This is a genomic window from Pseudomonas sp. NFACC39-1 (assembly GCF_900110355.1).
In the GTDB taxonomy this organism is placed as follows: Bacteria; Pseudomonadota; Gammaproteobacteria; order Pseudomonadales; family Pseudomonadaceae; genus Aquipseudomonas; species Aquipseudomonas tehranensis.
This window is the reverse complement of the sequence record NZ_FODL01000001.1, coordinates 502,201-556,922: the sequence shown is the minus strand read 5'-3', so window position 1 is coordinate 556,922 and position 54,722 is coordinate 502,201. Positions and strand designations below refer to the sequence as shown.

At 60.1% G+C, this 54,722-nt stretch carries 58 protein-coding genes (2 of these 58 only partly in view); 28 read left to right on the top strand and 30 right to left on the bottom strand.

Features of this window, described 5'->3' with window-relative positions:
* Positions 1-242, top strand: the final stretch of a protein-coding gene (locus tag BMY45_RS02525; protein ID WP_092394101.1) for a superoxide dismutase. It extends 370 nt beyond the left edge of the window; the window shows 242 of its 612 coding nt (coding positions 371-612); its start codon lies beyond the left edge, outside the window; it ends in the stop codon at positions 240-242.
* A gap of 28 nt (positions 243-270) precedes the next feature.
* Positions 271-1,161 carry a ZIP family metal transporter gene (locus tag BMY45_RS02520; protein WP_092394098.1) on the top strand — a complete coding sequence of 297 codons (891 nt, stop codon included), beginning with the start codon at positions 271-273 and terminating at the stop codon, positions 1,159-1,161.
* A 44-nt stretch (positions 1,162-1,205) separates the two neighbouring features.
* Here the strand turns inward: BMY45_RS02520 and BMY45_RS02515 are convergent, their stop codons facing one another.
* The 10 genes from BMY45_RS02515 to BMY45_RS02470 all read right to left on the bottom strand — a co-directional run bounded on the left by BMY45_RS02515 (position 1,206) and on the right by BMY45_RS02470 (position 8,211).
* Positions 1,206-1,478, bottom strand: coding sequence for an HPr family phosphocarrier protein (locus BMY45_RS02515; protein ID WP_092394095.1), 273 nt, complete (start codon positions 1,476-1,478; stop codon positions 1,206-1,208).
* A gap of 15 nt (positions 1,479-1,493) precedes the next feature.
* The gene (rapZ, locus tag BMY45_RS02510) at positions 1,494-2,351 is read right to left on the bottom strand and encodes an RNase adapter RapZ (protein ID WP_092394092.1); all 858 of its coding nucleotides are present in this window, start codon (positions 2,349-2,351) and stop codon (positions 1,494-1,496) included.
* Between the two features lie 2 nt (positions 2,352-2,353).
* Positions 2,354-2,818 carry a PTS IIA-like nitrogen regulatory protein PtsN gene (ptsN, locus tag BMY45_RS02505; protein WP_047228670.1) on the bottom strand — a complete coding sequence of 155 codons (465 nt, stop codon included), beginning with the start codon at positions 2,816-2,818 and terminating at the stop codon, positions 2,354-2,356.
* A gap of 12 nt (positions 2,819-2,830) precedes the next feature.
* Entirely contained in the window at positions 2,831-3,139 is a 309-nt protein-coding gene (gene hpf, locus BMY45_RS02500) for a ribosome hibernation-promoting factor, HPF/YfiA family (RefSeq protein ID WP_047228669.1), read from the bottom strand.
* Positions 3,140-3,215: 76 nt separating this feature from the next.
* Positions 3,216-4,709: an RNA polymerase factor sigma-54 gene (locus tag BMY45_RS02495; protein WP_047228668.1), complete on the bottom strand. Its 1,494-nt coding sequence runs from the start codon at positions 4,707-4,709 to the stop codon at positions 3,216-3,218.
* 163 nt (positions 4,710-4,872) lie between these two features.
* Positions 4,873-5,598 (bottom strand): LPS export ABC transporter ATP-binding protein, encoded by a 726-nt coding sequence (gene lptB / locus BMY45_RS02490; RefSeq protein WP_047228667.1) that lies wholly within the window; start codon positions 5,596-5,598, stop codon positions 4,873-4,875.
* The gene (gene lptA, locus BMY45_RS02485; RefSeq protein WP_092394089.1) at positions 5,598-6,146 is read right to left on the bottom strand and encodes a lipopolysaccharide transport periplasmic protein LptA; all 549 of its coding nucleotides are present in this window, start codon (positions 6,144-6,146) and stop codon (positions 5,598-5,600) included. The genes lptB and lptA overlap by 1 nt, the downstream gene beginning before the upstream one ends.
* The gene (gene lptC / locus BMY45_RS02480) at positions 6,133-6,705 is read right to left on the bottom strand and encodes an LPS export ABC transporter periplasmic protein LptC (protein WP_092394086.1); all 573 of its coding nucleotides are present in this window, start codon (positions 6,703-6,705) and stop codon (positions 6,133-6,135) included. The genes lptA and lptC overlap by 14 nt, the downstream gene beginning before the upstream one ends.
* 7 nt (positions 6,706-6,712) lie before the next feature.
* A complete protein-coding gene (locus BMY45_RS02475) occupies positions 6,713-7,237 on the bottom strand; it encodes a KdsC family phosphatase (protein ID WP_092394083.1) in 525 nt (174 codons plus the stop codon).
* Positions 7,237-8,211 (bottom strand): KpsF/GutQ family sugar-phosphate isomerase, encoded by a 975-nt coding sequence (locus BMY45_RS02470; protein ID WP_092394079.1) that lies wholly within the window; start codon positions 8,209-8,211, stop codon positions 7,237-7,239. The genes BMY45_RS02475 and BMY45_RS02470 overlap by 1 nt, the downstream gene beginning before the upstream one ends.
* Positions 8,212-8,485: 274 nt before the next feature.
* Between BMY45_RS02470 and BMY45_RS02465 the strand changes: the two genes are divergently transcribed.
* The 10 genes from BMY45_RS02465 to hisC all read left to right on the top strand — a co-directional run bounded on the left by BMY45_RS02465 (position 8,486) and on the right by hisC (position 16,449).
* Positions 8,486-9,295 carry an ATP-binding cassette domain-containing protein gene (locus tag BMY45_RS02465; protein ID WP_092394076.1) on the top strand — a complete coding sequence of 270 codons (810 nt, stop codon included), beginning with the start codon at positions 8,486-8,488 and terminating at the stop codon, positions 9,293-9,295.
* On the top strand, positions 9,295-10,092 hold the full coding sequence (gene mlaE / locus BMY45_RS02460) for a lipid asymmetry maintenance ABC transporter permease subunit MlaE (protein WP_092394073.1): 798 nt from the start codon (positions 9,295-9,297) through the stop codon (positions 10,090-10,092). The genes BMY45_RS02465 and mlaE overlap by 1 nt, the downstream gene beginning before the upstream one ends.
* Positions 10,092-10,559: an outer membrane lipid asymmetry maintenance protein MlaD gene (gene mlaD / locus BMY45_RS02455; RefSeq protein ID WP_047228660.1), complete on the top strand. Its 468-nt coding sequence runs from the start codon at positions 10,092-10,094 to the stop codon at positions 10,557-10,559. Before mlaE ends, mlaD begins: the two co-directional genes overlap by 1 nt.
* An 11-nt stretch (positions 10,560-10,570) precedes the next feature.
* Entirely contained in the window at positions 10,571-11,224 is a 654-nt protein-coding gene (locus tag BMY45_RS02450) for an MlaC/ttg2D family ABC transporter substrate-binding protein (protein WP_092394070.1), read from the top strand.
* Positions 11,221-11,538, top strand: coding sequence for an STAS domain-containing protein (locus BMY45_RS02445; RefSeq protein WP_092394067.1), 318 nt, complete (start codon positions 11,221-11,223; stop codon positions 11,536-11,538). The genes BMY45_RS02450 and BMY45_RS02445 overlap by 4 nt, the downstream gene beginning before the upstream one ends.
* Before the next feature lie 114 nt (positions 11,539-11,652).
* Positions 11,653-11,892, top strand: a complete 240-nt coding sequence (locus BMY45_RS02440) for a BolA family protein (protein ID WP_047228657.1) — start codon at positions 11,653-11,655, stop codon at positions 11,890-11,892.
* A 22-nt stretch (positions 11,893-11,914) separates the two neighbouring features.
* Positions 11,915-13,180 carry a UDP-N-acetylglucosamine 1-carboxyvinyltransferase gene (gene murA / locus BMY45_RS02435; protein ID WP_092394064.1) on the top strand — a complete coding sequence of 422 codons (1,266 nt, stop codon included), beginning with the start codon at positions 11,915-11,917 and terminating at the stop codon, positions 13,178-13,180.
* Positions 13,181-13,309: 129 nt separating this feature from the next.
* On the top strand, positions 13,310-13,945 hold the full coding sequence (hisG, locus tag BMY45_RS02430; protein WP_092394061.1) for an ATP phosphoribosyltransferase: 636 nt from the start codon (positions 13,310-13,312) through the stop codon (positions 13,943-13,945).
* A gap of 123 nt (positions 13,946-14,068) precedes the next feature.
* Complete coding sequence (hisD, locus tag BMY45_RS02425) at positions 14,069-15,394, top strand: histidinol dehydrogenase (RefSeq protein WP_092394058.1); 1,326 nt, start codon at positions 14,069-14,071, stop codon at positions 15,392-15,394.
* A 2-nt stretch (positions 15,395-15,396) separates the two neighbouring features.
* Complete coding sequence (gene hisC, locus BMY45_RS02420) at positions 15,397-16,449, top strand: histidinol-phosphate transaminase (RefSeq protein WP_092394055.1); 1,053 nt, start codon at positions 15,397-15,399, stop codon at positions 16,447-16,449.
* Between the two features lie 125 nt (positions 16,450-16,574).
* On the opposite strand, the gene BMY45_RS02415 is transcribed toward hisC, so the two are convergent.
* From BMY45_RS02415 to algW, 3 genes are all read right to left on the bottom strand, one after another.
* Positions 16,575-17,294, bottom strand: coding sequence for a DUF4198 domain-containing protein (locus BMY45_RS02415; RefSeq protein WP_092394052.1), 720 nt, complete (start codon positions 17,292-17,294; stop codon positions 16,575-16,577).
* 12 nt (positions 17,295-17,306) lie between these two features.
* A complete protein-coding gene (locus BMY45_RS02410; protein ID WP_092394049.1) occupies positions 17,307-19,412 on the bottom strand; it encodes a TonB-dependent siderophore receptor in 2,106 nt (701 codons plus the stop codon).
* 272 nt (positions 19,413-19,684) lie between these two features.
* Positions 19,685-20,845, bottom strand: a complete 1,161-nt coding sequence (algW, locus tag BMY45_RS02405; RefSeq protein ID WP_092394046.1) for a Do family serine endopeptidase AlgW — start codon at positions 20,843-20,845, stop codon at positions 19,685-19,687.
* Positions 20,846-20,949: 104 nt separating this feature from the next.
* Between algW and BMY45_RS02400 the strand changes: the two genes are divergently transcribed.
* The 3 genes from BMY45_RS02400 (at position 20,950) to cysN (ending at position 24,784) form a co-directional block, all read left to right on the top strand.
* Entirely contained in the window at positions 20,950-21,708 is a 759-nt protein-coding gene (locus tag BMY45_RS02400; protein ID WP_092394043.1) for a Nif3-like dinuclear metal center hexameric protein, read from the top strand.
* Positions 21,709-21,958: 250 nt separating this feature from the next.
* Entirely contained in the window at positions 21,959-22,876 is a 918-nt protein-coding gene (gene cysD, locus BMY45_RS02395) for a sulfate adenylyltransferase subunit CysD (protein ID WP_092394040.1), read from the top strand.
* 9 nt (positions 22,877-22,885) lie between these two features.
* A complete protein-coding gene (gene cysN, locus BMY45_RS02390; RefSeq protein ID WP_092394037.1) occupies positions 22,886-24,784 on the top strand; it encodes a sulfate adenylyltransferase subunit CysN in 1,899 nt (632 codons plus the stop codon).
* A gap of 144 nt (positions 24,785-24,928) precedes the next feature.
* On the opposite strand, the gene BMY45_RS02385 is transcribed toward cysN, so the two are convergent.
* Genes BMY45_RS02385 through BMY45_RS02375 form a run of 3 tightly spaced genes read right to left on the bottom strand, consistent with a single transcriptional unit; the run spans position 24,929 to position 28,331 of the window.
* Positions 24,929-25,834, bottom strand: coding sequence for an acyltransferase (locus tag BMY45_RS02385; protein ID WP_092394035.1), 906 nt, complete (start codon positions 25,832-25,834; stop codon positions 24,929-24,931).
* Complete coding sequence (gene pta / locus BMY45_RS02380; RefSeq protein ID WP_092394032.1) at positions 25,835-27,934, bottom strand: phosphate acetyltransferase; 2,100 nt, start codon at positions 27,932-27,934, stop codon at positions 25,835-25,837. It abuts the gene before it with no gap.
* Positions 27,935-27,992: 58 nt separating this feature from the next.
* Positions 27,993-28,331, bottom strand: coding sequence for a DUF3565 domain-containing protein (locus BMY45_RS02375; RefSeq protein ID WP_092394906.1), 339 nt, complete (start codon positions 28,329-28,331; stop codon positions 27,993-27,995).
* Between BMY45_RS02375 and BMY45_RS02370 the strand changes: the two genes are divergently transcribed.
* From BMY45_RS02370 to BMY45_RS02360, 3 genes are all read left to right on the top strand, one after another.
* Positions 28,300-28,785, top strand: a complete 486-nt coding sequence (locus BMY45_RS02370) for an FKBP-type peptidyl-prolyl cis-trans isomerase (RefSeq protein WP_047228645.1) — start codon at positions 28,300-28,302, stop codon at positions 28,783-28,785. The two genes, BMY45_RS02375 and BMY45_RS02370, sit on opposite strands and share 32 nt — an antisense overlap.
* Before the next feature lie 113 nt (positions 28,786-28,898).
* Complete coding sequence (locus BMY45_RS02365; protein WP_092394029.1) at positions 28,899-29,381, top strand: glutathione peroxidase; 483 nt, start codon at positions 28,899-28,901, stop codon at positions 29,379-29,381.
* Between the two features lie 243 nt (positions 29,382-29,624).
* Positions 29,625-30,728, top strand: coding sequence for an NADH:flavin oxidoreductase (locus tag BMY45_RS02360; RefSeq protein WP_092394026.1), 1,104 nt, complete (start codon positions 29,625-29,627; stop codon positions 30,726-30,728).
* Positions 30,729-30,865: 137 nt separating this feature from the next.
* Here the strand turns inward: BMY45_RS02360 and BMY45_RS02355 are convergent, their stop codons facing one another.
* Together BMY45_RS02355 and cysZ are read right to left on the bottom strand one after the other, a co-directional pair.
* Positions 30,866-32,065, bottom strand: coding sequence for a glycosyltransferase family 4 protein (locus BMY45_RS02355; protein WP_092394023.1), 1,200 nt, complete (start codon positions 32,063-32,065; stop codon positions 30,866-30,868).
* 39 nt (positions 32,066-32,104) lie between these two features.
* Positions 32,105-32,860, bottom strand: coding sequence for a sulfate transporter CysZ (cysZ, locus tag BMY45_RS02350; RefSeq protein ID WP_092394020.1), 756 nt, complete (start codon positions 32,858-32,860; stop codon positions 32,105-32,107).
* Between the two features lie 300 nt (positions 32,861-33,160).
* Here cysZ and trxB point away from each other — a divergent pair, with 300 nt between their 5' ends.
* On the top strand, positions 33,161-34,123 hold the full coding sequence (trxB, locus tag BMY45_RS02345) for a thioredoxin-disulfide reductase (RefSeq protein WP_047228640.1): 963 nt from the start codon (positions 33,161-33,163) through the stop codon (positions 34,121-34,123).
* A gap of 184 nt (positions 34,124-34,307) precedes the next feature.
* Here trxB and BMY45_RS02340 read toward each other — a convergent pair whose 3' ends face one another.
* The 7 genes from BMY45_RS02340 to BMY45_RS02310 form a co-directional block, all read right to left on the bottom strand.
* Complete coding sequence (locus BMY45_RS02340) at positions 34,308-35,558, bottom strand: 2-aminoadipate transaminase (protein WP_092394017.1); 1,251 nt, start codon at positions 35,556-35,558, stop codon at positions 34,308-34,310.
* Between the two features lie 303 nt (positions 35,559-35,861).
* A complete protein-coding gene (locus BMY45_RS02335) occupies positions 35,862-36,200 on the bottom strand; it encodes a HopJ type III effector protein (RefSeq protein ID WP_092394014.1) in 339 nt (112 codons plus the stop codon).
* Entirely contained in the window at positions 36,193-36,489 is a 297-nt protein-coding gene (locus BMY45_RS02330; protein WP_063324421.1) for a DUF1244 domain-containing protein, read from the bottom strand. The genes BMY45_RS02335 and BMY45_RS02330 overlap by 8 nt, the downstream gene beginning before the upstream one ends.
* 97 nt (positions 36,490-36,586) lie before the next feature.
* Positions 36,587-36,967 carry a dihydroneopterin triphosphate 2'-epimerase gene (gene folX / locus BMY45_RS02325; RefSeq protein ID WP_092394011.1) on the bottom strand — a complete coding sequence of 127 codons (381 nt, stop codon included), beginning with the start codon at positions 36,965-36,967 and terminating at the stop codon, positions 36,587-36,589.
* Entirely contained in the window at positions 36,968-37,525 is a 558-nt protein-coding gene (folE, locus tag BMY45_RS02320; RefSeq protein WP_092394008.1) for a GTP cyclohydrolase I FolE, read from the bottom strand.
* 20 nt (positions 37,526-37,545) lie between these two features.
* Positions 37,546-38,256: a dihydromonapterin reductase gene (folM, locus tag BMY45_RS02315; protein WP_092394005.1), complete on the bottom strand. Its 711-nt coding sequence runs from the start codon at positions 38,254-38,256 to the stop codon at positions 37,546-37,548.
* 134 nt (positions 38,257-38,390) lie between these two features.
* On the bottom strand, positions 38,391-38,960 hold the full coding sequence (locus BMY45_RS02310) for an antibiotic biosynthesis monooxygenase (RefSeq protein WP_092394003.1): 570 nt from the start codon (positions 38,958-38,960) through the stop codon (positions 38,391-38,393).
* Between the two features lie 218 nt (positions 38,961-39,178).
* Between BMY45_RS02310 and BMY45_RS02305 the strand changes: the two genes are divergently transcribed.
* Positions 39,179-40,138, top strand: coding sequence for a MerR family transcriptional regulator (locus BMY45_RS02305; protein WP_092394000.1), 960 nt, complete (start codon positions 39,179-39,181; stop codon positions 40,136-40,138).
* A gap of 23 nt (positions 40,139-40,161) precedes the next feature.
* On the opposite strand, the gene BMY45_RS02300 is transcribed toward BMY45_RS02305, so the two are convergent.
* Entirely contained in the window at positions 40,162-40,767 is a 606-nt protein-coding gene (locus BMY45_RS02300; RefSeq protein WP_092393997.1) for a hypothetical protein, read from the bottom strand.
* A gap of 54 nt (positions 40,768-40,821) precedes the next feature.
* On the bottom strand, positions 40,822-41,298 hold the full coding sequence (locus BMY45_RS02295) for a PAS domain-containing protein (RefSeq protein WP_092393994.1): 477 nt from the start codon (positions 41,296-41,298) through the stop codon (positions 40,822-40,824).
* Between the two features lie 156 nt (positions 41,299-41,454).
* Between BMY45_RS02295 and BMY45_RS02290 the strand changes: the two genes are divergently transcribed.
* The 4 genes from BMY45_RS02290 (at position 41,455) to BMY45_RS02275 (ending at position 44,855) form a co-directional block, all read left to right on the top strand.
* Entirely contained in the window at positions 41,455-41,910 is a 456-nt protein-coding gene (locus tag BMY45_RS02290; RefSeq protein WP_092393991.1) for a flavodoxin, read from the top strand.
* Positions 41,911-42,067: 157 nt separating this feature from the next.
* Positions 42,068-42,850, top strand: a complete 783-nt coding sequence (locus tag BMY45_RS02285) for a class II aldolase/adducin family protein (RefSeq protein ID WP_092393988.1) — start codon at positions 42,068-42,070, stop codon at positions 42,848-42,850.
* On the top strand, positions 42,850-43,752 hold the full coding sequence (locus BMY45_RS02280) for an alpha/beta fold hydrolase (protein WP_092394903.1): 903 nt from the start codon (positions 42,850-42,852) through the stop codon (positions 43,750-43,752). Before BMY45_RS02285 ends, BMY45_RS02280 begins: the two co-directional genes overlap by 1 nt.
* 191 nt (positions 43,753-43,943) lie before the next feature.
* Positions 43,944-44,855 carry an SDR family oxidoreductase gene (locus BMY45_RS02275; RefSeq protein ID WP_092393985.1) on the top strand — a complete coding sequence of 304 codons (912 nt, stop codon included), beginning with the start codon at positions 43,944-43,946 and terminating at the stop codon, positions 44,853-44,855.
* A 43-nt stretch (positions 44,856-44,898) separates the two neighbouring features.
* On the opposite strand, the gene BMY45_RS02270 is transcribed toward BMY45_RS02275, so the two are convergent.
* The gene (locus tag BMY45_RS02270; protein ID WP_092393982.1) at positions 44,899-45,666 is read right to left on the bottom strand and encodes an N-acetylmuramoyl-L-alanine amidase; all 768 of its coding nucleotides are present in this window, start codon (positions 45,664-45,666) and stop codon (positions 44,899-44,901) included.
* 240 nt (positions 45,667-45,906) lie between these two features.
* Entirely contained in the window at positions 45,907-46,374 is a 468-nt protein-coding gene (locus BMY45_RS27260) for a hypothetical protein (RefSeq protein WP_143071597.1), read from the bottom strand.
* Positions 46,375-46,386: 12 nt separating this feature from the next.
* Here BMY45_RS27260 and BMY45_RS02265 point away from each other — a divergent pair, with 12 nt between their 5' ends.
* The 3 genes from BMY45_RS02265 (at position 46,387) to BMY45_RS02255 (ending at position 52,374) form a co-directional block, all read left to right on the top strand.
* Complete coding sequence (locus BMY45_RS02265) at positions 46,387-48,180, top strand: DUF1302 domain-containing protein (RefSeq protein WP_092393979.1); 1,794 nt, start codon at positions 46,387-46,389, stop codon at positions 48,178-48,180.
* Positions 48,181-48,202: 22 nt separating this feature from the next.
* Positions 48,203-49,570, top strand: coding sequence for a DUF1329 domain-containing protein (locus BMY45_RS02260; RefSeq protein ID WP_092393975.1), 1,368 nt, complete (start codon positions 48,203-48,205; stop codon positions 49,568-49,570).
* A 251-nt stretch (positions 49,571-49,821) separates the two neighbouring features.
* Positions 49,822-52,374 (top strand): helix-turn-helix transcriptional regulator, encoded by a 2,553-nt coding sequence (locus BMY45_RS02255; protein WP_092393972.1) that lies wholly within the window; start codon positions 49,822-49,824, stop codon positions 52,372-52,374.
* A 61-nt stretch (positions 52,375-52,435) separates the two neighbouring features.
* Here BMY45_RS02255 and BMY45_RS02250 read toward each other — a convergent pair whose 3' ends face one another.
* Positions 52,436-53,257: an IclR family transcriptional regulator gene (locus BMY45_RS02250; protein WP_092393969.1), complete on the bottom strand. Its 822-nt coding sequence runs from the start codon at positions 53,255-53,257 to the stop codon at positions 52,436-52,438.
* 163 nt (positions 53,258-53,420) lie between these two features.
* Here BMY45_RS02250 and hmgA point away from each other — a divergent pair, with 163 nt between their 5' ends.
* Positions 53,421-54,722, top strand: partial view of a homogentisate 1,2-dioxygenase gene (gene hmgA / locus BMY45_RS02245; protein ID WP_092393966.1) — the 5' portion only. It continues 3 nt past the right edge of the window; the window shows 1,302 of its 1,305 coding nt (coding positions 1-1,302); its start codon is at positions 53,421-53,423; its stop codon lies beyond the right edge, outside the window.

Below are 54,722 nucleotides of genomic sequence, written 5' to 3'. Positions count from 1 at the left end.
CCCGTTTCGGCAGTGGTTGGGCCTGGTTGAGTGTGACCCCGCAAAAGACGCTGGTGGTGGAAAGCAGCGGCAATCAGGACAGCCCGTTGATGAGCGGCCATACGCCGATTCTAGGCTTGGACGTGTGGGAGCACGCCTATTACCTGTTGTATCAGAACCGTCGACCTGAGTACATCAACGCTTTCTACAACGTGATCAACTGGCCGGAAGTAGCACGCCGTTACCAGGCAGCCCTTGCCTGAACTTCATAAAAACAATCCAAGGCCGATTATGGATACTCAAATACTGGCGATAGCTAGCGCACGGTTGTTCCGTTATGCCTTGGGGTCGCTGTTGCTGTTGGCAGGGATGACGTTGCTCGCGGCTCAGGGGTTGGCGTGGCTTGATCTGGAGCCGAAACTGCTGCGTGCGCTCCAGGGCGGTGGCCTTTGTGCCTTGGGCACCGCATTGGGCGCGGTGCCGGTGCTGGTTATCCGGCGCATGCCCCAGGCTTTGAGCGATTCGCTGCTGGGCTTCGGTGCCGGAGTGATGCTGGCCGCCACGGCATTTTCGTTGATTGTGCCGGGCATTGCCGCAGCCGAACAATTGGGGCTCACGCCTTGGGCGGCCAGTGGTCTGATCAGCTTTGGAATCCTGCTGGGGGCATTCGGGCTATATCTGGTGGACCGCAAAGTGTCAGCCAGTCCTGAAAGGCTGGTCGAGGTGCCCGGACGTCCGATTATCGCACCGCGGATCTGGCTGTTTGTGTTCGCCATCGTGGCCCACAACATTCCTGAAGGGATGGCCGTCGGCGTATCGGCGGGCGGCGGCATGCCCGATGCCGACAGCCTGGCGATGGGTATCGCCTTGCAGGATGTGCCTGAGGGGTTGGTGATTGCGCTGGTGCTGGCTGCCGCCGGCATGTCGCGGCTCAAGGCGTTCGCCATTGGCGCCGCGTCCGGGCTGGTCGAGCCAGTCTTCGCGCTGTTGTGCGCCTGGCTGGTGAGCCTGGCCGAGATGTTATTGCCCCTGGGGTTGGCGCTTGCGGCCGGGGCGATGCTGCTGGTGGTCACCCATGAGGTGATTCCCGAGTCACGCCGTCATGGCTACGACAAGCTGGCGAGCCTGGGATTGCTGGTGGGGTTTTGTCTGATGATGGTGATGGATACCGCCTTGGCGTGACGCAATGCCTGTGTGGCGAGGAAGCAAGCTCCCCGCCACAGGGGTTACTCACCTTCGTCGAAGTAGTTGTTGATCAGCGCCACCAGCGCATCCAGCGCTTGTTGCTCCTGATCGCCTTCGGTTTTCAGGTAGATCTTGGTGCCTTGGCCGGCGGCTAGCATCATCATCGCCATGATGCTTTTACCGTTGATCATTTTCTCGGGGTCGCGGCCGACGCTGATCTCACAAGGAAACTGACCTGCCACACCGACGAACTTGGCTGACGCGCGGGCATGCAAGCCCAGCTTGTTGATGATTTCAATTTCCAGAGCAGGCATCGCGATGTGAATCCTTTAGCTGAGGTCGCGGTGGCGAACCTGGACGTTCTTCAGGGACTGTTGCAGGAGCTGACCCAAACGTTCGGTCAGGTAGACGGAGCGGTGATGGCCACCGGTACAGCCAATGGCAATCGTGACGTAGGCGCGGTTGCTTGCGGCAAAGCGCGGCAGCCATTTGAGCAGGTAGCTGGAGATGTCCTGGTACATTTCCTCGACATCCGGCTGGGCGGCCAGGTAGTCGATCACCGGCTGGTCGAGCCCCGATTGTTCGCGCAGCTCCGGTTTCCAATAAGGATTGGGCAGGCAGCGCACATCGAACACCAGGTCGGCGTCTACCGGCATTCCGCGCTTGAAACCGAACGACTCCACCAGAAATGCCGTACCTGGCTCCGGCTGGTTCAGCAGGCGCAACTTGATGGTGTCGCGCAGTTGATACAGGTTCAGGTGGGTGGTATTGACCTTCAGGTCCGCCAGGTCGGCGATCGGCCCCAGCAACTGACTCTCGTCTTGGATGGCTTCGGCCAGGGAGCGGCTTGCGTTGCTCAGGGGATGACGCCGACGGGTTTCGGAGAAACGCTTGAGCAGCGTCTCCTCATCGGCATCCAGATACAGCACGTCGCACTGGATGTGCCGATTACGCACTTCTGCCAGCAGTTCCGGGAACCGCGACAGGTGGCTCGGCAGATTACGTGCATCGATGGAGACCGCCACCAGCGGTTGCGCCAGTTCGGTATGGATCAGGGCGCGCTCGGCCAGTTCCGGCAGCAGGCCGGCCGGCAGGTTGTCGATGCAGTAGTAGCCGCTGTCCTCAAGCACGTTAAGCGCCGTGCTTTTACCGGAGCCGGAGCGTCCGCTGACAATGATCATGCGCATGTTTAATGACCGTTCTGCTCGTCCAGGACAACCTGATACAAGGCTTCGTTGCTCGGCGCGCTGCGCAATTTCTCGCGCACTTCCTTGCGGTCCAGCATGCTGGCGATCTGGCGCAGCAGCTCAAGGTGCGCATCGGTCGCCGCTTCCGGTACCAGCAGTACAAACAGCAGGTCGACCGGTGCGCCGTCGATGGCGTCGAAATCTATGGGGGCTTCAAGGTGCAGCAGCGCACTGATCGGCGCTGTACAGGCCTTGAGGCGACAATGGGGAATGGCGATGCCGTTGCCAAAGCCGGTGGAGCCCAGTTTTTCACGGGCAAACAGGGCCTCGAAGACGTCCTGCATTTCCAGATCCGGCACTTCGCGGTGGATCAGGTTGGCAATTTGTTCGAGGGCTTTCTTTTTGCTGCCACCCGGCACGTTCACCTGGGAACGGCCGGGGGTCAGGATGGATTCTAGTCGGATCATGGATTAGGGGGGTTAACGACCTGTCGCGCCCTGGAGGAGGCTCTGGGTCTTTTCCTTATGCTTTTTGAGTTGGCGATCCAGCTTGTCGGTCAGCAGGTCAATCGCGGCATACATGTCTTCATGCGCAGCATTGGCAACCACCTCTCCGCCGGGGATATGCAACGTGGCTTCGATTTTCTGCAGCAGCTTCTCGACGTTCATCGTGACTTGCACGTTGGTGATCTTGTCGAAATGCCTCTCCAATCGTTCGAGTTTTTCGCCGATGTATTCGCGAAGAGGTTCGGTCACTTCCAGTTGGTGTCCACTGATGTTGACTTGCATACAGCTTCTCCTTCGTTGCCAGTGCATAAAGCGGCAGGCAGAAATGCCTGCCACTGGAACGCTGTGGCGTGGCCTGTTACATCAACCGCTTGCGTTCGCTCGAAGGTGCGATCCCGAGGGATTCACGGTATTTGGCGACGGTACGGCGGGCCACCTGAATGCCTTGTGCCTCCAGTAAACCAGCGATCTTGCTGTCACTCAACGGCTTTTTCTGATTTTCCGCGGCCACCAGTTTTTTGATGATCGCGCGGATGGCTGTGGACGAGCATTCACCGCCTTCGGAGGTGCTGACGTGGCTGGAGAAAAAGTATTTCAGTTCATAGATGCCCCGCGGGGTATGCATGAATTTCTGGGTGGTCACCCGCGAAATGGTGGACTCGTGCATGCCCACTGCCTCGGCAATGTCATGCAGGACCAACGGCTTCATGGCTTCGTCGCCGTACTCCAGGAAGCCGCGCTGATGCTCGACGATCTGGGTGGCCACTTTCATCAGGGTTTCGTTGCGGCTTTGCAGGCTCTTGATGAACCAGCGCGCTTCCTGCAACTGGTTGCGCATGAAGGTGTTGTCGGCGCTGGTGTCCGCGCGCTTTACGAAACCGGCGTACTGAGCGTTGACCCGCAGCTTGGGCACCGATTCCTGGTTCAGTTCCACCAGCCAGCGGTCGTTGTGCTTGCGCACGATCACGTCGGGAACCACGTACTCGGGTTCAGTGGACTCGATCTGCGAGCCTGGGCGCGGGTTGAGGCTCTGGACCAGCTCGATCACCTGGCGCAGTTCATCTTCCTTGAGCTTCATGCGACGCATCAACTGGCTGTAGTCGCGACCGCCCAGCAAGTCGATGTAATCGGTGACCAGTCGCTTGGCTTCGGCCAGCCAAGGCGTCTTGGCGGGCAACTGGCGCAGTTGCAGCAGAAGACACTCGCCCAGGTTGCGAGCACCGATGCCGGCCGGTTCGAACTGCTGGATGCGGTGCAGGACGGCTTCGATTTCATCCAGCTCAATGTCCAGTTCGGGGTCAAAGGCCTCGAGGATTTCTTCAAGCGTTTCGTCCAGGTAACCCTGATTGTTGATGCAGTCGATCAGGGTTACGGCAATCAGACGATCGGTATCGGACATCGGCGCCAGGTTCAGTTGCCACAGCAAGTGGCTCTGCAGGCTTTCGCCGGTGGAGGTGCGGGTGGTGAAGTCCCACTCGTCGTCATCGCTGCTGGGCAGGCTGCTGGCGCTGGTCTGGTAGACGTCTTCCCAGGCAGTATCCACGGGCAGATCGTTGGGGATGCGTTCGTTCCATTCGCCATCCTCCAGGTTATCCACCGTCGGGGCGGTTTCCTGGTAGGACGGTTCCGGGATTTCGGTGTTGGTCTTTTGCTCGACGTTATCGGCCAGCGGATCGGTGTTGTCGAAGTCGTCGCCTTCTTCCTGGCGTTCGAGCATCGGATTGGACTCCAGGGCCTCCTGGATTTCCTGTTGCAGGTCCAGGGTCGACAATTGGAGCAGGCGGATGGCCTGTTGCAGCTGAGGTGTCATCGTCAGCTGCTGGCCCATTCTCAAGACTAGCGATGGTTTCATGGCTGGGGCTTAACACCTTATTCGCCGGCGCACATGCGCCATCCACTACAGGGCGCCGAAGCGCCAAACTTAAGCAAATTATATGCCTGAAACTGAAGTGTTTGCCTAGGGCGTCACGCAATAAAATTAGCGACGCCGAGGTGAGTGACCAGACACTTTTCGCTTACAGGCGGAACTCATGGCCCAAATACACTTCCTTGACCAGTTCATTGGCCAGGATGGTCGCGGAGTCGCCTTCGGCAATCAACTGGCCATCATTGACGATATAGGCGGTTTCACAGATATCCAGCGTTTCGCGTACGTTGTGGTCGGTGATCAATACGCCGATGCCCTTGGCCTTGAGATGGTGGATGATCTGCTTGATGTCGCCGACCGAAATCGGGTCCACGCCAGCGAATGGTTCGTCCAGCAGGATGAATTTCGGTGCGGTGGCCAGGGCGCGAGCGATTTCCACGCGGCGCCGTTCGCCACCGGACAGGCTCATGCCCAGGTTGTCGCGGATGTGGCTGATGTGGAATTCCTGCAGCAGGCTTTCCAGTTCCTGGCGGCGACCGGCCTTGTCGAGTTCCTTGCGGGTCTCGAGGATCGCCATGATGTTGTCGGCAACCGACAGTTTGCGGAAGATCGACGCTTCTTGCGGCAGATAGCCGATACCGGCCTTCGCCCGGCCATGCATCGGCTGGTGGCTGACGTCCAGATCGTCGATCAGGACGCGGCCCTGATCGGCCTGAACCAGGCCGACGATCATGTAGAAACAGGTGGTCTTGCCTGCGCCGTTGGGGCCGAGCAGGCCGACGATCTGGCCGCTGTCGATGGACAGGCTGACATCACGCACGACTTGGCGGCTCTTGTAGCTCTTGGCCAGGTGCTGAGCTTTCAGAGTTGCCATTACTGGGCCTTCTGCTCGTCGGTTTTCTTTTTCGGCTGGATGACCATGTCGATCCGTGGGCGCTGTTCGGTGACCGCGCTGCCAGTGGCGCGACCGGCGCTGGCCAGTTTTTTGTTTGTGTCGTAGACGATTTTCTCGCCCTGGGTGGTGTTGCCGTCCTTGTCGATGACCTTGGCGCGATCGATCAGCACCACGCGGTCTTTGGCGGCGTGGTACTGAATGGTTACCCCGTAGCCCTGAACCGGCTTGGTGTCGCCCGCGGTTTGCATCTGCTCGAAGTAGGCCAGGTTGCCCACCGAGGTGACGACGTCGATGTCGCCGGACTGGGTGCGGGTGATGGTCACGGTATTGCCGGTGACCTTCATCGAACCCTGGGTGATGATCACGTCACCTTTATAGGTGGCGACACCGTTCTTGTCGTCCAGTTGGGCGTCGTCGGCCTGGATGCGGATAGGCTGGTCGCGGTCGGTGGGGAGGGCCCAGGCGCTCGCGCTTCCCAGTGCTGCGCCCAGACTGAGCAAAATAGGGAGGGTTTTAGCGAGCTTCATACTGTCCTCTTACGTTCGATAGCAGGTGTATCCTGCTTTCCTTCAAATACGCTTTCATTCCCGTGCCGGTCGACACACCACCGGCGCCGTCGATTCTAACGGGTTGCTCGGTCTGCGCATATTCTCGCTGCGGGAAGACTGTCATACGACTGCTGGTAATGATGGTCGTACGGTTCTTCTCATCGGTCCGGGCGATGCGTACCGAATCAATCAGTTCCACTTCGGTGCCGTCAGGATTGACTTCGGCGCGCTCGCTTTGCACGTGCCACGGAAACTCGGTGCCCCTGAAGATGTTCAGGTCTGGCTTGGTGACCAGTGTGATCTCGCTGGCTTTGACGTGGTCGACCTTGTCGGACGTCATTTCATACTGCACTTTGCCATCGGGCAGGTATTGCAAGGTATGCGTGTTGGTCGCATACCAGTCGATATCATTTTCCTGGACCTTGACCGCGGGGCGGTCGAGGAAGCGTTCAGGGCTGATGTTCCAATAGCCCACCGCCGCGAAAATCGCTGCGATGCAGCTGAACACCACGATGGTGCGAATTTTCTTGCTTAGCATAAATGGCTCACAGGTACGCGGCGTTGGCCGCTTCAAGGCGGCCTTGGGCGCGCAAGATCAGTTCACAGAATTCACGGGCGGCGCCTTCGCCGCCCCGTGCCGTGGTGATGCCGTGGGCGTGCTCACGCACGAAGCCGGCCGCGTTGGCCACCGCCATGCCCAGGCCGACTCGACGAATCACCGGCAGGTCCGGCAGGTCGTCACCGAGGTAGGCGACCTGTTCATAGCTTAGGTTGAGTTGGCCCAGAAGCTCGTCCAGCACCACCAGTTTATCTTCGCGTCCCTGATAAAGGTGGGGGATCCCGAGGTTCTTCGCGCGCCGCTCGACCACGGGGGTCTTGCGGCCGCTGATGATGGCAGTCTGCACGCCGGCGGCCATCAGCATCTTGATGCCTTGGCCGTCGAGGGTGTTGAAGGTCTTGAATTCGCTGCCGTCTTCGAGGAAATAAAGACGGCCGTCAGTCAGAACGCCATCGACGTCGAACACGGCGAGCTTGATGTTCTTGCCTCGTAGCAGCAGGTCGGTAGTCATCACATTACTCCAGCGCGCAGCAGGTCGGACAGGTTGAAGGCGCCGATCGGACGGTCCTCGCTGTCCACCACCACCAGTGCGTTGATTCTATGGTCTTCCATGATTTTCAAGGCTTCGGCGGCCAGCATGTCGGCGCGAGCGGTCTTGCCGTGGAGGGTCATGACTTCGTCGATGGTCGCGCGGCGAATATCGATGGCGCGGTCCAGTGTGCGGCGCAGGTCTCCGTCGGTGAAGATCCCGGCAAGTTTGCCGTCGGCTTCGAGAATGACCGTCATGCCCAGGCCCTTGCGGGTCATTTCCATGAGCGCATCCTTGAGCAGCGTACCGCGTTGTACTTGCGGCAGCTCCTGGCCTGCATGCATCACGTTTTCGACTTTCAGCAGCAGGCGACGGCCCAGGGCGCCGCCGGGGTGTGAGAAAGCGAAGTCTTCAGCAGTAAAGCCCCTGGCCTCCAGCAGGGCAACGGCCAGGGCGTCGCCCATGACCAGGGCGGCGGTCGTGGAGGAGGTCGGCGCCAGGTTCAACGGGCAGGCCTCGTGCTCGACATGCACGTTGAGGTTCACTTCGGCGGCCTTGGCCAAGGGCGAATCCGGGTTACCGGTGATGCTGATCATCTGAATGCCCAGGCGTTTGATCAGCGGCAGCAGGGTAATGATCTCATTGGTGGAGCCGGAATTGGACAGGGCCAGGATGACATCGTCCCGGGTGATCATGCCCATGTCGCCATGGCTGGCTTCGGCCGGGTGAACAAAAAATGCCGTGGTTCCTGTGCTGGCCAGGGTGGCCGCAATCTTGTTGCCAATATGCCCGGACTTGCCCATGCCGACCACGACCACCCGGCCCTTGCTGGCCAGAATCATCTCGCAGGCGCGTACGAAATCAGCGTCGATATGGGGCAGCAAGCCTTGTACGGCTTCGAGCTCGAGGCGAATGGTACGTTGTGCCGATTGAATCAGATCGCTGGATTGGCTCATGTCAGAAATCGTATAGCCCGATGAAAAGGCGGCGATTATAGCGGCAATGAACAATTCCCTCACGTTAGTTCGTCATGCTTTGTGCGAACACCTCCCAAGGTTCGCCCTGAAGCTGGGACTTTCACCTTAATCCACCCTTAACGGGAGGGGGGTAACCCTTGGGCGCGCGACAGTTGCAGTGATATAGTTCGCCGCCGGTTCGGGTGCCCGGCAGTCCGGCGTTTGTCGGTTGGTCAGGGCATTCGGATGTGAGGCTGCATCGCAAGGAGTTTAGATGAGTGCCGACAACGCCTACGCGGTCGAGCTGAAGGGATTGTCCTTCAAGCGAGGGACGCGCAGCATTTTCAATGACATCGATATCCGCATTCCCCGCGGCAAGGTCACCGGCATCATGGGGCCTTCCGGGTGCGGCAAGACCACGCTGTTGCGGCTGATGGGCGCACAGTTGCGCCCCAGTGCCGGCGAAGTCTGGGTCAATGGACAGAATCTTCCAAAGCTGTCGCGCAGCGATCTGTTCGATGCGCGCAAGCACATGGGCGTGCTGTTCCAGAGCGGCGCGTTGTTCACCGATCTTGATGTGTTCGAGAATGTGGCATTCCCCTTGCGGGTCCATACCGACCTGCCGGAAGAGATGATTCGCGACATTGTCCTGCTCAAATTGCAGGCGGTCGGACTGCGTGGTGCCCTGGACTTGATGCCGGACGAACTGTCCGGTGGCATGAAGCGCCGCGTCGCCCTGGCCCGGGCGATTGCCCTTGATCCGAAGATCCTCATGTATGACGAACCCTTCGTTGGCCAGGACCCGATTGCCATGGGCGTGCTGGTGCGCCTGATTCGCCTGCTCAACGATGCGCTGGGTATTACCAGCATTGTGGTGTCCCACGATTTGGCCGAAACCGCCAGCATTGCGGACTACATCTACGTGATCGGCGACGGCCAGGTGCTGGGGCAGGGTACGCCCCAGGAATTGAAGGCCTCGGACAGCCCGCGCATTCGTCAATTCATGAAGGGTGATCCGGACGGGCCTGTGGCGTTCCATTTTCCGGCCACGGATTACCGCACCGATCTGCTGGGGAAGCGCTGATGCGCAAGAAATCACTGATAGAAAGAGTTCGCTTGTTTGGTCGTTCCGGCATCGATGTGGTGGCCGTGCTGGGCCGTTCCTCGCTGTTTCTGATGCATGCCCTGCTTGGGCGTAACTCCACGGGTGGTGGTTTTGGCCTGCTGGTGAAGCAACTGCACTCGGTGGGCGTGATGTCCCTGGTGATCATTGTGGTCTCCGGGATCTTCATCGGTATGGTCCTGGCGCTGCAGGGGTTCAACATCTTGTCCAGCTACGGTTCGGAGCAGGCGGTTGGACAGATGGTCGCGCTGACATTGTTGCGCGAACTGGGGCCTGTGGTGACCGCGTTGCTGTTTGCCGGGCGTGCCGGTTCGGCGCTGACGGCCGAAATCGGTAACATGAAGTCCACCGAGCAGTTGTCCAGTCTGGAAATGATCGGTGTCGACCCGCTCAAATACATCATCGCCCCGCGCCTGTGGGCCGGTTTCATTTCCCTGCCGGTGCTGGCGATCATTTTCAGCGTCGTGGGGATCTGGGGCGGCTCGTGGGTGGCTGTCGACTGGCTGGGTGTCTATGAAGGTTCCTACTGGTCCAACATGCAGAACAGCGTCGATTTTCTCGATGACGTGCTCAACGGCGTGATCAAAAGTGCCGTATTCGCTTTCGTGGTGACCTGGATCGCCGTGTTTCAAGGCTATGACTGTGAGCCCACGTCAGAGGGGATCAGCCGTGCCACAACCAAGACCGTGGTGTACGCCTCGCTGGCGGTCCTGGGCCTTGACTTTATTCTGACCGCCTTGATGTTTGGAGATTTCTGATGCAAAACCGCACCCTGGAAATCGGTGTCGGCCTTTTCTTGCTGGCTGGCATCCTGGCTTTGCTGTTGTTGGCCCTGCGGGTCAGTGGCCTGGCGCCGACCGCAAGCACCGACACTTATAAACTTTATGCTTATTTTGACAATATCGCCGGTTTGACGGTCAGAGCCAAAGTGACCATGGCCGGTGTAACCATTGGCAAGGTCACGGCAATCGATCTGGACCGCGACAGTTTCACCGGTCGGGTGACGCTGCAGCTGGAAAAGCGCGTGGATAACCTGCCGACTGACTCCACTGCATCGATCCTCACTGCTGGGCTGCTGGGCGAGAAATACATCGGCATCAGCGTTGGCGGTGAAGAAGCTTTGCTCAAGGATGGCGGGACCATCCACGATACGCAGTCGTCACTGGTGCTCGAGGACCTGATCGGTAAATTCCTGCTCAATACCGTTAGCAAAGACGCCAAATGAGGAGCTTTTGAATGATCTCTATCTTGCGACGTAGCCTGTTGGTGCTGCTCGCGGCGCTGCCGCTGATGGCCAACGCCGTGGCCGCGCCTTCGGCCCATGAAATCATCCAGGACACTACCACCCGGTTGCTGGCAGACCTGGCCGCGAACAAAGAGAAATACAAGCAGGATCCGGGGGCGTTCTACGACGCGCTGAACGGCATCGTCGGTCCCGTGGTGGATGCCGACGGTATTTCCCGAAGCATCATGACCGTCAAGTACTCGCGCAAGGCGACCCCGGCGCAGATGACGCGCTTCCAGGAAAACTTCAAGCGCAGCCTGATGCAGTTCTATGGCAACGCCTTGCTCGAATACAACAACCAGGGCATCACCGTTTCGCCGGCCAAGGAGGAAAACGGCAACCGCACCAGCGTCGATATGCAGGTCAAGGGCAATAACGGCGCCATCTATCCTGTGTCCTACACACTCGAGAAAATCAACGGCGAGTGGAAGGTGCGTAACGTGATCATCAATGGCATCAACATCGGCAAGCTGTTCCGCGATCAGTTCGCTGATGCGATGCAGCACAACGGCAATGATCTGGACAAAACCATCGACGGTTGGGCCGGTGAAGTCGCCAAGGCCAAGGAAGTTGCCCAGGATGCTCAAGAGAAGCAGGCGCAATGAGTGAGTTGGCGAGTGAGTCGGCCATTCGTCTGGGCGAATCTGGCGAGCTGTTGCTCAGTGGCGTGCTGGACTATCGCACCGGTCCGGCACTGCGCAAGCAGGGTCAGGCGCTGATCGGCTCCGCCGGCGCCGCAGAGCTGGTCATTGACTGCTCGGCGGTGCAGAAGTCCAGCAGTGTTGGCTTGTCCCTGCTGCTGTGCTTTGTGCGTGACGCCGAGGCCGCCGGCAAGGCATGGAGCATCCGTGGGATGCCCGAAGACATGCGCGAAATAGCCCAGGTCAGCGAACTGACCGAGCTATTGGTGCACTCCTGACCCACATCCCTGAAAAAGCCCCCCGTCAGAGTCCTGCTTCGCGGGGTTCGCAGGCGCGGGGCTTTTTTGTATGATGTGCGACCCGTGCGCACAGGGCGCCGATAGAGGTTGAGCATGCAGGCCGTAGAAGTGAAGAGCTTCCTTGAAGGAAAGCTGCCCGAAACTGTCATTGAAGTTGAGGGCGAAGGCTGCAACTTTCAGCTGAACGTGATCAGCGATGAACTGGCGGCGTTGAGCCCGGTGAAGCGTCAGCAGCAGATCTATGCCCATTTGAACCCGTGGATCGCCGATGGCAGCATCCATGCGGTCACTATGAAATTTTTCAGCCGCGCGGCCTGGGCCGAGCGCACCTGAGCCCAAGGGCGTCGAGATTCTTATGGATAAACTGATTATTACCGGCGGCGTTCGTCTTGATGGCGAAATCCGCATCTCCGGGGCAAAGAACTCCGCCCTGCCGATCCTGGCCGCAACGTTGCTGTGCGATGGCCCGGTGACCGTGGCGAACCTGCCGCACCTGCACGACATCACCACCATGATCGAGCTGTTCGGTCGCATGGGCATTGAACCGGTGATCGACGAAAAGCTCAGCGTCGAGATCGACCCGCGCACCATCAAGACCCTGATCGCCCCGTACGAACTGGTGAAAACCATGCGTGCGTCGATTCTGGTACTGGGACCGATGGTGGCCCGTTTCGGTGAAGCCGAAGTTGCCTTGCCGGGCGGTTGCGCCATCGGCTCGCGTCCGGTGGACCTGCATATCCGTGGCCTGGAAGCCATGGGTGCGGTGATCGACGTCGAGGGCGGTTACATCAAGGCCAAGGCGCCTGAAGGCGGTCTGCGCGGTGCTCACTTCTTCTTCGATACCGTCAGTGTGACCGGTACCGAGAACATCATGATGGCGGCCGCACTGGCCCGCGGCCGCAGCGTATTGCAAAACGCCGCCCGTGAGCCTGAAGTGGTCGATCTCGCCAACTTCCTGATCGCCATGGGCGCCAAGATCAGCGGCGCCGGCACCGATACCATCACCATCGATGGTGTCGAGCGCCTGCATTCGGCCACTTACAAAGTGATGCCGGACCGGATCGAAACCGGCACCTACCTGGTGGCTGCTGCTGTCACCGGTGGCCGCGTCAAGGTCAAGGACACCGATCCGACCATCCTTGAAGCCGTCCTGGAGAAACTCAAGGAAGCCGGTGCCGAAGTCACCTGCGGCGAAGACTGGATCGAAGTGAACATGCACGGTAAGCGGCCTAAAGCCGTCAACGTGCGGACCGCCCCGTACCCGGCGTTCCCGACGGACATGCAGGCGCAGTTCATTTCGCTCAATGCCATTGCCGAAGGCACCGGTGCAGTCATCGAAACGATCTTCGAAAACCGCTTCATGCATGTGTACGAACTGCACCGCATGGGTGCCAAGATCCAGGTCGAAGGCAACACCGCCATCGTGACCGGTACCGAGAAACTCAAGGGCGCGCCAGTGATGGCCACCGACCTGCGGGCTTCGGCCAGCCTGGTGATTTCGGCCCTGGTTGCCGAAGGCGACACCCTGATCGACCGTATCTACCACATCGACCGTGGTTACGAGTGCATCGAAGAGAAACTGCAGATGCTCGGCGCCAAGATCCGCCGCGTACCGGGCTAGGTCCGGCTGCATGGGCGCAGGGACGCGCCTGTTGATTTCGTTTCAGGTCGAGGGTGGTAACACCCTCGATGTGTGTCCGGCGCCGCTTGCGACCGGGCATGAGTACCTTGATAAGGACTGACGTTTCCCATGTTGACCATTGCACTGTCCAAGGGCCGCATCCTTGATGACACCTTGCCGCTTCTGGCTGAAGCGGGCATCGTGCCGACCGAGAATCCGGACAAGAGCCGCAAGCTGATCATTCCCACGACTCAAGCCGATGTACGCTTGCTGATCGTGCGCGCCACCGATGTTCCGACTTACGTTGAACATGGCGCCGCCGACCTGGGCGTTGCCGGTAAGGACGTGCTGATGGAATACGGCGGCCAGGGCCTGTACGAGCCGCTGGACCTGCGGATCGCCCGCTGCAAGCTGATGACCGCCGGCAAAGTCGGCGCGCTAGAGCCCAAGGGCCGTTTGCGGGTGGCGACCAAGTTCGTCAACATTGCCAAGCGTTATTACGCCGAGCAGGGCCGTCAGGTCGACATCATCAAGTTGTACGGTTCGATGGAGCTGGCGCCGTTGATCGGCCTGGCGGACAAGATCATCGATGTGGTCGACACCGGCAACACACTGCGGGCCAATGGCCTGGAACCTCAGGATTTCATCGCTGACATCACCTCCCGGCTGATCGTCAACAAGGCTTCGATGAAAATGCAGCACGCCCGTATCCAGGCTCTGATCGATACCCTGCGCAAGGCAGTGGAATCGCGACACCGCGGCTGATTCACCTGCGCGACCTTGAGTCGCGCCCGTCTATCCGTGTCATAGCCAATTTTCTCAGGTGCCCACGCGAATGGACTGGTAGCTTAGGGCGCCTGAGCATTTGCCATTAATGAGGCCCTCGCTATGACCGCTCCCACTTCGATTCGCCGACTCAACGCTGCCGATCCGGATTTTGCGCATCATCTGGATCATCTGCTGAGCTGGGAAAGTGTGTCTGATGACTCGGTCAATCAGCGGGTGCTGGACATCATCAAGGCTGTGCGCGAGCGTGGCGACGCAGCTTTGGTGGAGTTCACCCAGAAATTCGATGGCCTGCAAGTGGCGTCCATGGCTGATCTGATCCTGCCGCGCGAGCGTCTGGAGCTGGCCCTGACCCGGATCACCGTGCCGCAGCGCGAAGCTCTGGAAAAAGCCGCATCGCGGGTGCGCGACTATCACGAGAGGCAGAAACAGGATTCCTGGACCTACACCGAAGCCGACGGCACGGTGCTGGGTCAAAAGGTCACGCCGCTGGACCGCGCCGGCTTGTACGTGCCGGGTGGCAAGGCGTCGTATCCGTCCTCGGTGTTGATGAACGCCATTCCGGCCAAGGTCGCCGGCGTGACCGAAGTGGTCATGGTGGTGCCGACCCCTCGCGGTGAAATCAACGAACTGGTGCTGGCCGCCGCCTGCATCGCAGGCGTGGACCGGGTGTTCACCATCGGCGGCGCCCAGGCCGTGGCGGCTCTGGCCTATGGCACCGAGAGCGTGCCGCGGGTCGACAAGGTGGTGGGTCCTGGCAACATCTATGTCGCCACCGCCAAGCGTCATGTGTTCGGTCAGGTCGGTATCGATATGATCGCCGGCCCGTCGGAGATCCTGGTGGTGTGCGATGGCCAGACCGACCCGGACTGGATCGCCATGGATCTGTTTTCCCAGGCCGAGCACGACGAAGACGCCCAGGCGATTCTGGTCAGCCCGGACGCCGAGTTCCTCGACAAAGTGGCCGCCAGCATCGATAAGTTGCTGCCGACCATGGAGCGCGCCGAGATCATCAGCACCTCGATCAACGGTCGCGGCGCGCTGATCAAGGTCAAGGACATGGAGCAGGCTATCGAGGTTGCCAACCGCATCGCGCCGGAGCACCTGGAGTTGTCGGTCGCTGACCCGCAAGCCTGGCTGCCGCAGATCCGCCACGCCGGTGCGATCTTCATGGGCCGCCACACCAGCGAAGCCCTGGGCGATTATTGCGCAGGTCCCAACCACGTGTTGCCGACTTCCGGTACGGCGCGTTTCTCGTCGCCGCTGGGGGTGTATGACTTCCAGAAACGTTCGTCGATCATCTTCTGCTCCGAGCAAGGTGCGTCCGAACTGGGCAAGACCGCTTCGGTGCTGGCCCGTGGCGAGTCGCTGAGCGCCCACGCCCGCAGTGCCGAATACCGCATTCTTGACGACAAGCAAGGAGACTGAACATGAGTAAATTCTGGAGCCCGTTCGTCAAGAACCTGGTGCCTTACGTGCCGGGCGAACAACCGAAGCTGACCCGCCTGGTCAAGCTCAACACCAACGAGAACCCCTACGGCCCATCGCCCAAGGCCCTGGCGGCGATGCAAACCGAGCTGAACGACAACCTGCGCCTGTACCCGGATCCCAACAGCGATCTGCTGAAAAACGCCGTGGCCGGCTATTACGGTGTGCAAACCAATCAGGTGTTCCTGGGCAATGGGTCGGACGAAGTGCTGGCGCACATTTTCCACGGCCTGTTGCAACACGATCAGCCGCTGTTGTTCCCGGATATCAGCTACAGCTTCTATCCGGTGTATTGCGGGTTGTACGGCATCCAGTTCGACGCGGTGCCGCTGGACGCGCAGTTCCAGATCGACCCGGCGGACTATGCCAAACCAAACGGCGGGATCATCTTTCCCAACCCGAATGCCCCGACCGGTTGCCTGTTGGCCCTGGAGGCGGTCGAGCAGATCCTCAAGGCTAGCCCGGACTCGGTGGTGGTGGTTGATGAAGCCTATATCGACTTCGGAGGCGAGACAGCCATCAGTCTGGTGGACCGCTATCCGAACCTGCTGGTCACCCAGACCCTGTCCAAGTCCCGCTCATTGGCAGGGTTGCGGGTGGGCCTGGCGGTGGGCCATCCGGACTTGATCGAAGCCCTGGAGCGGATCAAGAACAGCTTCAACTCCTACCCGCTGGATCGTCTGGCGAATGTCGGGGGCGCGGCGGCGTTCGACGATCGGGAGTATTTCGAGCAGACCTGCCGGTTGGTCATCGAGCACCGTGAATGGGTGGTGGCGCAGTTGCAAGCCAAGGGCTTTGACGTGTTGCCTTCGGCGGCCAACTTCATCTTCGCCCGTCACCCCCGGCACGATGCGGCAGGGCTGGCGGCGAAGTTACGCGAGCAGGGCGTGATCGTGCGCCATTTCAAGCAGGAGCGGATTGCCCAGTTCCTGCGGATCAGCATTGGTACGCCGGAGCAGAACCAGGCGTTGGTCGACGCCCTCGGCGAACTCTAAAGCCTGTCGCTGAACCTGATGTGGGAGCGGGCTTGCTCGCGAATGCGGAATGTCAGTCAACATCAATGCTGCTGACTCGACGCATTCGCGAGCAAGCCCGCTCCCACAGTTATGTGCTCAGGGCCTTATTCGTGATGCTCTTCACCCAGAAAGGTCAGCGAGGTGAACACCCCACGGGTTGCCACGTCCTTGTTGTCCTTGAGCGCAATTTCCATCTGCGCGGCGATCACATTCAACCCCTCGTTACGCACCAGCACTTTGGCCCGGCCTTCGGCGTCGGTTTCAGTCGATACGGTGTCCGGTGCGCTGCGGTAATCACCCACCAGCTTCACCCCGGCGGCCGGTTTGCCGTCCAGCAGCACCCGCACTGGCAGTGACTGGCCCGGGCCTACGGTCAGCGGGTCGACTTCCGGCAGGATCAGGAACTTGACCTGATCGAGTTTCGGCAGTTTCGCCCCCGGCTCGTAGATCGCCAGGCTGTACTTGAAGGTGTGGGTCGACTCAATCGCCCCCGGCACCTTGCTGCGACCTTCGTTGATCCACTTCTTGTCGGCGGTCTGGGACCACATGCCGTTGTCCAGCTCCACGGCCATCACGGCGGGTGGCTTGAGGGGTTGCAGGCGAGCATGGTCGGGCAAGCGTTCCACGGTGACCGGGATCATCTTGCCGCCCAGGTCATAGGCCCAGGCGCCGCTGATTTTCTGCGCCTTGAAGGCATTGTCCTCGGCGCCGTGGCCGTAAATCACTTCGATGTTGCCGCGCCGTTGTTCGGTCCACAGGCCATGGGCCGAGGCTTGTGTGGCCAGGAACAGGCTGAGAAGGGCGAAGGTCTTGGGGTATTTCATTGATTTTCCTTTTTACAGATCAAGGGTGAGGCTGACGGTAAAGTTGCGTGGCTCGCCGGGGTTGACCCAGTAGTTGCTGTAGGAGCGCTCGTAGTATTTTTCGTCGAAGACGTTGTTCAGGTTCAGGCCCACGGTGACGTTGTCGCTGGCCTTGTAATGGGCCAGCAGATCCACCGTGTGGTAGGCCGGCAGTTCGAAGTCCTTGCCGGCTTCGCCCGAGCGATCCCCGACGTATGTGAATGCCGCACCCACGTCGGAACCGCGCAGTTGCCCGTCCTGGAACTCGTAGACGCCGAGCAGGCTGCCGCTGTGCTTGGCCACGCCAAGGATCCTGCTGCCGGTGGGAATGGTTTCGTCACCCTTGGTTACCTCGGCATCGATGTAGGCGAAGGCGCCGATCACCCGGATGGCGTCAGTCACCTGTCCGGTGACTTGCAGGTCGAACCCCTGACTGCGGGCCTTGCCCATGGCGCGGCTGGAGTCAGTCGCCGGGTCGAGCGCCAGGACGTTTTCCTTCTCTATATGAAACGCCGCCAGGGTGGTGCTCACACGGTCGTCGAACAGCTCGCTTTTGATCCCCACTTCATAGCCAACGCCTTCCTCCGGATCGAAGGTTTTACCCCCGGCATCCAGGCCATTGTTGGGCTTGAACGAGGTGGAGGCGTTGGCGAACAGTCCGACCTCGGGTGTCAGTTGGTACAGCAGGCCGGCTCGTTGCGTGAAGGTGTCATGACGCTGGCGGCTGGTGAGCTGCGTGGTGTGATCGTCAATGCTCTGCTCGAAATGCTCATAACGCACGCCGAGCATGCCCCGCAGCTTGTCGGTGAACACAATCTGGTCCTGCAGGTTCAACGCACGGCTTTTCACCCGTTCGAAGAAGTCGCTGCCGGTACGTTGACCATCAGGTTTCGGCTGGCCGTAGACCGGATCATAGATGTCGATGGGGTAAGTGCCACCGTTGATCGTGGTTACGCGCTCGTTCTTGCGGTAGTCCTCGTACTCAGTGCCGATCAGCAGTTCGTGCTGCCAGGGGCCCAGGTCGAACAGGCCTCGCAGTTCCAGCTGGGTAATGCTGTCGTGCCAATTGTTGTCACGTTCGCGGTAGCGGCGGTTCACCGTGTGGCCGTCAGCGTTCAACGGGCGTGTCTCGGAGGCAAAGCCCCAGAGTTCACCCTGTTTGTAATGGCTGGCCAGGCGCAGTTGCCAGGCGTCGTTGAGCTGATGTTCGAGGGCGGCCTGGAGCATGTTGTTGTGGTTGTCGATGTCGCCGTCGTTGGGTTCGCCCAGGAAGGTCGAGCGGGAAACGCCGCTCCAGCGGTTGTTCGGTGCGACGATGCCGCGGTCGAATGTCGAGCTGTGGCGCACGATTTCGCTTTCCACCAGCAGCCGCGTATCGGGGCTCAGTTGCCAGCTGAGGGAGGGGGCGACGAAGACGCGCTTGCTCTGCACGTGATCGCGAAAGCTGTGATTGTCCTCGACCGCCAGGTTGACCCGCGACAGCAGATTGCCCTCAGCGTCCAGCGGCGTGTTGACGTCTAGGGCGGTGCGGTAGCGATCCCAGCTGCCAGCGCTGGTTTGCAGGGTGGTGAAGGCTTCGGGTTGGGGCTTTTTGGTGACGATGTTCACCGTGCCGCCGGGGTCGCCGCGCCCGTAAAGGCTGGCCGCCGGTCCTTTGAGCACTTCGATGCGTTCGATGTTGGCCGCGTCCGGCGTACTCGGATAACCCCGGTTGGCGCTGAAACCGTCCTTGTAGAACTCCGAAGTGGTAAAACCGCGCACGCTGTATTCGTAGAGCGTCAGGCCACCGAAGTTGTTTTGCTTCGACACGCCGCCGGCATATTCCAAGGCTCGTTCAACGTTGGTGCTGCCCAGGTCCTTGAGAACGCTGGCGGGGATCACGCTGATCGATTGCGGGATGTCCCGCAGGGCGGTGTCGGTTTTGGTGGCGCTGGCCGAGCGAGTGGCGCGATAACCCGTTACGGGACCGGTAGGGGATTCGTAGTCGGCAGAGACGTTGATGGCGTCCAGTTCCATCGGCTGGATTTCCTCGGCCATAACCGGTTCACCCAGCAGACCCAGGGCCAGGCTGGCGAGGGAAATCCGTTTTAGAGATGACATGTTATGTTGTTCCAATTCTTAGAATGGAAACAATATAACACTACTAATGAGAATATATGCTATTCCTGGCTAACTAAAATAACCGAGGCGAACGCGGTCTCTTTAGGGCGAGGGAACTTGCTCCCGCTGGGCTCTGTAGGAGCTGTCGAGTGCAACGAGGCTGCGATCTTGTCCCAGACAGTTGAGTCGCAAGCGAAAGATCAAGATCTAAAGATCGCAGCCTTCGGCAGCTCCTACAGAGCCCAGCGGGAGCAAGCTCCCTCGCCACGGGGTTACTCTTCTTCCTTGAGCACCACCGGTGCCGGCGGTGGGCGCAAACCGATTTCAGCGGTGAGCTTGAGCTCCTTGCCGTTGCGCATCACCTGGATGGTGACCTTGTCGGTGGGCTTGATCCGCGCCACCTGGTTCATTGAGCGACGGCCGTCACCGGCGGGTTCGCCGTCGATGCTCAGGATCACGTCGCCCAGTTGCAACCCGGCCTTCTGGGCCGGGCCATCGCGGAAAATGCCTGCTACCACGATCCCGGGACGCCCGGACAGGCCGAAGGATTCTGCCAGCTCCTGGGACAGCGGCTGCACTTCAATACCCAGCCAGCCCCGAATCACCTGGCCGTGCTCGATGATGGACTTCATCACTTCCATGGCCAGCTTCACCGGAATCGCAAAACCGATGCCCTGACTGCCGCCGGACTTGGAGAAGATCGCCGTGTTGATTCCGGTCAGATTGCCGTTGGCATCCACCAGCGCGCCGCCGGAGTTCCCGGGGTTGATCGCGGCGTCGGTCTGGATGAAGTCTTCGTAATTGTTCAGGCCCAACTGATTGCGCCCAGTGGCGCTGATGATGCCCATGGTCACGGTCTGGCCGACGCCGAAGGGGTTGCCGATGGCCAGGGCGACATCGCCGATGCGAATGCTGTCGGAACGCCCAATGGTGATGGCCGGCATGTTCTTCAGGTCGATCTTCAGCACCGCGAGGTCGGTTTCCGGGTCGCTGCCGATCACTCGGGCCAGGGTTTCGCGACCATCCTTGAGGGCCACCACAATCTGGTCGGCGCCGCTGGTGACGTGGTTATTGGTCAGAATATAACCTTCCGGGCTCATGATCACGCCCGAACCCAGGCTCGACTCCATGCGTTTCTGCTTGGGCGAGTTGTCGCCGAAGAAGCGCCGGAACTGCGGGTCTTCGAACAGGGGATGGCTGGACTTGTTGACGACCTTGGTGGTGTACAGGTTGACCACGGCCGGTGCCGCGATGGTCACGGCGTCGGCATAGGACACCGGTCCTTGCTGCAGTGCCTTGGTCTGTGGCGCCTGCTGCAGGTTGACGTCGAGGCTCGGCAGGCCGACCCACTCCGGATAACGCTGGATAATCAGTAGAGCGACCAGCACGCCGGCCAACAGAGGCCAGCCGGAAAAACGCAGCGCCTTGAGCATTAAGCACGTCCTACGAAGGTTGCAGACGGAGTGAGACCGCCCATAATGTCGCGCATTATACGAGGCCGCGCGCGCCTCTGAACGGGATATTTAGGAGTCTTTTCATGGCCGTAGCCCTGAACACCCTGGTAGAAGAAGCGGATCGTTATCTGGCCGCCGCCAGGATTGCCGATTACTGCCCCAACGGTTTGCAGGTCGAAGGGGCCCCTCAGGTCACGCGCATTGTCAGCGGCGTCACCGCCAGCCAAGCGTTGCTCGATGCCGCAGTGGAGACTGACGCTGATCTGGTGCTGGTGCATCACGGGTATTTCTGGAAAGGCGAAAATCCGTGCGTGACCGGCATGAAGCAGCGTCGCCTCAAAACCTTGCTCAAGCACGACATCAGTCTGCTTGCCTACCACTTGCCGCTGGATCTGCATGCCGAGGTGGGCAATAACGTGCAATTGGCCCGCCAGTTGGACATTACCGTCGAAGGACCGCTGGACCCGGACAACCCCAAGGTGGTCGGTCTGGTGGGCTCTTTGTCCGAACCGATGACACCTCGGGACTTCGCCCGTAAAGTGCAGGAAGTCATGGGCCGCGAGCCTTTGTTGATCGAAGGCGAACAGATGATCCGCCGGGTCGGCTGGTGCACTGGCGGAGGCCAGGGTTATATCGATCAGGCCGTGCTGGCCGGGGTTGATCTGTTTCTCAGTGGCGAGGCGTCCGAGCAGACCTTTCACAGCGCCCGGGAAAACGGCATCAGCTTCATCGCCGCCGGGCACCATGCGACCGAGCGCTATGGTGTGCAGGCATTGGGCGATTACCTGGCGCGGCGCTTTGCTTTGGAGCATATCTTCATAGATTGCCCGAATCCCATTTGATTGCTTATAACTCCTGTGGGAGCGGGCTTGCTCGCGAATGCGGTGGTTCAGTTGCATAAAAGTTGACTGACCCACCGCATTCGCGAGCAAGCCCGCTCCCACAAAGTCTGTGGTAACGCCCGAACCCTCAGGCATATCCATATGCTGTTTCGATCTAGTTGGCGCCCTGATTAGAAGAGGTCGCTGTGCTAGGATTCCCCGCTCGAACACGGCCCGCTGGCCGTTCATAAGAAAGTTTTCGTGAGTAGCCATGGTCGACAAACTGACGCATCTGAAACAGCTGGAGGCGGAAAGCATCCACATCATCCGCGAGGTGGCCGCCGAGTTCGATAACCCGGTGATGCTGTACTCCATCGGTAAAGACTCCGCCGTGATGCTGCACCTGGCACGCAAGGCGTTTTTCCCCGGCAAGCTGCCGTTTCCGGTGATGCACGTCGACACCCGCTGGAAATTCCAGGAAATGTACAAGTTCCGCGACCGCATGGTTGAAGAACTGGGCCTGGACCTGATCACTCACGTGAACCCGGACGGCGTGGCGCAAGGCATCAACCCGTTTACTCACGGTAGCGCCAAGCACACCGACATCATGAAGACCGAAGGCCTGAAACAGGCTTTGGACAAGCATGGTTTCGACGCTGCGTTCGGCGGTGCCCGTCGCGATGAAGAGAAGTCCCGCGCCAAGGAGCGCGTGTACTCGTTCCGCGACAGCAAGCATCGCTGGGATCCGAAGAACCAGCGCCCCGAGCTGTGGAACGTCTACAACGGCAAGGTCAACAAGGGCGAGTCGATCCGGGTATTCCCGCTGTCGAACTGGACCGAGCTGGACATCTGGCAGTACATCTACCTCGAAGGCATCCCGATCGTGCCGCTGTACTTCGCTGCCGAGCGTGAAGTGATCGAGAAGAACGGTACGCTGATCATGATTGACGACGAGCGCATCCTCGAGCACCTGTCCGATGAAGACAAAGCCCGTATCGTCAAAAAGAAAGTGCGTTTCCGCACCCTTGGCTGCTACCCGTTGACGGGCGCGGTGGAGTCCGAAGCCGAAAGCCTGACGGACATCATTCAGGAAATGCTCCTGACGCGAACTTCCGAGCGCCAGGGCCGGGTCATCGATCACGATGGCGCAGGCTCGATGGAAGATAAAAAACGTCAAGGTTATTTCTAAGGGGCTGTCATGTCGCATCAATCTGATTTGATCAGCGAGGACATCCTCGCTTACCTGGGCCAGCACGAGCGCAAAGAGCTGCTGCGTTTCTTGACCTGCGGTAACGTCGACGACGGCAAGAGCACCCTGATCGGGCGCCTGCTGCACGACTCCAAGATGATCTACGAAGATCACCTGGAAGCCATCACCCGCGACTCGAAGAAAGTCGGCACCACCGGTGACGACATCGATTTGGCGTTGCTGGTCGACGGCCTGCAGGCCGAGCGCGAGCAAGGCATCACCATCGATGTCGCGTACCGCTATTTCTCCACCGCCAAGCGCAAATTCATCATCGCCGACACCCCCGGCCATGAGCAGTACACCCGCAACATGGCCACCGGTGCTTCCACCTGTGACCTGGCGATCATCCTGGTGGACGCCCGCTACGGCGTGCAGACCCAGACCCGTCGCCACAGCTTTATCGCCTCGTTGCTGGGCATCAAGCACATCGTCGTGGCCATCAACAAGATGGACCTCAAGGACTTCGATCAGAGCGTGTTCGAGTCGATCAAGGCCGACTACCTGAAGTTCGCCGAAGGCTTGAAGATGAAGCCCACCAGCATGCACTTCGTGCCGATGTCGGCCCTCAAGGGCGACAACGTGGTGAACAAGTCCGAGCGCTCGCCGTGGTACACCGGCCAGTCGCTGATGGAAATCCTCGAGACCGTGGAAGTGGCGGGCGACCGTAACTTCACCGACCTGCGTTTCCCGGTGCAGTACGTCAACCGTCCGAACCTGAACTTCCGCGGTTTCGCCGGCACCCTGGCCAGCGGCATCGTGCACAAGGGCGACGAAGTGGTGGTGCTGCCTTCGGGCAAGAGCAGCCGCGTCAAATCCATCGTCACTTTCGAAGGCGAGCTGGAACACGCGGGCCCTGGCCAGGCGGTGACGTTGACCATGGAAGACGAGATCGACATCTCCCGTGGCGATCTGCTGGTGCATGCCGACAGCGTGCCGCCGGTGACCGACAGCTTCGAAGCGATGTTGGTGTGGATGGCCGAAGAGCCAATGCTGCCGGGCAAGAAATACGACATCAAGCGCGCCACCAGTTACGTGCCGGGCTCGATTGCCAGCATCGTCAACAAGGTCGACGTGAACACCCTGGAAGAAGGCCCGGCCAGCGCATTGCAGCTCAACGAAATCGGCAAGGTGAAGATCGCCCTGGATGCACCGATCGCCCTGGATGGTTACGAGAGCAATCGCACCACCGGCGCGTTCATCATCATCGATCGCCTGACCAATGGCACCGTGGGTGCCGGCATGATCGTGGCCCAGCCTTTGGCCCACGGCCACAGCACCCATCACGGCAAATTGGCCCATGTGTCGGTGGAAGAGCGCGCCCAGCGCTTCGGCCAGCAACCGGCCACGGTGCTGTTCAGTGGTCTGTCGGGCGCTGGCAAAAGCACGCTGGCCTATGCGGTGGAGCGCAAGCTGTTCGACATGGGCCGTGCGGTCTTCGTGCTCGATGGCCAGAACCTGCGTCATGACCTGAACAAAGGCTTGCCACAGGATCGTGCCGGGCGTACCGAAAACTGGCGCCGTGCGGCTCATGTCGCCCGCCAGTTCAACGAAGCCGGGCTGCTGACCCTCGCCGCGTTCGTCGCCCCGAATGCTGAAGGCCGTGAGCAGGCCAAGGACCTGATCGGCAAGGAGCGTCTGCTGACGGTCTATGTCCAGGCCTCGCCAGCGGTCTGTGCCCAGCGCGATCCGCAAGGGCTGTACGCTGCTGCCGGCGACAACATCCCGGGTGAGTCCTTCCCGTATGACGTGCCGCTGGACGCCGATCTGGTGATCGACACCCAGTCGCTGTCGCTGGAAGAAAGCGTCAAGCAGGTGCTGGATCTGCTGCGCAAGCGTGGGGCGATCTAAGGAACGCCGCTGTAACTAAAAGCTCGCAGATGAGTGATCATCTGCGGGCTTTTTATTGTCATCTCAAAGATCGCAGCCTTCGGCAGCTCCTACAGGTGTGCACAAGACCCTGTAGGAGCTGCCGAAGGCTGCGATCTTTTGATTTTAAATGGAGGGATACTCGCGATGCATCTGCTCAAGCAACGCATCCTTGTCCTGCCACAGCTGGTTGATCCAGCCCTGGAACTCCAGGCGATAGGCGCCGTCCTGGTCGTAGTTCCTGCCGATGAACTGCGGCGGGATCTGCAGTTCCTGGAAATGCACCACCACTTCGTCAACTTTCCCGCACAGTAAGTCCCAGTATCCCGGTCGGCCGCCCGGATAGTGGATGGTCACGTTGATGATCGACTCCAACTGTTCGCCCATGGCATCGAGCACAAACGCAATGCCTCCGGCCTTGGGTTTGAGCAGGTAGCGAAACGGTGACTGTTGCTGGGCATGTTTGCCTTCGGTGAAGCGTGTGCCTTCAACGAAGTTGAAGATGCCCACGGGGTTGTTGCGAAATTTCGCGCAGGTCTTGCGGGTGGTTTCCAGGTCCTTGCCTTTCTTTTCCGGGTACTTCTCCAAGTAAGCCTTGGAGTAGCGCTTCATGAATGGGAACCCCAGGGCCCACCAGGCCAGGCCGATCACCGGTACCCAGATCAGTTCCTGCTTGAGAAAGAACTTCAATGGACGAATGCGCCGGTTCAGCACGTACTGCAACACCATGATGTCAACCCAACTCTGGTGGTTGCTGGTGATCAGGTAGGAGTGCTGGTAGTCCAGGCCTTCCAGGCCGCTGAGGTGCCAGCGGGTGCGGCGCAGCAGGTTCATCCAGGCCTTGTTGTTGCTGATCCAGGCTTCATGAATGTGGCCCATCAGCCAGTCGGTGAAACGCTGGGCGGCGGGGAAGGGCAGCAACAGCTTGAAGATTGCCACGATGAACAGCGGGGTGCAGCAGGCGATGGTGTTTAGCGCCAACAGCAGCGAGGCAATGACGCCGCGCACAGGAGCAGGCAGGAAATCCAGCATTTAAATATCCATGGGTCGGTTGGCGGCCTGGATCGCGGTCAGGGCGATGGTGTACACGATGTCGTCGACCTGAGCGCCGCGCGGCAAGTCGTTTACGGGTTTGCGCAGGCCTTGCAGCATGGGCCCGAGGCTGACGCAATCGGCGCTGCGTTGCACGGCCTTGTGGGTGGTGTTGCCGGTGTTCAGGTCCGGGAAGATGAACACCGTCGCGCGGCCGGCCACTTGGCTATTGGGCGCCAGTTGTCGGGCCACGGTTTCGTTGGCGGCGGCGTCGTATTGCAGCGGCCCGTCGATCAGCAAGCCGTGTTGCGCCTCGTGGGCCAGCAGGGTGGCTTCGCGGACTTTCTCCACCTCTTCGCCGCTGGCCGACTCGCCGCTGGAATAGCTGAGCATGGCCACCCGTGGCGTGATGCCGAACGCGGCAGCCGAGTCGGCGCTTTGCAGGGCAATCTCCGCCAGCTCCGCGGCGCTGGGGTGCGGGTTCATCACGCAGTCGCCATAGACCAGCACTTCTTCGGGAAACAGCATGAAAAATACCGAAGACACCAACGAGCATCCCGGGGCGGTCTTGATCAGTTGCAAGGCTGGACGGATGGTGTTGGCGGTGGAATGAATAACGCCGGACACCAGCCCGTCGACCTCATCGAGCGCCAGCATCATGGTGCCGATCACCACGGTGTCTTCCAGTTGCTGCTCGGCCATCGGGGCGTTCAGGCTTTTGCTCTTGCGCAGCCGCACCATCGGTTCAACGTAACGCTCGCGAATCGAATCCGGGTCGAGGATCTCCAGCCCCGGCGGCAGTTCGATGCCCTGGGCACGAGCCACGGCCTCGACGTCCGCCGGTTTGGCCAGCAGCACGCAGCGCGCGATGCCTCGGGCCTGGCAAATGGCGGCGGCCTGGACAGTCAGCGGTTCGCTGCCCTCAGGCAACACGATGCGTTTGTCGGCGGCCTGGGCGCGCTGGATCAATTGGTAGCGGAACACCGCCGGCGACAAGCGCATTTCCCGTGGCGTACCGCAACGCTGATGCAACCATTTGGCATCCAGGTGGCTGGCGACAAAATCGGTGATGATCTCCGCACGTTCGCGGTCGTCGATCGGAATTTCCTTGTTCAAGCCATTGAGCAGGTTGGCGGTGTCGTAAGACCCGGTACTGACCGACAGCACTGGAAGCCCCGCCTGCAAGGCGCCTCGACACAGGTCCATGATGCGCGGGTCGGGCAGGGTGTCACTGGTCAGCAGCAGCCCGGCCAACGGTACGCCGTTGAGCGCTGCCAGGCTCACGGCCAGGATGATGTCGTCGCGATCACCGGGGGTCACCACCAGCACGCCGGGCTTGAGCAGCTCCACGGTGTTGCGCATGGTGCGGGCACAAATAATGATGTTGCTCATGCGCCGGGTTTCATAATCGCCAGCATTGAGCACCTGCGCGCCCATCAGGTCGGCTACGTCGCGGGTGCGTGGGGCGTTGAGTTCGGGGCGGAACGGGATGCAGCCGAGCAGGCGGAAATCACCGCTGCGCAACAGCGGCGAGTGCTCCTTGAGCCGTGCGGAGAAGGCCTCCATGCTTTCCTCGGTACGAACTTTGTTCAGGATCACGCCGAGGACTTTCGGGTCTTTGGGCCCGCCGAACAGTTGCGCCTGCAGCTCAACGCGACCGGAAAGCTCGGTCAGCACTTCGTTTTCCGGCGCCGACACCAGGATGACCTCGGCGTCCAGGCTCTTGGCCAAGTGCAGGTTGACTCGCGCGGCATAGCTGGCGTTGCGGGTCGGGACCATGCCCTCGACGACCAGCACGTCCTTGCCGATGGCGGCTTGTTGGTAAAGGGTGATGATTTCTTCCAGCAGCTCATCGAGCTGGCCGTCGCCCAGCATGCGTTCGACGTGCGCCAGACCCAGCGGCTGTGGAGGCTTGAGGCCGTGGGTGCGGGCCACCAGTTCGGTGGAGCGTTCCGGTCCGGTATCGCCGGGGTGGGGCTGGGCGATGGGTTTGAAAAAACCGACTTTCAGCCCGGCTCGTTCGAGTGTACGCACCAGCCCGAGGCTGATGGAGGTCAGACCCACACCAAAATCGGTGGGCGCGATAAAAAAAGTTTGCATGCGGATTCTCTAAAGGTGCATGGCAAAGGCGAGGCTATAACTGCCGTCTACCGTCAATTCAGGCGCCAAGGTTATCGCTAACCGGGGCCTGTGCGCACCAGCCGCAGTCAAAGGGCTGGCCAATTTTTTCAGTACGTTGGACTGGGTCCAGCACCCAGCTGCGTGATTGCCACGGTGGTTGGTGGCGCAGGTGCTGGGTATGGCCGCAGGACAGCTCGGCCACCCAGTGCCCGTCCTCGTCCTGATGAAAACCTGTGACCGTCGGTCTGTTCGAGCAGGGCCGTTTGTCCGGGTTCCGTTCGCTTTCGGGCAAATCCTTGTTTAGACTTGTCCGTTCTTCATTCTTATGCAAAAGGTCTCGCCCCATGCTGATCGCCGCCAATAAGGCTGTCTCCATCGACTATACCCTGACCAACGACGCTGGTGAGGTCATCGACAGCTCTGCCGGCGGCGCTCCGCTGGTCTACCTGCATGGCGCAGGCAACATCATCCAGGGTCTGGAAAAAGCCCTGGAAGGCAAAACTTCCGGTGACGAACTGAACGTTACCGTTGAGCCGGAAGATGCTTATGGCGAATACTCCGCCGAGCTGGTCAGCACCCTGAGCCGCAGCATGTTCGAGGGCGTGGATGAGCTGGAAGTAGGCATGCAGTTCCACGCTTCGGCGCCCGATGGCCAGATGCAGATCGTCACCATCCGCGACCTGGAAGGCGATGACGTCACCGTTGACGGCAACCACCCGTTGGCCGGTCAGCGCTTGAACTTCCAGGTCAAGATCGTCGACATCCGTGATGCCAGCCAGGAAGAAATCGCCCATGGTCACGTCCATGGCGAAGGTGGTCATCACCACTGATTTGTGCGCTACGCTCAAGTGAACTGGAAAGGCGCCTTACGGCGCCTTTTTAGTCGGTTGCTGTTAGCATCGTCCATGGCTGTTCGAAAAGATCCGCAAACCTGGAGTTCGTCATGAGTGCTTTTCACGACCTTAAACTTAAAGCCCTGGATGGTCAGGAACTTGATCTGGCGCCGTTCAAGGGGCAAGTCGTGCTGGTGGTCAATGTCGCCTCCAAATGTGGCCTGACACCTCAGTACGCTGCGTTGGAAAACCTCTATCAGCAATACAAGGCCAAGGGTTTCTGTGTGCTGGGCCTGCCTTGCAACCAGTTCGCCGGACAAGAGCCGGGAACGGAACAGGAAATTCAGGATTTCTGCAGCCTCAATTATGGTGTGACGTTCCCGTTGTCCAGCAAGCTGGAAGTGAACGGGCAGGACCGTCATCAGTTGTACCGTCTGCTGGCAGGCGAGGGGGCCGAGTTTCCGGGGGACATCACCTGGAACTTCGAGAAGTTCCTGCTGGGCAAGGACGGGCGGGTGCTGGCGCGTTTCTCACCGCGCACGGCGCCGGATGATCCGGCCGTGATCCAGGCTATTGAAAAAGCGTTGGCTTGATTCCCGGGAATTTGCAGAGGTAGGAGATGCCGAAGGCTCGGGCCGCGTTCGGACGACCCTTTGATCTTTCACTTGAGACTCAAGTGTCAGGGGAAAGATCGCAGCCTCGTTGCACTCGACAGCTCCTACACACCTTCCTTTTGATCCACAATCATTCAAATCAATAGTGCTATCCATTGCTCTCCACGGTCCATATTATCGCTGTCATATTCGACCTGCGACCCTGTTTCCGTGGAGTGTCCCATGCCTGTAAAAGCCTTGTTCAAACCCTTCCATCTCGGTGCGCTGGAGCTGCCGACCCGGGTAGTGATGGCGCCGATGACTCGCTCCTTTTCCCCAGGCGGCGTGCCGAACGCCAAGGTCGTGGAGTATTACCGCCGTCGCGCGGCGGCCGGCGTCGGTCTGATCATCACCGAAGGCACGACCGTCGGGCACAAGGCCTCCAACGGTTATCCGAACGTGCCGCATTTTTACGGGGATGCCGCGCTGGCCGGCTGGAAGCAAGTGGTTGATGCAGTGCATGCCGAAGGCGGCAAGATCGTTCCGCAGCTCTGGCACGTAGGTAACGTGCGGCGCTTGGGGACCGAGCCGGACGCCAGCGTGCCGGGCTATGGTCCGTCGGAAAAACTCAAGGACGGCCAGGTCGTGGTTCACGGCATGACCCAGGCGGATATCGACGAAGTCATTGCAGCGTTCGCCCAGGCGGCGAAAGACGCCCAGAGCATCGGCATGGACGGCGTGGAGATCCACGGCGCCCATGGCTACCTGGTGGACCAGTTCTTCTGGGAGGGCAGCAACCAGCGCACCGACGGTTACGGTGGAAGTCTGGCCAACCGTTCGCGTTTCGCCATCGAACTGATCCGCGCTGTGCGTGCTGCGGTAGGTGAAGGGTTCCCGATCATCTTCCGTTTCTCCCAATGGAAGCAGCAGGACTACACCGCGCGCCTGGTGCAAACGCCAGAGGCCTTGGGCGACTTCCTCAAGCCTTTGGCCGAGGCCGGTGTGGATATTTTCCATTGCTCGACCCGTCGCTTCTGGGAGCCTGAATTCGAAGGCTCCGAACTGAATCTGGCGGGCTGGACCCGCAAGCTGACCGGCAAGCCAACCATCACCGTCGGCAGCGTTGGCCTGGATGGCGAGTTCCTGCAGTTTATGGTCAACACCGACAAAGTCGCGCAGCCGGCCAGCCTGGAGAAACTGCTGGAGCGCCTGAACAATGATGAGTTCGACCTGGTGGCGGTGGGGCGAGCGCTGCTGGTAGATCCGGATTGGGCGCAAAAAGTGCGTGAAGGCCGGGAACAGGAGATCTTGCCGTTCAGCCGTGAGGCGTTGATGACACTGGTTTAAGCGGCGACTGGGCTGGCCCCTTCGCGAGCAGGCTCGCTCCCACATTCGATCTTCAGCGGACACATGATTTGTGTACGACCGGGATCCACTGTGGGAGCGAGCCTGCTCGCGATGGCGGTTTCAGCATCACCGATTCATTAACGCACTGTCGGCGCAGCAGGTATCACTGGCTCGCTAATACAAACCCCACGCAATTGCGTCTCGAACTGCTCGATCACCGATGGCCAGCCCTGGCGACTGGCATGCTGGCGCGCATTGAGCCGCACGCAACGCAAGGTTTCACGCTCCTCCAGTAGCCAGCGGGCCGCTTCGCAGAAGGCTTCTTCATCCCCCGGCATGGCCAGTACACCGTTGTGACCGTGACGGATGTGTTGCGCCGCCGCGGCCTGATCATAGGCCACCACGCCCAACCCGGACGCCAGCGCCTCCAGCACCACATTGCCGAAGGTTTCGGTCAGGCTCGGAAAGACGAATACATCCCCGGACGCATAGTGGCAGGCCAGCGCTTCGCCACGTTGTGAACCACAGAAGATCGCGTCGGGCAGTTCCTGCTCCAGGGTGAATCGCTGCGGGCCATCACCGACCACCACCAGTTTCATCCGCCGCTGCGGGAAAGCGCTGCACAGCGTGTCGAAACTGCGCTTGAGCAACCCGAGGTTTTTCTCCGGTGCCAAGCGCCCGACATGGATCACGGCGATGTCATCATCGCCCAAGCCCCAGGCTTCACGCAGAGCTGTCGAGCGCTTCATGGGCTGGAACAATTGGCTGTCCACCCCGCGAGACAACAGCGCCACGCGCTCGAAATGCCGGCGTTCCAGCTCCATGCGCTGACTGAGGCTCGGCACCAGGGTCAGGCTGGAGCGGTTGTGGAACCAGCGCAGGTAATGGGTGAGGGCACGACTCAACAACCCGAGGCCATACTGCTGGGTGTATTGCTGGAAATTGGTATGGAAGCCACTGACCACCGAGATGCCCAGGCGCCGGGCCGCCCGCAATGCCGATAAACCCAGCGGCCCTTCCGTGGCGATGTACAGCACGTCCGGGCGATGACGTTTCCAGCGCCGCAGCAGTTTGTGCATCGAAGCCTGGCCCCACTGCAAACCCGGATACCCCGGTAACGGCCAGCCGCGACACAGCAACAACTGCTCGTCACCGGCCTGGCGTTGGTCGCCAACCTGACGGGGCCGTATCAATTCCACCTGATGCCCGCGGGCGCGCAAGCCGTCGCACAGGCGGCCCAGGGTATTGGCCACGCCATTGATTTCCGGCGGGAAGGTTTCGGTGATGAGGGTGATATGCAGGTGTGTGGTCATGACCCCAGTGTCGACCGGGGCCATTTCGCAATTGTGACGCTTGAATGATGGATTTGTGACCGGTCAGCCCTGGCGGGCCAACGCGGTCTCGGCGCCTTGCTCGCGCACCCAGAACAAAGTCGCCCCGGCCACCGCCGCGGGCATCATCAGGATGTTCACCACCGGGATCAGCAGCACCAGGTACACGCTGCCGCCAAAACCCAGGCTCTGCCAGCGTTTTTCCCGCAGCCAGGCGAGCATTTCGTTCCAGCCCAGTTTGTGGTTGTCCGCCGGGTAGTCGATGTACTGGATCGCCATCATCCACACCCCGAACAGCAGCCATAACGGCGCGGCCACGATATTGATCACCGGAATGAAGGACAGCACCAGCAGGCCCAGGGCGCGGGGCAGGAAGTAGCCGAGCTTGCGTGCCTCCCGGGCCAAAGTGCGAGGGATCATGGCGATCAACTCGCCCCAACTGAAGGCCGGGAAATCGTCGGTGCCACGGATCACCACTTCGACTTTCTCCGCGAGAAAACCGTTGAACGGCGCGGCGATGACATTGGCGAGCATGGTGAAGGTGAAAAATACCATCAGCACCACCAGCACCACGAACAGCGGCCACAGGACATAATTGAGAAAGCTCAGCCAATCCGGTAACGACGGCATCAGCGTGTCGACCCAAAGGCTGAACTGATGGGCGGCCAGGTAGATCAATCCGACGAACAGCACCAGGTTGATCACCAATGGCAACAGCACAAACAAGCGCAGACCCGGGCTTAGGACCAGTTTGAGTCCTTCTCGCAAATATTGCGGGCCGGACAGGACGGGGGCGGGCATAAGAGGCTCCGAGCGAAGATTAACGCGCCGACCATACCGGCTTTGCCTGGCTCGGGAAAGCATCGACATGGCGTGTAACAACGTTTGCCGAGTTTATTGAACTGACCGATCTGGATAGAGCTCACCTATGAGCTGGATTGTTAAACCGTATTTCCTTAATCTTCGCTCCCTCGATACGCTGCACCCATTCTTTTCAGGACTGTCGAACCCAAGCCTTCCCCAAGTGCGTCAACAGTCCCTTTTATTCGCGCCGCTCACCCGGCGTTCCGGCCCGCAAGGTCCGGTCAACAGGAGCAGGTCATGTCTGAAGTGCGTCATTCGCGAGTGATTATTCTCGGTTCCGGCCCTGCCGGTTACAGCGCTGCGGTTTATGCCGCCCGTGCCAACCTCAAGCCGTTGCTGATTACCGGCATGCAGGCCGGTGGTCAATTGACCACCACCACCGAAGTCGATAACTGGCCGGGCGATGTCCACGGTCTGACCGGCCCGGTGTTGATGGAGCGTATGAAAGAGCACGCCGAGCGCTTCGAGACCGAGATCGTTTTCGACCACATCAATGCTGTGGACTTCGCCGCCAAGCCGTACACCCTGACCGGTGACAGCGCGACCTACACCTGTGATGCCCTGATCATTGCAACCGGCGCCAGCGCGCGTTACCTGGGCCTGCCATCGGAAGAAGCCTTCATGGGCAAAGGCGTTTCCGCCTGCGCCACTTGCGACGGCTTCTTCTACCGCAACAAGCCTGTGGCCGTGGTCGGTGGCGGTAACACCGCTGTTGAGGAAGCCCTGTACCTGGCCAACATCGCCAGCACCGTCACCCTGATCCACCGTCGCGAAACTTTCCGCGCCGAGAAGATCCTGATCGACAAGCTCAATGCCCGCGTCGCCGAAGGCAAGATCATCCTTAAGCTCAACGCGACCCTGGACGAAGTGCTGGGCGATAACATGGGCGTGACCGGTGCCCGCCTGAAGAACAACGACGGCAGCTTTGACGAGATCAAAGTCGACGGCGTATTCATCGCCATCGGCCACACCCCGAACACTTCGTTGTTCGAAGGTCAGTTGGAACTCAAGGACGGTTACCTGGTGGTCAAGGGCGGCCGCGACGGCAACGCCACGGCCACCAGCGTCGAAGGTATCTTCGCGGCCGGCGACGTGGCGGACCACGTCTACCGTCAGGCGATTACCTCGGCGGGTGCCGGTTGCATGGCAGCCCTGGACACCGAGCGTTACCTGGACGGTCTGCAGAACGCTTCGTTCTGATTCATCCACATAAAAAACCGGCTTCGGCCGGTTTTTTCATGGCCGGGATTTATCACTTGCCTCCTGTGGGAGCGGGCTTGCTCGCGAAGGCGGTGGGTCAGCCAGCGCAGTGTTGACTGACACACCGCCTTCGCGAGCAAGCCCGCTCCCACAGGTTTTTTGTGTGGTCAGGAGAATCTGTATTTCAAGGCAGCTTCGCCAGGCAAGCTTCCAGAATATCCAGCCCTTCTTCCAACACCGTCGCCTCAGTCGTCAACGGCGCCAGCAGGCGAATGATGTGCCGTGATTTACCGCTGGGCATCAGCAACAAGCCAGACTCTCGCGCCAGGGCTAACAATTGGGTCAGTTGCGCCGATGCCGGGCTGCCGTCGGCATGGGCCAATTCGATGCCGCGCATCGCCCCGACGCCGGTCAGGCGGCCCAGGTAAGGTGACAGGCCGCGGCTGCGCCATGACTCATAGCGGCTGACAATTGCCTCTTCCTGTTGTGTGCCCCAAGCCTGCAGGTTCGCATCGGTCATTACCTCCAGGGTGGCCAAGGCGGCGGCGCAGGCGATGGGGTTGCCGGAATAAGTGCCGCCCAGGCCGCCTTTGGGCAGATTGTCCAGCAGCGCCTTGCGCCCCACCACGGCTCCCAGGGGGACGCCGCCGGCAATGCTTTTACCCAGCAGTATCAGGTCCGGCTCGATGCCCAGTCGCGAGAACGCAAAGCGCTGGCCGGTGCGGCCGAAGCCGGACTGGATTTCATCGATGATCAGCACGATACCCTTCTCGTCGCAGAACCGCCGCAGGGCCTGGGCAAAGGCAATATCCATCGGCAGGAAACCGGCTTCGCCCTGCACCGGTTCGACGATGAAACACGCCACGTCATTCACATCGATCTCGACGCTGAACAACCGCTCCATGGCCTTCAACGCCTCTTCGCAGGTGACGCCGTTGTCCTTGCTGGGGTAGGGCAGGTGATAGACCGGTCCGGGCAGTACGCCGACTTTCTGTTTGTAGGGCGCGACCTTGCCGTTGAGATTGAGAGTGGCCAGGGTTCTGCCGTGGAAAGCGCCATCAAAGGCGATGACGGCTGTGCGGCCGGTGGCGCCGCGTACGATCTTCAAGGCGTTTTCCGCGGCTTCGGCGCCGCTGTTGGTGAGCATGCCGCTGACCGGGTAATCCACCGGGACAAACGCTGCCAGGCGCTCCATCAATTCGATGTAGGGCGCGTGTGGGGCAGCGTTGAAGGCGTAGTGCGTCAGCCGGGTTGCCTGTTCGCGGATAGCTTCGACGACACGGGGATGGCAGTGCCCGAGGTTCAACACGCCGATGCCGCCCACGAAATCGATGTAGCGTTTGCCGTCGGTGTCCCAGACCTCGGCATTTTTGCCGTGGCTGAGGCTGACGGGGTGCACGATGGAAATCGATTGGCTGATGGTTTCACTGCTCATGGATGACGGCTCGGAAGAAGGAAAGATTCCCTTTATCTAAGCCGCGAGCAGAGGCGCCCGGCAAACGAAATAAAGTTGCCGGGTCAATCTTAAAAGTCGGGATGTGGGAATGTGTTGGTCAGCCAGGAGGAGCGCGGCCCTTGTGGTGAGGGGATTTATCCCCGCTGGGCTGCGCAGCAGCCCTAAGACCTGCTGCCTCGGTGTGTCAGACTGATGGGGTAACTGCTTTGGGGCTGCTACGCAGCCCAGCGGGGATAAATCCCCTCGCCACAAAAGCGGATCTCACCACACAGGTAGGGGCGATCAGCGCCGTTGCAACGGCTGCACCTCGAACTTCACACCCGCCAAGCCATGGACCATCAGCGCCCGGATATTACCGTGGTCGCTGCCCTCAGGCGTGGCCAGTACTGACCGGTAATGTTCGCCGAACGCCAGCAGCGCTTCTTCATCGCTCAAACCTTCGAGCAGGGCCAGGCCGAGGGTCTTGCAGGAACCTTCGTTCTGCCCGGCGGCGTTGTGCACATTACCGTTGTCGAACGCTTGGGGCTGATAGTCGTAGCTCGCGGCGATAAAGGCCAGGGTGTCGGCAAAAATGTGTTCGCCGCTCTTGAGGCTGGCGCGCAGGGTGTTCAGGTCAGGCATCGGGTTTTCCTTTGGCGAACGCCGCTTGCTGTTCGGCGCTGGCTTCTTTCTGGTATTGGGCTTTCCACTCGGCGTAAGGCATGCCGTACACCACTTCGCGGGCGTCATCGAGGCTGACCTCGATCTGGCGTTCATCGGCAGCAGCCTTGTACCACTTGGACAGGCAGTTGCGGCAGAAGCCGGCGAGGTTCATCAGGTCGATGTTCTGCACATCCTTGCGGCTGTCCAGGTGGGCAACCAGCCGACGGAAAGCGGCGGCTTCAAGTTCGAGGCGTTGTTGATCGTTCATGGGCGTCTCTGCGAGACAGCTTCAAGGGGAGAGCTTCAAGCTGCAAGTTTGGATTACGGTGTCAGGCTTGAAGCTTACAGCTTGAGGCTTGTAGCTGCTACGAAGCAGCCCGGCTTGCAGCTAAAGTAATCGACACCGATTCGGCAAATCGCAAGGCGTGGGGCTTGTCGACTTCGACTTCGGCATACAGCACCGATTCGTTGGCCATGACCAGATCGAGCAGCTCCTGGGTCAGACGTTCGAGCAGGGCGAAACGGTTACCTTCCACGTGGGCGATAATCGCCTTGGTGATGGTGCGGTAGTTCAGTGCGTGGTCGATGTCGTTGTCACGCACCGCATCCTGGGCCGCATAGAGGATGGTCAGGTTGATCAACACATCCTGTTTGTTGAGGATTTCGTCCTCGTTGATGCCAATGAACGTGCGCAAGCGCAAGTCCTTGACCTTGATGCGCGCCATGGCGGGTTGAAGTTGTGGCATTTATTTGCTCCGTCGAATCAATTGCAGGAACTCCTGACGGGTGGTGCTGGATTCGCGAAAGACGCCGAGCATCACCGAGGTGTTCATGGTCGAGTTCTGTTTTTCGACACCGCGCATCATCATGCACATGTGCTGGGCCTCAATCACCACCGCAACGCCGGCGGCCTGGGTGACCTGCTGCACCGCGTCGGCAATTTGCCGGGTGAGGTTTTCCTGGATTTGCAGGCGGCGGGCGAACATGTCCACCAGCCGGGCGATCTTTGACAGCCCCAGGACCTTGCCCGTAGGAATATAAGCCACATGAGCCTTGCCGATGAAGGGCAACAGATGATGTTCGCACAGGGAATAGAGTTCGATGTCGGCGACGATCACCATTTCATCGCTGTCGGAGGCGAACAGGGCGCCGTTGACAATCTGATCGACGCTTTGTGCATAGCCGTGACAAAGGTACTGCATGGCCTTGGCCGCACGCACCGGAGTATCCAGCAGGCCTTCGCGTTCCGGGTCTTCACCCAGGCCGATGAGGATCTCGCGATAGTTCTGGGGCGATAACGCCATGGTGCATCCTCGAAGCAAGGCTATTTGACGTGCCGGCCGCCGTTGACGGTCAGGGTCGTGCCGGTGACGTAGGGGTTGTCCAGCAGATAACGCAGGCTCTGATAGATCACTTCGCTGCCGGGCTCGATGCCCAGCGCGGACTTGGCCAGGGCCTTGGCACGGTAGGCCGCGTCGTCTTCGGGATTGAACAGTAGCAGGGCCGGGGCAATTGCGTTGACCTTGATGTGTGGCGCGTATTTCGCCGCGAACGACAGGGTCAGGCTTTCGAGCCCGGCTTTGGTGGCGCAATAGGCGATATGCCGGCTGCTGCCCTTGCGCGTGACGTCATCGCTGATGTGCACGATATCCGCCGGGGTTGAGCGTTGCAGCAGTTCGGCACACTGCAGATTGATCAGGTAGGGGGCGAGCATGTGCACGGCGAACATGGCGTTGAACGCGGCTGCTTCGTGGCCGGGCGTCTCGGTCAGCCATGCCGAGGCGTTGTGGACAATCGCGCGCAATCGGTCGGTGTGCTGCTTGAGCTGATCAATGAAGGCCAAAATCCCGGTCTCACTGGAAAAGTCAGCAAACAGCACGATCGCTCCCAGATCCCGCAACGCCTGCACGCCCGGGCGCTCGGTGCGGAAAGTGGCGATGACCGGATGACCGTCTTCGAGCAGTCGACGGGCGCAGTGCAAACCGACGCGCTGGGCTGCGCCAGTGATCAGGATCGGAGCGATGGCGCTGGGCATAGGAAGGCTCGGTTCACGGCAATCGCAAAACTATAACAGCGACGCAAGGTGGCGACGACTCTGTGGGAGCAAGCCCGCTCCCACAGTGGCCCTTGTTGAACGCGAACGCTGCGGCCGACGAGAGAGGCCCGGCCTCACTGATTCTGCGTAGCCGGCTTGGCTGGCAGTGCTTTGGGCGCTGCACCGTTCAACCAACCCGCCAGCAGGTGAGTCGACATCGGAATAAACAGATAGACCATCAGCGGCGTCAGAATGAGCGTGCTGATCAGCACGCGGCTCATCATTCCCAGCTCGCTGAGCAATGGCCCCAGCAGAAAGTTGAACAGCAGCGACACCGGAAAGAACGCGAGCCAGATGGCCACGGCCTGTTTCCAGCGCGGTGGACGTTGATCGCTGGCGCCAAACCAACCGTCGATACCGCGCACCCTGTGTTCTGAAGGGTGGGCAAACAGCTCGCTGCCTCGCGCCAGCCAGGCCGTGCGCGAGGCTGAGTGTTCCCAGGCGTGCAGGGTCTGCTCGTCGGCAAAGCGGAAAATAATCTGGAATTCATCGCTCTGAGGCGGTGGCGCGAGTACACCGGAACCCAGGTAGCCGGGAAAGTCGGTGGCCAATTGTTCGCCTTCACGCAACCAGGCGATGAGGTCCTGATAGCGCCCATTGGCGACACGACGGGCAACCATCAAGGTGACAGGTGAGGTAGACATTATGTATCTCCGTAAAACAGGTGCGGTACTCCGGGTAGGAGATTCGCGGGAACACCCCAGGGTGGTGGGGCGCGTCCGTTCGCCAAAAAGCACGCAAGGTTTATTCCTTCTTGAGTGAAAAGCAACAAAATCGCGCATTAGTTGTGTTGTTATTGTCATCCTATGACTCAGAGGGAGTACACTGGGATCCAATTTGCCAGCCGGAACTGTCTGCCAAAATGAGCGTAATCACTGAGGAAAACTTCGTTTTCCAGGCAACCACTGCCTTGAGGCAGGAGGAACTGTTCCCCATCCGCGAAGTCGCGCGACTGACCGGCGTGAATCCCGTGACCTTGCGCGCGTGGGAGCGTCGCTACGGTCTGATCCAGCCCACACGCACCGAAAGCGGGCATCGCTTGTACTCCTTGGGCGACATCGAAAAGGTGCGCAGCATCCTCGCCTGGATTGAGCGCGGGGTGGCCGTGAGCAAAGTGGGAAAGATCCTGACCAAGACCGAATCGGTGCAACCGGTTTCCGCGCTTATTTCCTCGGATCTGGTGAGAGCCGATTATGCCCAGTGGCAACAACAGGTGGCTGGCGCGGTTGGCAATTTTGACGACATAGAGCTGGACCGTCTCTACGGGCAGATATTTTCCACCTACGCCGTGCCGATCGTGTTTCAGGACATCCTGATGCCGGTCTGGCGACAGTTGCAGCAACGCCAGCAAGAGTTCGGACAAACCAGCGAATGGGTGTTTTTCGATGGGTTCCTGCGATCACGTATCATCCAGCGACTCTTGCTCAAGCGCGAAGCCCATTCGCGGCGCGTGTTGGTTGTGGGCATTGTCGGTCAATGTCGAGAGCTGGAGTTGCTGGTCACAGCGCTGTTCGTCTCCAAGGCGGAAGTCGGCGTCAGGGTGTTGACCATTGGGTTGCCATTCGACGAACTGACCCTGGTGTGCCAGAAAATCCAGCCGTTGGCGTTGGTGCTGGTTTCCAACCATGCACCGCCTCCGGAGTTACCCAAACGCCTGAACAAGTTGGCGATGGGCCTGGACTGCCCGCTGATGCTGGCCGGTGATGCGTCCGATCTGCTTCAGGACAGCCTCGCCGGGTCGTCGATCGGTTGCCTGGGCAATGAAGGGACCTTGATGCACCAGCGGTTGCGACAGCTATTGGCGGGTAATCTGGATACCTGATAACCGGCAGGTCAAGCCGTGCACTAGATGTGCATGGCCGGATGGGTCAGGCGGTGTTGCTGAAGGATGTATTGACGCAGGCGCTCGGTCTCATCCTCGTCATTCTGGCTCAGGTGGTAGGCGTACAGGCCCTGAGCGGTTTCCCGTTCCAGTGTGCCGCGCAAGGAAATCCTTTCATAACCTGACGGGCTGAACCACAAGGCGAATTGCTTTGGCGGCTTGGTCCGACTGCGGTTCTGCAACAGGATTCCTTTGCAGGACACCTCATGGACCCAGAGCGGTCCGGGCTGGCCCTTGGCATTTTCCAGCGCCACCGGCTCGTCAAGTGTGAGGCGCCATGGCCGAATTTTCGGCCCGTCTTCGTAGATGCTGGGCACACCCAGACGCAGGTGCATTGCGTGGAACTCGTCTTCCACCAGGTGCAACGGAAAAGTCATTTGCTGGTTTTCGAAGTTGGCTTGCAGCGTGACCTGTTCGTTGGCCGCCAGGCGCGTCAGCAAGTCACGAATTTGCGACCCGCCGTTTACCAGCAAGCTCGACGTGACATCCCGCTCGTTGAGTTGCGGGTTGTGCTGCATGGTCCGGATGAAATCCAATTCATCCTGCGTCAGTAGGGCGTCGCGCTGCATGATGTGCTCGAAAAGAGGATTTACACTTTCACTGGTGATTGTAGTGACTGACCGCTAATTCGCCGGTTTGTTTGCGCCGTTCGTCGCTTCGAGTCGGGCAATGGTTGCTCGTGCTTCAGCCAGCTCCTTCTCCAGTTGGGCGACGCGTTGCTGAGCCTTGACCTGAGCGGTCACGTCTTTTTGCACACCCACGAAATAGGTGCGTCCGTCAGCCTCGTTTTTCACCGTCGACAGAGACAACTCATTCCAGAAAGGGCTGCCGTCCTTGCGGTAGTTGCGCAGTACCTCCCGGCAGGCACCGTCCTGCTTCAGGGCCGTGCGAATCTGCTCCAGGGCCGGCTGATCGCGATCACCGGACTGCAGGAAACGGCAATCCTGATAAAGAATCTCTTCACTGCTGTAGCCGGTCAGCCGTTCGAATGCCGGATTTACGTAGATCAGGATATTGTCTTCGTCGCCTTCTTTTTCTGCGATGACGATGCCGTCGTTCGAGGCGTTGATGACCAGTTGCATCAGTTGAGCGTTAATCATGGGCGACATCCCTTGAACATCCCTGTATGCGCTGCATTTTAGAAGAACCTACCGCGATGTCTACTGGCCATTATTGGTTGTTGAGAGTCAATCGCAGCATTGCGTCTGAGCCTGCTACTATCGCCGCTCTTTTTATTCAGATTCAGGATCAGATTGATGAAAGTCGCCATCCTTTCGGGTTCCGTTTACGGGACCGCCGAAGAAGTTGCTCGGCACGCCGCCAAACTGCTCGGTGAAGCGGGTTTTGAAACGCTGCACAACCCGCGCGCAAGCCTTGCGGACATTCAGGCATTTGGCCCGGCGGCCTTGCTGGCCGTGACTTCCACGACGGGTATGGGAGAGTTGCCGGACAACTTGATGCCATTATATTCGACGATTCGCGACCAATTGCCTGCCTCTTTTCGTGACCTGCCTGGTGCCGTGATAGGCCTGGGCGACGCCAGCTATGGCGATACCTTTTGCGGCGGTGGCGAACAGATGCGCGAGTTGTTCGCCGAGCTGGGCGTGCGTGAGGTATTGCCCATGTTGCGTCTGGATGCCAGCGAAAGCGTCACCCCGGAAACCGATGCCGAACCTTGGCTGGAGGCGTTGATCGAGGCGCTGCGTCGCTGAGCGATGTGAAGCGCACGGCACCCCCGGATGACTCGCTCGGCCAGTAAGCTGGCTGCCAATGCAACTACCGACCCCGCTGGAGCTGACTAGACTTGGTTAGCTTGTTCATGACTGTTCTGGAACAAGTACCTATAACTAGAAAGCAGAGGTCAGAGCCGTGAGCGTAGCGCCCGTCCCATCGACACTCAGCATCAAGGATCAGGTCAGTGCCGCCGAATGGCAAACCCGCGTCGATCTGGCGGCCTGCTACCGGCTTGTCGCCTTGCATGGCTGGGATGACCTGATTTTCACGCATATCTCCGCCAAGGTTCCCGGTACTGATGATTTTTTGATCAACCCGTTCGGGTTGATGTTTCATGAGGTCACCGCCTCGAGCCTGGTCAAGGTCGATCAGGCCGGCAACAAGCTGATGGACAGCCCCTACGAGATCAATCCGGCCGGTTATACCATCCACAGCGCGGTGCATGAGGTGCGGCACGATGTGGTGTGTGTGCTGCATACCCACACGGCGGCCGGCGTCGCTGTGTCGGCACAGAAGCAGGGTGTGTTGCCCATCAGCCAGCAATCGTTGTTCGTATTGTCGAGTCTGGCGTATCACGCCTACGAAGGCGTGGCCCTCAATCACGAAGAGAAGGCCCGCCTGCAGGCGGATCTGGGCGACAATAATTTCCTGATGCTGCACAACCACGGTCTGCTGACCTGCGGCGGCACCATTGCCGACACCTTCCTGATGATGTTCACCTTCCAGCGAGCCTGTGACATCCAGGTCTTGGCGCTCAACGGTGGGGCGGAACTGATCGCCATCGAGCCGCAGATACTGGCCGGCGCCCGGGCGATGATTGCCGGGGTGACCAAAAGCGCCCAAGGCATGGGAGGCGCGCTGGCATGGCCGGCGTTGCTGCGTAAGCTGGATCAACAAGATTCGGGTTATAGATGCTGATGCCTCTGGTCCAGATTCCCCTGCGTATTTGGCGCCAGCGCGGCCAGACCTTGATGTTCCGCGGCCACGCTATCCGGTATTGGGTGGCGGGGCACGGCGAGCCGTTGTTGCTGATCCATGGTTTCCCCACCGCCAGTTGGGACTGGCATTACCTGTGGCAGCCGCTGGCACAGCGTTATCGGGTGATCGCCTGCGACATGCTCGGTTTTGGCGACTCGGCCAAGCCGACGGATCATGTCTACAGCCTGTTGGAACAGGCTGACCTGCAGCAGGCTTTGCTGGCACATTTGAATGTGAAGCAAGCCGTGCATGTACTGGCCCATGATTATGGTGACAGCGTGGCCCAGGAACTGCTCGCCCGTCACTACGAAGCGCGCATCGAACTTGCCAGTTGTGTCTTTCTCAACGGTGGTCTGTTTCCGGAAACCCATCGCCCGGTGCTGATGCAAAAACTGTTGCTCAGCCCCTTGGGCTGGCTATTGGGTCGGGCTTTTTCCCGAGAGGGTCTGGTCAAGAGCTTTCGCCAGATATTCGGCCCCAGGACCGGCCCGACCGAAAGCGAGCTGGACGATTACTGGAGTCTCGTCGAAACCCATCACGGACCGCGGATCATGCACAAACTCATCGCCTATATTCCTGAGCGGCGGGTGCAGCGTGACCGCTGGGTGCAGGCCATGCAGCGCGGCGAGGTGGCGCTGCGGGTGATCGACGGCGCGGTCGATCCGATTTCCGGCGAACATATGGTGGCGCGCTACGAGGCGCTGATCCCCAACCCTGACACCGTATTGCTGCCCGACATCGGCCACTACCCACACACCGAAGCCCCGGTGCAGGTACTCAAGCATTACCTGGCGTTTCGCGAAAACATGGCCGCGCCGGTCAGGCAAGTGGTCTGCTCATAAGTGCTGAAGGTTGGCGCACTGTCGCGAGCAGGTTCGCCCCCTGATGAGGGCCGCGGCTCCCACAGCAGAACCGACGCTCATCATCCTCTCACCTTATTGCCCACCATTCACTCCCAACCCTGATGATTGTGACGGGTCGCCCTGTGCCCGACACTCGGGGCATTGTCCTATTGCCTGCTGGAGTTCTGCCCATGAATGAGTCTGTACGCTTCGAAGATAAAGTCGTGATCGTCACGGGTGCCGGTGGTGGTCTGGGGCGAGCCCATGCCCTGTTGTTCGCCAGGCAAGGGGCCAAAGTGCTGGTCAACGACCTCGGCGGCTCTGCCCAAGGAGAAGGGGCCAACGCCTCGGCGGCGGATCGGGTGGTCGCTGAAATTCGCCAGGCCGGCGGCATTGCCGAGGCGAACCACGACTCCGTCACCGATGGTGACAAGCTTGTTCAAAATGCGCTCGACGTGTTTGGCCGGGTCGATGTCGTGGTCAACAACGCCGGGATCCTGCGGGACAAGACCTTCCACAAAATGGAGGACGCCGACTGGGACCTGGTCTACCGCGTCCACGTCGAGGGTGCCTACAAGGTCACCCGCGCCGCCTGGCCACACCTGCGTGAGCAGAATTACGGACGGGTGATCTTTACGGCCTCCACGTCCGGCATCTACGGCAACTTCGGTCAATCCAACTACGGCATGGCCAAGCTTGGCCTTTATGGCCTGACGCGCACCCTGGCCATCGAAGGTCGCAAGAACAATATTCTGGTCAATGCCATTGCCCCTACCGGCGGCACCCGCATGACTGAAGGCCTGATCCCGCCACAGGTGTTTGAACAGCTCAAGCCGGAACTCGTCAGCCCATTGGTGGTGTACCTGGCCAGCGAGGCCTGCCAGGAAACCTCCGGGCTGTTCGAAGTGGGCGGCGGCTGGATGGGCAAGGTGCGTTGGGAGCGCAGCCTGGGGGCCGGCTTCGATCCAAGCAAAGGTTTCTCACCCGAAGACGTCGCGGCCCACTGGCAGCAGATCTGTGATTTCGAGGGCGCGGTACACCCCAATGACAACCTTGAAGCGTTGAAGGAAATGATGGCGAACTTGCAGCGCTACACCGTTTGACCTTGCGGCCTCGACCCGTTGCCGTCACACGCGGCAACGGTGCTCAGGGGACGTATTTCTTCACCAGCGCCGCCAGATTCGCGGCAGTCTCGATGTCCATCACGCCGTCGTATTTCGCTGGACGAAAGTGCAACTGAAAGGCTCGCACCAAACGCTGAAAACCCACACTTGTGGCAGCTGCCGACGTGTCATACCCATATTTGCGGAACAAGCCGAGCAGTTGCTCGCGCGTCGGCAGGCCGTTGCATTGGTAGGCGCGGGTGTAAGCCTTCTGCGTGGGTTCATCGAACCAAGCGCCGATGCCCTTCAGATACAGCGCGTGCCAGGGGAACATCGGGCCGGGATCGCTTTTTCTGCCCGCCGCAATATCCGAGTGTCCCACCACATTGACCGGGCTGATGTCCGGATAGCGCTTGAGGATGTTCAACGCCAGGTGTTCGATCGCCTCGACTTGCTGAGGTTGATAAGGCGGGAACGTAAATTGCCCGTGGTTATCGGTGGCCAGGTTGACGATTTCAACACCGATTGAGGTGTCGTTCAGATTCGTGCGACCACCCCAACTGCTGACTCCTGCGTGCCAGGCACGTTGGTTCTCGTCCACCAGGTTGAAAATCTGCGGTTCCTGGAAACCGGCTTTCAAGTAACTCGGGTCGGTGAAGTCTGGGATGAGGTAGTGGGCGCTGACCGAGGCACCGGTCAGTGCGTTGATGGAGGATGAAAAGTTCGCGGCGGTGTAATGAAAGACGAGGAAGCGAATTCTATTGTTGTAGCCTTTTACCGAGCGATAGCTGTTGTAGTTGATAAGTGTCATAAAAACTCACTGAGGTTTAAAGTCAAAGCAGAATGCTGTGACTGACATTCAGCCTAACAGTGAGTTTTTGATGGGGCCGTAGTGGGTTTCTTGCTTTGTTGTAGGAACAGGCGTCCCTTGTTCCCTCTCTCTTCAGGGCTGTTATGGCCGTCTTCCGGATAATACGAAGTTTGAGTTGGAGGGAGGCGAAAGTCTGTCAAAGTTTAGAACGGCTGCTGTGTGAGAATTTCCGACGGTGAGTTAGGAAATAAGAAGTTTTAACTCGGAAGTAACTGCGCATAAAAAAGGCCGCTGCAAAAAGCGGCGGCCTGAAAATGACGTTGCAAAGGAGCAAAAAACCAACGTCAGTGAACACGGGAGGTGATGGACCGATGCGCCAATCCATCCGAATGACGGTGCGCCGGTCGCGAGGGACGCGATGGCGGCTTGTACCTGCAGGCCCGTTGCCCTGAAAGCCCGGCCAGCATAGGGATTGGGCAGCAGGGGAAACAGCCCGGATCCGGACATGCACCGTTGCAGGGCATGCAACAGTTGAAAAGGCCTGATGAGTATGCGCGGCGTTGATAACCCATCATCCAGTGCGTCCATGCGCGGCGCAAAGCCCCGTATTTCATGGGCTGTAATCCTTTCGGGGTACAGCGCGAATACCTCCTTGGTGCGCTTATCGCCCATGTCGTGCGGCAGTAGGGTGAAGGTTCTGTCACTCACCGGGGAAGACGCATGACAACAATAACAATGCGCGCCATCTTCAAGCCGCAGGCGCTGGCCGTCGCGGTGGCCTTGGGCTGCTCTGCCCAGGCCCAGGCCGTTTCATTCAACATTGGCGAGATCGAGGGGCAGTTCGACTCCTCGTTGTCCGTGGGCGCGAGCTGGGGCATGCGCGATGCCGACAGGGACTTGGTCGGCAGCGTCAACGGCGGTACCGGGCAATCCTCCACCGGTGACGATGGGCGGCTGAACTTCAAGAAGGGCGAGACCTTTTCCAAAATATTCAAAGGCCTGCACGATCTCGAGCTCAAGTATGGTGATACGGGTGTGTTCGTGCGCGGCAAGTATTGGTATGACTTCGAACTCAAGGACGAAAGCCGCCCGTTCAAGGACATCAGCGACAGCAACCGCAAGGAAGGCTCCAAGTCGTCAGGGGCGCAGCTTCTCGATGCGTTTGTCTATCACAATTACTCCATCGCCGACTTGCCGGGTACGGTGCGTGCGGGCAAGCAGGTGGTCAGTTGGGGTGAAAGCACCTTCATCGGTAACTCCATCAACAGCATCAACCCGGTGGACGTCTCCGCGTTCCGCCGTCCGGGTGCCGAGATCAAGGAAGGCCTGATCCCGGTGAACATGTTGTTCGCCTCCCAGGGCTTGACCGACAAACTCACCATCGAAGGTTTCTACCAACTGGAGTGGGACCAGACCGTGGTGGATAACTGCGGCACGTTCTTCGGCAACGACGTGGTGGCCGATGGCTGCACCAGCGGCTACACCGTGGGCAGTCCGGCGATTGCGCCGTTCGTGCCCTTGACTCAGGCATTTGGCCAGGAGATCCAGGTGTCCAGCGAAGGGGTGATCATTCCCCGTGGTGGCGACCGCGACGCCCGCGACTCCGGCCAGTGGGGCACGGCATTGCGCTGGCTCGGCGATGACACCGAGTACGGCCTGTACTTCATGAACTACCACAGCCGCACGCCGACCGTGGGCACCACCACCGCCGGCCTGTCTACGTTGTCGGCGCTGCCGGGAATGGTCGCGATTGCAGAAGGGCTTGCTCCTGGCAGCGGTGCGGGGCTGGCGCAAAGCGTGATGCTGGGCCGCGGTGGGTACTACCTTGAATACCCGGAAGACATCCGCCTGTACGGCGCCAGTTTCTCCACGACGTTGCCCACCGGCACCGCCTGGACCGGGGAAATCAGCTACCGTCCCAATGCGCCGGTGCAGGTCAACACCAACGACCTGACCCTGGCTCTGGTCAATCCGATTGCCGGTGGTGCGGCTTCGCCCATCGCGACGTCACCCGGTGCGGACAATACCGGTTATCGCCGCAAGGAAGTGACCCAGATCCAGAGTACCATGACGCACTTCTTCGACCAGGTGCTGGGCGCTGATCGCCTGACCGTGGTGGGCGAGGCGGCGGTGGTGCATGTGGGTGGGCTGGAATCCAAGGACAAGCTGCGTTATGGCCGTGACTCGGTTTACGGCCAGTACGGGTTCGGCGGTGACACCGACGGCTTCGTCACCTCGACTTCCTGGGGCTATCGCGCCCGGGCAATTCTTGACTACTCCAACGTCGTTGCCGGTATCAACTTCAAGCCCAACGTCTCCTGGTCCCATGACGTCGCCGGCTACGGCCCCAACGGCTTGTTCAACGAAGGCGCCAAGGCCATCAGCCTGGGTGTCGATGCCGACTACCGCAACACCTATACCGCCAGCCTGAGTTACACCGACTTTTTCGGCGGCGACTACAACGTCCTCGAAGACCGCGACTTCCTCGCGTTGAGCTTTGGCGTGAACTTCTGATCCGGCTGACAAGGAAAAACCAATGCGCAAGATGATTCTGCAGTGCGGTGCCCTGGCCCTGAGCCTGCTGGCCGCGAACGTGATGGCGGCGGTTTCGCCGGATGAAGCGAACAAACTGGGCACCAGCCTCACACCGCTGGGCGCGGAAAAGGCAGGCAATGCCGACGGCTCGATTCCGGCCTGGACCGGTGGCATCGCCAAAGACGCTGGGGCGGTGGACAGCAAAGGCTTTTTGGCCGATCCCTTTGCCGGTGAAAAACCGCTGTTCACCATCACCGCCGAGACCGTGGACAAGTACAAGGACAAGCTTTCCGAAGGCCAGATCGCGATGTTCAAGCGCTATCCGCAAACCTACAAGATTCCGGTCTATCCGACCCATCGCAGCGTCTCACTACCGCCTGAGATCTACGAGTCGGCCAAGCGCAGCGCCCTCAACGTCACCACCATCAATGACGGCAACGGCCTGGCCAATTTCACCGGCAACCGTTACTACGCGTTCCCGATTCCCAAGAGCGGCGTAGAAGTGCTGTGGAACCACGTCACCCGTTATCACGGCGGCAACGTGCGGCGCATCATCACCCAGGCCACTCCGCAAACCAACGGCAGCTTCACACCGATCCGCTTCGAAGAAGAGATCGCTGTGCCGTTTTTGATCAAAGACGCCGATCCGGATAAGGCCAGCAACGTGCTGACCTATTTCAAACAGTCGGTCACCGCGCCGGCGCGTCTGGCCGGTAACGTGCTGCTGGTGCATGAAACCCTTGACCAGGTGAAGGAGCCGCGCCTGGCCTGGATCTACAACGCCGGCCAGCGCCGTGTGCGTCGCGCCCCGCAAGTGGCCTACGACGGCCCAGGCACCGCCGCCGACGGGTTGCGTACCTCCGATAACTTCGATCTGTTCTCCGGCGCGCCGGACCGCTACGACTGGAAATTGGTGGGGAAGAAGGAAATGTACATCCCCTACAACAGCTACAAACTGGATTCCCCCAGCCTCAAGTACGACGACGTGATCAAGGCCGGCCACATCAATCAGGATCTGACCCGCTATGAATTGCATCGGGTCTGGGAAGTGGTCGGTACGGTCAAGCCAAACGAACGTCACATCTACGCCAAGCGCCACATGTACTTCGACGAGGATAGCTGGCAGGCGGCGCTGGTGGATCACTACGACGGTCGCGGTCAACTGTGGCGGGTGGCCGAAGGTCATGCCCAGTTCTACTACGCCAACCAGAACCCGGGCTACACCCTTGAGGCGCTCTACGACATCATCGCCGGCCGCTACATTGCACTGGGGATGAAGAACGAAGAGAAGCGCAGCTACGAGTACGGTTTCGAAGCCAGGGCTGCAGACTTCACGCCCGCGGCGCTGCGCTCGACGGGGGTTCGTTAGGGCGAATAAGTTGTCGCATTGTTGATTTCAAGCGTACCCCCCCGTAGGAGCTGCCGCAGGCTGCGATCCTTTGATCTTCAAACACCAGGAAAAAGATCGCAGCCTTCGGCAGCTCCTACAAAATAATCGGGATGACCGGCAGCGGATTTGCCGGTCTTTTTTATGGGCGCCAATCAGCGCGCTGAATACTTCTCCAAAGGTGAGCGCCACAGGGCTAGGGTGATGAAACAATAATAAACAGGACTTCGCACATGACCGCCATGACCCCGTGTCCGGACCGTCCTGGATTGCGGCCCCGCCTGTCTTCGACCCATGTGCCGCGCAGGTCCTTGAGCGAGCCCTTGCTGGCCTCCGAGGCGCGGGTAAAACTGCTTTGCGCACCGGCGGGCAGTGGCAAGAGTGCGTTGTTCGCTGAGTGTTTCCTGCAGGCCCCCGCCGGTTGCCGGTTGCATTGGTTGCCGCTTGGGGGCGCGACGTTGGACGCGGCGCAAATGTGCGAGCGTCTGGCGCAGACCCTCGGGCTGCCGCTGCTGGATGAAGGCGGGCTGTTGGCGCACCTGGCGGGCTTGCAAGCGCCGACCTGGCTGTTCCTGGATGATTATTGTCGGGTATCCAATCCCGAACTGGACCAGTTTCTCGATCGTCTGTTGAGCATCAGCAGTCCGGCGCTTCACCTTTGGTTGAATGGTCGCCGCCGTCCTCATTGCAACTGGCCGCGCCTGTTGCTTGATGATGAACTGCATGAGTTCGATGCGCAGGCGCTGGTCTTCACCCATGACGATGTCCAGCAGTTGCTCAAACATCTGCCCAGCCCCCAGGGCGCTCGCACCGCGCGCGAGGTGATACAGCGCAGCGGCGGTTGGTGCGCCGGGGTGCGCATCGCCCTGCTTGAACGTTGTGAATGGGCGCGCAGCCACGCGTCGCCGGGGCGGCCCGGGACCCTGCATGACTACCTTGAATATGAGTTGTTCAGTACGCTGACCCCGGATCTGGCGCAGGCCTGGCGAGTGTTGGCGCATCTGCCTCGCTTCAATGCCCGGCTCTGCGAGCATCTGTTTGGCGACACGGTGGGTGCCGAATGCCTGCCCTTGTTGCTGGACCTGGGCTGTTTCATCGAGCCGTGGGAGCAATCTTCGGACTGGTTGCAGATTTTTCCGGCTCTGGCCCGACTGGTGCGTGACGAGCCCTGGCCGCAGGGACGCTCCTGGCATCGGCGGGCTTGCCAGTGGTTTGCCGCCGAGCAGGATTGGCAAATGGCATTCGAGCAGGCCATGCAAGCGCAAGAGTTCGAGGCTGCCGTCAGTTTCCTGCAGCATTTGAATTTTGAACACGTATTGCAGCGCAGCAACGTGACGCTGCTGCTCAAGCTGCATGATCAACAAGGTGAAGCGCTGACACTCGGCACGCCGCAATCGGTGGGGTTGGTCACGGCTGCGTTGCTGTTCGCCGGGCGCTTCGATCAGGCATCGGCGTGCATCGAACAACTGGCCAGGTTCATGCCGCAACCTTCGGCCTGCCTGCAGCGACAACTGCTGGCCCGGTGGCAGGTTCTGCAGGGCTGGCTGCTGCACCTTTCGGGCGATGGTGAGCCGTCCCGCGAGCACTTGCTTCAAGCCCAGGCGAGTCTGGACCCAGAGGCCTGGGCCTTGCGCCTGCTGTGCCAGTTGGGGCTGACACAGCAGGCGCTGCTCAAGGGGGAACTGGCCTCTGCGCAATGGATCAACCGCCAGGCACTGTGCCTGGCGCGTGCCCAAGGCTCCTTGGTCTTCGAGGGCTTGCTGGAACTGGATCACGCCCAGGTCCTGGAGCAACGCGGCGCCCCTCACCGGGCCGACCATCTGTTGAGCGCAGTTCAGGCGTTGCTCGATAAGCCGGGCCAGGACTTTTCTGCCTTGCTGGGACGTATTGCCCTACGCCGTGGCCGTCTGGCTTTGCGCATGGGGTTGGCCGAGCGGGCTGCCGAGCAGTTCCAGGCGGGCCTGGAAACGGGCCTGCATTGCCAGGACAAACAAGTGCTTTATGGTTTTCTCGGCAAGGCCACCCTGGCGGCCAATGGCGGCGACTATGGCGAGGCGTTCCTGCAACTGCGCGATGCCGAGCGGATCATGCAACAGCGGCACATCCCCGACACGGTGTACCGTGGCGTGCTGTTGCAAACCAGTTGCCAGTTCTGGCTGCAACAGGGGCGCCCGGAACTGGCCCACGAGGCCCTGACCCGAGTCTTGCGTCACTTTCGCGGACCGCAGGCCAAGCATGCCCCACCTGCGACCCTTGAGTTGATCCCTCGGCTTGAGTACTTGCTGGTGCTGACCGAGGTTTATCTGCATCGCGCGCAAGACCCGCAAGCGCAACTCAAGGCAATGATCGCCCGGGCACAGCACGGTGAAATGCATGGCCTGGAGACCGAACTGTATCTGGCGCTGGCTGAAGTTGTCTGGCTGTCCGCTGATCGTTCCCAGGCACGTTCGCTCGTGCAAGAGGGTCTCAAGCGAGTGGCCTGTTGGCGGGCTGAACAAGCCTTGTGCGAGTTACGCGCGCGCCAGCCCGATCTGTTGGGCTGGGCGCAATCGGCTGAGCACATCGAGCAGTCGGCAGTGGCAGTCGAAGACACGTTGTTAAGTCATCGGGAACTGGAAGTGCTGGAGCTCATTGCGCAGGGTTATTCAAATCAGCAGATTGCCGAACGTTTGTTCATATCCTTGCACACGGTAAAAACCCATTCGCGCCGGATACACAGCAAGTTAGGCGTCCAGCGGCGCACGCAGGCGGTCGCCAAGGCTAAAGTCATGGGTGTGATGAGATAAGGAATTCGCAGGTGCAAGACGATACCGGCCTGCCCAGCCTGCCATTGCTCACGGCAATAAGTCAGTGATCAGGATTGTCCCGGATTTGCTGATCTGATCCTGCCCCCGCCTCATACCCCATCCGCCAACTCACGGCCCGGGTCGCCGCCAGCAGTCGTTGCGCCGCCGGGCCGTTCTCGTCGGCATGAAACAGGGAGGTCGGGCCGACAATGGTCATCACCGCCGTCACCTGGCCGACGGCATTGAATACCGGGGCTGACAGGGCATCCACGCCGGGCATCAGCAAGCCATGCACATGGTGCAGGCCACGACTGCGAATCTGCTGACACAGAGCCGCATAGGCCTTGTCGTCGGCCAGGGCATGGGCGGTGGAGGCGCTCACTTCCTGCTCGCGCAGGCCGATCGTCTCGCGCGCTGGCAGATAAGCGCTGAACACCAGCCCCGTGGACGAGCTGAGCAGCGGCAATACCGACCCCAGTTGCGTCACCACGGTGACTGCCCGTATGGCGGGTTCGATCCGAACGACGGTGGCGCCGTGATTGCCCCACACCGCCAGGAAACAGGTTTCGTTCAGGTCATCGCGCAGTTCGGCCAAGGGCAAGGCCGCCACTTGCAACACGTCCATGCCGTTCAACGCCGCCAGGCCCACGCGCAAGGCTTCGCGCCCGAGGCCGTAGTGGTTGGTGGAGGTGTTCTGTTCAGCGAAACCGCTGGCGATCAAGGCCTGCAGGTATCGATGAACCTTGCTTGCCGGCATTTGCACGTGTTCGGCCAGGCGCGACAGCGATGTGGAGGGCGACAGCTCGGCCAGGGCCTTGAGGATGTCGGTGCCGACTTCGGCCGAGCGGACTTTCTGTTTACCGTTGCTGAGCGGGGTTTCCATGGAGGCGCGGAGTCCAGAGGCGAATGGGCGTCTTTATAGCTTGACGGTCGCTGTCGAGCAAATTACGTTATGCGTAATTGAATTACGATAAAAATAACCTGTGCGCCTGACGTTTCTTCGTGGAACGACGAGGTCGTACCCAGTCCTGTGTTCAGGAGGCTCCATGACCCTCGATTCCACAGTGTCGGACCTGGCTTATCAGTCAGGCTTTGGCAATGAATTTGCCAGCGAGGCGCTGCCCGGCGCCTTGCCCGTTGGCCAGAACTCCCCGCAAAAAGCCCCTTATGGTCTCTATGCCGAATTATTCTCCGGCACGGCCTTCACCATGGTTCGCAGCGAAGCGCGGCGGACCTGGATGTATCGCATCCGGCCGTCTGCCAATCATCCGGCCTTCGCCAAGCTTGAACATCAGATAGCGGGTGGTCCTCTGGGTGAGGTCACGCCCAATCGCCTGCGCTGGAACCCGTTGGATATTCCCGTTGAACCGACCGATTTCATCGATGGGCTGGTGCGCATGGCGGCCAATGCCGGCTCGGACAAACCGGCCGGCATCAGCCTCTACCATTACCGCGCCAACCGTTCCATGGAGCGGGTGTTTTTCAATGCCGACGGGGAATGGTTGATCGTGCCGCAACTGGGACGGCTGCGCATCGTCACCGAACTGGGCCTGCTGGAACTGGCACCGCTGGAAATCGCCGTGATTCCCCGGGGCCTGAAATTTCGCGTCGAGCTGCTTGATCCACAAGCCCGCGGCTATATCGCCGAAAACCATGGTGCGCCGTTGCGCCTGCCGGACCTTGGGCCGATCGGCAGCAATGGCTTGGCCAACCCACGGGATTTTCTGGCGCCGGTCGCTCATTACGAAAACCTCGCCCGACCGACTGCGTTGGTGCAGAAATTCCTCGGTGAGTTGTGGGGTTGCGAGCTGGATCATTCGCCCTTTGATGTGGTGGCTTGGCATGGCAACAACGTGCCATACAAGTATGACCTGCGCCGTTTCAACACAATCGGCACGGTCAGTTTCGACCATCCGGACCCCTCGATTTTCACCGTGCTGACGTCACCCACCAGTGTCCATGGGCTGGCCAATCTCGACTTCGTGATCTTCCCGCCGCGCTGGATGGTCGCTGAAAACACCTTTCGTCCGCCGTGGTTTCACCGCAATCTGATGAACGAATTCATGGGGTTGATCCAGGGCGCCTATGATGCCAAGGCCGAAGGTTTCCTGCCGGGCGGTGCCTCCTTGCACAGTTGCATGAGTGCCCATGGCCCGGACGGCGAAACCTGCACCAGGGCCATCGATGCCGCGCTTGAACCGGTGAAAATCGACAACACCATGGCCTTCATGTTCGAGACCAGCCAAGTGCTGCGCCCGAGCCGTTTCGCCCTGGATTGCCCACAATTGCAAACTGACTACGACGCCTGCTGGGCCTCGCTGCCGGTCACTTTCGACCCGACCCGGAGA

Excerpts from the sequence above, each read along its gene's own strand:
- BMY45_RS02520 (WP_092394098.1), top strand. The coding sequence starts at position 271 with ATGGATACTCAAATACTGGCGATAGCTAGCGCACGGTTGTTCCGTTAT.
- BMY45_RS02515 (WP_092394095.1), bottom strand. The coding sequence starts at position 1,478 with ATGCCTGCTCTGGAAATTGAAATCATCAACAAGCTGGGCTTGCATGCC.
- rapZ (WP_092394092.1), bottom strand. The coding sequence starts at position 2,351 with ATGCGCATGATCATTGTCAGCGGACGCTCCGGCTCCGGTAAAAGCACG.
- ptsN (WP_047228670.1), bottom strand. The coding sequence starts at position 2,818 with ATGATCCGACTAGAATCCATCCTGACCCCCGGCCGTTCCCAGGTGAAC.
- hpf (WP_047228669.1), bottom strand. The coding sequence starts at position 3,139 with ATGCAAGTCAACATCAGTGGACACCAACTGGAAGTGACCGAACCTCTT.
- BMY45_RS02495 (WP_047228668.1), bottom strand. The coding sequence starts at position 4,709 with ATGAAACCATCGCTAGTCTTGAGAATGGGCCAGCAGCTGACGATGACA.
- lptB (WP_047228667.1), bottom strand. The coding sequence starts at position 5,598 with ATGGCAACTCTGAAAGCTCAGCACCTGGCCAAGAGCTACAAGAGCCGC.
- lptA (WP_092394089.1), bottom strand. The coding sequence starts at position 6,146 with ATGAAGCTCGCTAAAACCCTCCCTATTTTGCTCAGTCTGGGCGCAGCA.
- lptC (WP_092394086.1), bottom strand. The coding sequence starts at position 6,705 with ATGCTAAGCAAGAAAATTCGCACCATCGTGGTGTTCAGCTGCATCGCA.
- BMY45_RS02475 (WP_092394083.1), bottom strand. The coding sequence starts at position 7,237 with ATGACTACCGACCTGCTGCTACGAGGCAAGAACATCAAGCTCGCCGTG.
- BMY45_RS02470 (WP_092394079.1), bottom strand. The coding sequence starts at position 8,211 with ATGAGCCAATCCAGCGATCTGATTCAATCGGCACAACGTACCATTCGC.
- BMY45_RS02465 (WP_092394076.1), top strand. The coding sequence starts at position 8,486 with ATGAGTGCCGACAACGCCTACGCGGTCGAGCTGAAGGGATTGTCCTTC.
- mlaE (WP_092394073.1), top strand. The coding sequence starts at position 9,295 with ATGCGCAAGAAATCACTGATAGAAAGAGTTCGCTTGTTTGGTCGTTCC.
- mlaD (WP_047228660.1), top strand. The coding sequence starts at position 10,092 with ATGCAAAACCGCACCCTGGAAATCGGTGTCGGCCTTTTCTTGCTGGCT.
- BMY45_RS02450 (WP_092394070.1), top strand. The coding sequence starts at position 10,571 with ATGATCTCTATCTTGCGACGTAGCCTGTTGGTGCTGCTCGCGGCGCTG.
- BMY45_RS02445 (WP_092394067.1), top strand. The coding sequence starts at position 11,221 with ATGAGTGAGTTGGCGAGTGAGTCGGCCATTCGTCTGGGCGAATCTGGC.
- BMY45_RS02440 (WP_047228657.1), top strand. The coding sequence starts at position 11,653 with ATGCAGGCCGTAGAAGTGAAGAGCTTCCTTGAAGGAAAGCTGCCCGAA.
- murA (WP_092394064.1), top strand. The coding sequence starts at position 11,915 with ATGGATAAACTGATTATTACCGGCGGCGTTCGTCTTGATGGCGAAATC.
- hisG (WP_092394061.1), top strand. The coding sequence starts at position 13,310 with ATGTTGACCATTGCACTGTCCAAGGGCCGCATCCTTGATGACACCTTG.
- hisD (WP_092394058.1), top strand. The coding sequence starts at position 14,069 with ATGACCGCTCCCACTTCGATTCGCCGACTCAACGCTGCCGATCCGGAT.
- hisC (WP_092394055.1), top strand. The coding sequence starts at position 15,397 with ATGAGTAAATTCTGGAGCCCGTTCGTCAAGAACCTGGTGCCTTACGTG.
- BMY45_RS02415 (WP_092394052.1), bottom strand. The coding sequence starts at position 17,294 with ATGAAATACCCCAAGACCTTCGCCCTTCTCAGCCTGTTCCTGGCCACA.
- BMY45_RS02410 (WP_092394049.1), bottom strand. The coding sequence starts at position 19,412 with ATGTCATCTCTAAAACGGATTTCCCTCGCCAGCCTGGCCCTGGGTCTG.
- algW (WP_092394046.1), bottom strand. The coding sequence starts at position 20,845 with ATGCTCAAGGCGCTGCGTTTTTCCGGCTGGCCTCTGTTGGCCGGCGTG.
- BMY45_RS02400 (WP_092394043.1), top strand. The coding sequence starts at position 20,950 with ATGGCCGTAGCCCTGAACACCCTGGTAGAAGAAGCGGATCGTTATCTG.
- cysD (WP_092394040.1), top strand. The coding sequence starts at position 21,959 with ATGGTCGACAAACTGACGCATCTGAAACAGCTGGAGGCGGAAAGCATC.
- cysN (WP_092394037.1), top strand. The coding sequence starts at position 22,886 with ATGTCGCATCAATCTGATTTGATCAGCGAGGACATCCTCGCTTACCTG.
- BMY45_RS02385 (WP_092394035.1), bottom strand. The coding sequence starts at position 25,834 with ATGCTGGATTTCCTGCCTGCTCCTGTGCGCGGCGTCATTGCCTCGCTG.
- pta (WP_092394032.1), bottom strand. The coding sequence starts at position 27,934 with ATGCAAACTTTTTTTATCGCGCCCACCGATTTTGGTGTGGGTCTGACC.
- BMY45_RS02370 (WP_047228645.1), top strand. The coding sequence starts at position 28,300 with ATGCTGATCGCCGCCAATAAGGCTGTCTCCATCGACTATACCCTGACC.
- BMY45_RS02375 (WP_092394906.1), bottom strand. The coding sequence starts at position 28,331 with ATGGAGACAGCCTTATTGGCGGCGATCAGCATGGGGCGAGACCTTTTG.
- BMY45_RS02365 (WP_092394029.1), top strand. The coding sequence starts at position 28,899 with ATGAGTGCTTTTCACGACCTTAAACTTAAAGCCCTGGATGGTCAGGAA.
- BMY45_RS02360 (WP_092394026.1), top strand. The coding sequence starts at position 29,625 with ATGCCTGTAAAAGCCTTGTTCAAACCCTTCCATCTCGGTGCGCTGGAG.
- BMY45_RS02355 (WP_092394023.1), bottom strand. The coding sequence starts at position 32,065 with ATGGCCCCGGTCGACACTGGGGTCATGACCACACACCTGCATATCACC.
- cysZ (WP_092394020.1), bottom strand. The coding sequence starts at position 32,860 with ATGCCCGCCCCCGTCCTGTCCGGCCCGCAATATTTGCGAGAAGGACTC.
- trxB (WP_047228640.1), top strand. The coding sequence starts at position 33,161 with ATGTCTGAAGTGCGTCATTCGCGAGTGATTATTCTCGGTTCCGGCCCT.
- BMY45_RS02340 (WP_092394017.1), bottom strand. The coding sequence starts at position 35,558 with ATGAGCAGTGAAACCATCAGCCAATCGATTTCCATCGTGCACCCCGTC.
- BMY45_RS02335 (WP_092394014.1), bottom strand. The coding sequence starts at position 36,200 with ATGCCTGACCTGAACACCCTGCGCGCCAGCCTCAAGAGCGGCGAACAC.
- BMY45_RS02330 (WP_063324421.1), bottom strand. The coding sequence starts at position 36,489 with ATGAACGATCAACAACGCCTCGAACTTGAAGCCGCCGCTTTCCGTCGG.
- folX (WP_092394011.1), bottom strand. The coding sequence starts at position 36,967 with ATGCCACAACTTCAACCCGCCATGGCGCGCATCAAGGTCAAGGACTTG.
- folE (WP_092394008.1), bottom strand. The coding sequence starts at position 37,525 with ATGGCGTTATCGCCCCAGAACTATCGCGAGATCCTCATCGGCCTGGGT.
- folM (WP_092394005.1), bottom strand. The coding sequence starts at position 38,256 with ATGCCCAGCGCCATCGCTCCGATCCTGATCACTGGCGCAGCCCAGCGC.
- BMY45_RS02310 (WP_092394003.1), bottom strand. The coding sequence starts at position 38,960 with ATGTCTACCTCACCTGTCACCTTGATGGTTGCCCGTCGTGTCGCCAAT.
- BMY45_RS02305 (WP_092394000.1), top strand. The coding sequence starts at position 39,179 with ATGAGCGTAATCACTGAGGAAAACTTCGTTTTCCAGGCAACCACTGCC.
- BMY45_RS02300 (WP_092393997.1), bottom strand. The coding sequence starts at position 40,767 with ATGCAGCGCGACGCCCTACTGACGCAGGATGAATTGGATTTCATCCGG.
- BMY45_RS02295 (WP_092393994.1), bottom strand. The coding sequence starts at position 41,298 with ATGATTAACGCTCAACTGATGCAACTGGTCATCAACGCCTCGAACGAC.
- BMY45_RS02290 (WP_092393991.1), top strand. The coding sequence starts at position 41,455 with ATGAAAGTCGCCATCCTTTCGGGTTCCGTTTACGGGACCGCCGAAGAA.
- BMY45_RS02280 (WP_092394903.1), top strand. The coding sequence starts at position 42,850 with ATGCCTCTGGTCCAGATTCCCCTGCGTATTTGGCGCCAGCGCGGCCAG.
- BMY45_RS02275 (WP_092393985.1), top strand. The coding sequence starts at position 43,944 with ATGAATGAGTCTGTACGCTTCGAAGATAAAGTCGTGATCGTCACGGGT.
- BMY45_RS02270 (WP_092393982.1), bottom strand. The coding sequence starts at position 45,666 with ATGACACTTATCAACTACAACAGCTATCGCTCGGTAAAAGGCTACAAC.
- BMY45_RS02265 (WP_092393979.1), top strand. The coding sequence starts at position 46,387 with ATGACAACAATAACAATGCGCGCCATCTTCAAGCCGCAGGCGCTGGCC.
- BMY45_RS02260 (WP_092393975.1), top strand. The coding sequence starts at position 48,203 with ATGCGCAAGATGATTCTGCAGTGCGGTGCCCTGGCCCTGAGCCTGCTG.
- BMY45_RS02255 (WP_092393972.1), top strand. The coding sequence starts at position 49,822 with ATGACCGCCATGACCCCGTGTCCGGACCGTCCTGGATTGCGGCCCCGC.
- BMY45_RS02250 (WP_092393969.1), bottom strand. The coding sequence starts at position 53,257 with ATGGAAACCCCGCTCAGCAACGGTAAACAGAAAGTCCGCTCGGCCGAA.